We start from the raw sequence: 57671 nt of genomic DNA, 5'->3' as shown, positions 1-57671 counted from the left end.
TCTTCGATTGCCGCTTCTTGGCTATCCTCAATATTTTCGACCGCTTTTAGCATTGCATCATGACCGCCTGCAATAATCGCCTGCACTAATGTAGGAGATACACCAAAAGTAGGAGGACATTCCGCACTGTCTAAGACCGCCAATCGGCCACTTGTTCCTGCGCCGACATAAAAAATACGCCCACCTTTTTGCAAACGCTCAGTAATTTTTTCTACTGCCTTAGCAATAGCGGGCAATTCTTTTTTAACGGCATTGGCAACAGTCATATCTGCATTATTGATAAGCGTAACCAACTCTAAAGCGCTTAATTCAGAAAACTGTGCTGTTTCTTGATTGCTTTCATTTTTAAGACATTCGCTCAATGCATCTTCTTTCATCACAACAACCCTAATGAAACCAAATTTCAATAAAAATTACATCTTATGAAATTACATTTCAATCATACTTGTCATCACTTTGTGAAATCAGTCACATTATAAAACAGGTCATAAAGGATCTCGTTTGAAAGCTTATTGGTGAAATTGTGAATAGCATCACGCCGACTTTGGTTATTCTGCCAACTTTTCAGTTTATTGGCAGAATGTTTAACGCATCATTTTGACTCACTTCTTAAGATAGCCTGAATTTCTACATCACAGGAATTTAGACTATGAGTATCCGATACACCGTTGCTATCGATCTTGGTGCTTCAAGTGGTCGCGTCATGTTAGCAAGCTTTGATAAAGCTCATCAGCAATTATCACTGACTGAAATTCATCGTTTCACTAATCGTTTTATTATGAATGAAGGCCATACTTGCTGGGATCTAGACTTACTAGAGCAACATATTCGCACAGGCTTATCTTTAATAGAGCAGCAAAATATTGTCATAAGTAGCATCGGTATTGATACTTGGGGCGTTGATTATGTGCTGTTAAATGCACAAGGAGAGCGTGTTGGTCTAAGTTACTCTTATCGTGATAAACGCACTGAAAACGTGATGCGACAAGTGCAACAAGATCTCAAAACTGAATGGATCTATCAACAAACGGGCATTCAATTTCTTCCCTTTAATACCCTCTATCAGCTTAAAGCCATGCAACTTGAAGCGCCATCATGGCGAGAGAATGTGGCGCATTTTGTGATGATCCCTGACTATCTTGCCTACCGTTTAACTGGTGAGCTTAATTGTGAATACACCAATGCCACCACATCACAATTAGTCGATGTAAAAACCGGAGATTGGAATAAAGCACTGCTTGATTATCTGCAAATTCCTCATCATTGGTTTATGCCCATTAAACAACCCGGAAATACGATTGGTTATTGGCAAAATAGCAAAAATGAGGCAATTCCTGTTATTTCTGTTGCCAGCCACGATACAGCAAGTGCGGTGATTGCTACGCCGCTAAAAGATCAACAGTGCGCTTATTTAAGTTCAGGAACTTGGTCTTTAATGGGAATTGAACGCTTCACACCTTGTGTTTCAACCCAATCTTTACATGCTAATATTACTAATGAGGGTGGTGTTGAAGGTCGTTATCGTGTTCTTAAAAATATTATGGGGCTGTGGTTATTTCAGTCTATATGTAAAGAACACCACATCACTGATATTGCTGGATTAATTAATGATGTCGAACACATCACTCCTTTTACTTATTTGATTAATCCTAATGATGAATGCTTTCTCAACCCAGACTCGATGAGTAAAGCAATCCAAGACTACTGCCAACAACAGGGAAAAATCGCGCCTAGCACACCAGCACAATTGTCACGCTGTATTTTTGACAGTTTGGCACTGCTTTATCGCTATGTTTTCCTTGAATTACAAACACTTCATTGTACGCAATTAACACAATTACATATTGTTGGCGGAGGCAGTCAAAATGCTCTGCTTAACCAACTTTGTGCCAACACCTGTGGAATTCCCGTTATTACGGGTCCTATCGAAGCATCAACGCTAGGTAATGTGGGCTTACAACTCATTGCACTAAATGAAATTGAAGATATCGACCATTTTCGCCATTTGATAAGCAAAAGCACCACTCACACTACGTTTATGCCTAAAGCGCCACCAAGCGAAAATGTGTGGCAATCATTTTTACAACTTATTGAAACTAAACGCTAAAGATTTTTATACGCGATTTACGGATAAGGAAAGTGCCATGTCTAACATTAAAGAAAGTTATCAACTTGCCAAGCAACGTTTTTCACAAATCGGTGTTGATACAGAAAAAGCTATTCAAGCAATGGAAGCATTGCCTGTATCTATTCATTGCTGGCAAGGTGATGACGTTGCAGGATTTGAACCTTCAAATTCCGCATTAACTGGCGGCATTCAAGCAACGGGGAATTATCCGGGTAAAGCGCGTAATGCCACAGAACTACGTGCAGATATGGAAAAGGCAATGAGCCTTATTCCTGGTACAAAAAGAGTTAATCTTCATGCTCTTTATTTAGAATCTGATACACCTGTTGAGCGCAATGAAATCAAACCCGCGCACTTTGCCAATTGGGTTGAATGGGCAAAGCAACAAAAAGTTGGCCTCGACTTTAACCCTTCCTTTTTCTCTCACCCTTTAAGCCTTGAAGCCACATTAACGCACGCTAATAAAGAGATCCGTGATTACTGGATTGGTCACGCCAAAGCATGTCGTCGCATTTCTGCCTATTTCGGTGAATCACTGAATACGGCTTCGGTGATGAACATCTGGATCCCTGATGGCATGAAAGATACCCCTATCGATCGCTACGCTCCAAGGCAACGTCTTGTTGAAGCACTTGATGAAGCTATTAGCGAGAAATTCTCCACTAAGCATCATATTGATGCTGTTGAAAGTAAATTGTTTGGTATTGGTGCTGAGTCTTATACCGCGGGATCTAGTGAGTTTTACCTCGGCTACGCCATTACTCGTCAAACCGCACTTTGTTTAGATGCAGGGCATTTCCATCCGACAGAAGTTATTTCAGACAAAATTTCTGCGGTGATGCCTTACGTTGAACGCTTACTTCTCCATGTGAGTCGCCCTGTTCGTTGGGATAGCGACCACGTTATTTTACTCGATGATGAAACACAGGCGATTGCAAATGAAATCATCAGACATAACTTACAAAACCGTGTTCATATCGGTCTTGATTTCTTTGATGCTTCTATTAACCGTATCGCTGCTTGGGTTATTGGTACACGTAATATGAAAAAAGCACTGTTACGTGCCTTACTCGAGCCAACCCCAATGTTACGCCAATTAGAAATTGATGGTGATTTCACGGCACGTCTTGCCTTATTGGAAGAGCAAAAAGCACTACCTTGGCAAGCCGTTTGGGACGAATACTGCGAGCGCCAAAATGTTCCTGTTGGTGATAAGTGGTTACAAGAAGTTCGTCATTACGAAAATAGTGTTTTATCAAAGAGATAAGGTTAACTCCATGCAAAAAATTCTCACATCTTGTTTTGTGCAAGGCATGATCAAAGCCACCAGTGATATGTGGCTCAAAGGCTGGGATGAACGTAATGGCGGGAATGTCAGCTTACGCTTAACACCAGAGGAAGTTCTACCTTATCAAGGAGACTTTTATTCAACACCACGCTATATCGAAGTCACAGAATCCGTTAAAGAATTAGCAAATCAATACTTTATCGTGACAGGATCAGGTAAGTTTTTTCGCAATGTGGCACTCGATCCCGAAGATACCTTGGGATTGGTAAAAATTGATGAAGAAGGTCAGGGTTATCACATCGTTTGGGGATTGGTTAATGGTGGTGTTCCAACATCTGAATTTGCAGCCCATTTTCAATCACATATTACGCGGCTAAAAGTCACTGAAGGACAAAATCGCGTCATTATGCATTGCCATGCGACAAACTTGATTGCACTTAGCTACGTGCTACCGCTCGATAGTGCCACTATTACACGCCAACTTTGGGAAATGAGTACAGAGTGTTTAGTGGTGTTCCCTGACGGTATTGGTGTTTTTCCTTGGATGGTGCCAGGGACAGATGGCATTGGACTTGAAACAGCACGACAAATGGAAAAACACGGATTGGTTTTATGGCCATTCCACGGCATTTTTGGCTCAGGACCGACTCTTGATGATGCATTTGGCTTAATTGATACCGCTGAAAAATCAGCTGAAATTCTAGTCAAAGTACTCTCAATGGGCGGTAAAAAGCAGACCATCTCTACCGAAAATCTTATTGCGTTAGCTAAACGCTTTAATGTTTCTCCAATGCGCGAAGCACTGAAATAACACCCGTTTCTTTGTGGCAAAGCCGTTCCTTTGTCACAAAGAAAAACACAATAATAATGGTATGAGGAAAAACTCATGGGTAGTGGAATTATATTAGGCATTTTCTGGCACTTTGTCGGTGCCGCCTCCGCTGCATGTTTTTACGCACCACTGAAAAAAGTTAAAAGATGGTCATGGGAAACCATGTGGTCTGTGGCTGGGATATTTTCTTGGATAATTTTACCTTGGACAATCAGCTACTTACTACTTCCTGATTTTTGGGCATATTACGCCTCTTTTGGTAGTGAGATCCTGTTACCTGTCTTTTTATTCGGTGCAATGTGGGGAGTGGGAAACATTGGTTATGGTCTGACAATGCGCTATTTGGGAATGTCCATGGGGATTGGTATTGCCATTGGAATAACCTTAATTGTCGGCACATTAATGACTCCGATTATTCAAGGTAAATTTGGTGAACTCGTTGCTTCAACTGGGGGAAAACTAACTTTGGCCGGAGTGGCAATTGCCCTCGTTGGCGTGGCGATAGTCTCTTATGCAGGGCTTTTAAAAGAGCGTGCAACTGGTATTCAAGCTGAAGAGTTTGATCTGAAAAAAGGCTTATTATTAGCCGTAATGTGCGGTATTTTTTCTGCTGGCATGTCATTTGCGATGAGTGCAGCCGTTCCTATGCATGAAACTGCATCCCAATTAGGCGTTTCTCCTCTCTATGTGGCTTTGCCAAGCTATGTGGTAATTATGGGGGGTGGTGCATTAATTAATTTAGGCTACTGCTTTAGTCGCCTGATGTGTAAAAGAGATCTCTCTTTCAAACTTGATATTTCTGTCCCTAAAGCACTACTTATTAGCAATATCTTATTTGCCATCTTGGGTGGCGGTATGTGGTATTTCCAATTCTTCTTTTATGCGTGGGGACACGCCAATATTCCAACAGAATACGGCTTTATGAGCTGGATGCTACATATGAGCTTCTATGTCTTATGTGGTGGTATCGTCGGCTTAATATTAAAAGAGTGGAAAGATACTGGAAGAAAACCTGTACGTATTTTATCTCTGGGTTGTTTAGTGATTATTCTTGCTGCCAATATTGTGGGCTTAGGTATGGCTGCATAAATTAATTATCAGGGTTAATGTGCATTAGCCCTGATATTTCCTGATAAAAATCTTATCTTAATTAAGAGGTTACCCATGATAAGAAAAGCCTTTGTTATGCAAGTTAATGCCAATGCTCATCAAGAATATCAACAACGACATAACCCAATTTGGCAAGAGCTTGAAGCAACATTAAAAGCTCATGGTGCTCATAATTACTCCATCTTCCTTGATAAAAAGAGAAACCTACTTTTTGGTTATGTGCAAATTGAGTCAGAAGCGCAGTGGAATGCGGTCGCTACGACAGAAATTTGCCAAAAATGGTGGAAATACATGTCTGATGTTATGCCATCAAATCCAGACAACAGCCCTGTAAGCGATGATTTACAAGAAGTGTTCTTTCTTAAATAACCGTTCATTTAGGGTGATATTTTAATAATATCGCCCATCTGACTTATTTATTGTTATGAAAATTTTGTCGATAATCACTTGCCGTAATATTCATTTTCTTATGAAAAACAGATGAGAAATAATTACTGTCTTCATAACCACACTGCGCAGCAATATCACTAATTAATAAATCGGTTGTTCTTAATAATGTTGCCGCATGGCATAAACGTAATTGCTGTAAATAACCAGTGATTGTCATTCCTGTATTCGATTTAAATAATCGATATAATGAACGAGAAGCAACCTGATGCTCTTGTGCAAACCCATTTAAAGAAAATGGTGTTGATATACTTTGATTTAGTCTTGTAATTAAAATATCAATTAAATGTACAGAGCTTACAGGTGAATTATTGGGTTGATAGCGATAACGATAAATCAATAAGATAAACTGTAAGAAAAGAGATTCACATAAGTGAATTGAAAGGCTGTCAGGCTTACGACACTCTTTATCTATTTGTTCGATAATAGGAACAAATTGAGATAAACAAGAAGGTGGTAATTTCCACTGACGCATCTCTTTTACTTCTGTGATTAAAGGAAGATATTTTGATATTTCTTGATTGAATAACAGTTTTTCAGGTTTATACAAGATATTAACTAGTTTTAACTGATTAACGGCATAATAGCCGTGCCTATCATTGGCATTAATATAAAAAAAGTCACCACAAGTTATAGGGTAATCATCCCCATTCCATGTATGAATGCCATTTCCCGAAAAAACCATGACTAATTCATTAAAATCATGATCATGAATAACAAAACTCTCTTGCGATTTTCTTTTTTCTATTGTGATAGTATTCTCATCACAAATAAAATAATTGTTACCTTTTAGGGTTAAAATATTGTTATTCATTACCACTCCCAAATACTTAAAAAAACATCATTGCTAGATTGCATTCTATGTACAATAACGTAACGCTCTGGGTGTGACATTGTACTCATTTTTAAAACAGGTAGAGAAATAGGCGCTATCATTAAAACCACAATTCAATGCAATATCAGTAATACGCTCATCCGAAAAACGAATTTTATAATAAGCATCTGATAATCTTAGTTTCATTAAATAATTTTGAGGCGATAACCCCAAATGATTTTTTATGTGCCTATGTAGCGTTCGTAATGAAATATCGTACTTTTCAGCAAGTGCTGCCCAATCAACAACCTCAAGATAATTCATATTTAACCAGCGTAATACTTGCATCATTTTTTGTTCATTACTTCCATCTGTTATAGTATTATATTTTCCTTCTTGCAGTGTCACCAATAATTGAAAAAATAGACTCTCTTCTTCAGCAATATCTTTTCCTGTCACCTTACTTAATTTATCAATTATTTTTTGTGACTTAATAAAATTAACTTTATTTAATAACCAATGTGAGCATTTATCTTTATTATTCACAGGTAGAAACTGACTAATATTATTTAAATATGTAAACTCTGATATAGAGCGATATAAAACATTCGTTAAATTTAAACCTGAAACATTATCAAATAAATGATAATCCTCAGATTTAATATAACAGACTGTCCCTGGACATAACGTATGAGGTTGTCCATTTAAGACATGTAATCCAATCCCTTGGGTGACAATAAATATTTCACTGAAATCATGAGTATGTTCAGGAAATATAGGCTGCGGAACCCTAGGCTCTACCGCAATGGGTTGATTTGGTGCAGAAAAATAATCTTCACTGTATAGTTTCATTTGACACCCTTAAGCATAATTATTATTTACTTTCTCAAATAGTTCTTTTATTAAGAACTACTCTTGAAAAAATATGGTTGAAAAATAAAAATATAAAATAAAGTCACTTATAAGGTACAAAAACAACAAGAATAACTAATTCTAAGCAGTAAAAAGGAAAATCACCTTTAACATTCAGACAAGAAGTATTTATTTTTGGCAAAAAATTAAAGAAGAACCTCATCAATTAATAAATTTGTGAAGTCACATGCAATTAATAATGTATTAAAACGTATTTTCTCATTGATTAATGTAACTGATAATCCCCCATCTAAATAGATGAGGGAAAGGATAATAGTGTAGCTTAAACGATTAAATCATCATAATCAGATAATGTCCTAAATAGAATTATCCGTTATTTTTTATTTCCTAAAAACTGCCCAAATTCTTCAATGCTTGGATAAGAAGATTGTGTGCCTTTTCCGGCAACACTTAAGCCTGAAAACATCACGGCTTTATTTAATGCTTCTTCAATATTATTGGTGTGAACATAATAATGAGAGAAGCAACCAATAAAGGCATCACCTGCCCCGCTGGTATCTATTGCATCAACTTCGATGGCAGGAATGTACTTCTCAATTTCGCCATTCATCCATAATGCACCTTTTTCACCTAATGTAACGATGACATTCTTAAAGCCTTTTTGTAGTAAAGAACAAGCGGCTTCACGAATTTCATCCATTGTGGTGATTGGCATACCCGTCAAAATTTCCAGTTCTGTTTCATTAGGAACAAAAAAGTCACAACGAGCAGCAATATTAAGATCTAATGCTTTTGAAGCGGGCGCAGGGTTAAATAACACAGGAATATGGTGTTTGTTACCAAACTCAATAGCGTGATAGACCGTTTCAAGCGGGATTTCTAATTGCAATACAATTATTTTGCATTTTTTCAGGCTATCTGTCGCTCTATCAATATCTTCTGGCGACAAATGCTGATTAGCGCCTTTCACAATTAAAATGCTATTTGATGATTGAGAAGTCACAAAAATAGGTGCAACACCGCTTGTTGTCCCAGGCACTTTTTCAACATAGCGAGTGTTAATACCGTAAGACTCTAAATTCATGATGGTGTTATCCGCGAAAATATCATCACCAACTTTTGTTAACATCATCACTTTTGAATTTAATTTAGCCGCAGCAACCGCTTGGTTAGCCCCTTTACCACCGCAACCAATCTTAAATGCCGGCGCCTCAAGGGTTTCGCCCTCTTTTGGCATCCTATCTATATAGGTGATCAAATCCACCATATTTGAACCAATCACTGCGATATCCATAGCGCCTCTTACTCTTATGTGAAATTTATAAATGTGAAAATAGTGACATTTTGATAGATGCATAACAGTATCATGTTATTTAAATATCATTTGTGATTGTTATCTCGTTAAAACAGCACTAATATGTTGCCAAACTAACATGAGTGATAAATAACAATCTTCTTATTAAGGAATATACTATGCGTCCATTAGCTAATTATATCGATCATACCCTTCTTGCTGCAGATACAACTGAAGCACAAATCAAGAAATTGTGTGCTGAAGCAGCTGAACACGGTTTCTTCTCTGTTTGTATTAACACTTCTTACATCCCTTTAGCAAGAACTTGCCTTAAAGGAAGTGATGTAAAAGTATGTTGTGTTATCGACTTCCCATTTGGTGCTGGTTTAACAGCAACAAAAGCATTCGAAGCGGCTGAAGCTATTCGTCAAGGCGCACAAGAAGTCGATATGGTTATCAATATCGGTATGTTAAAAAGCGGTCGTTTAGACTTCGTAAAACAAGATATTGAAGCAGTAAAAGCAGCTTGTGGTAATACAACTCTGAAAGTTATTTTAGAAACTTGCTTATTAACTGACGACGAAGTACGTTTAGTTTGTGAAATGTGTCGTGAGATCCGCGTTGATTTTGTGAAAACATCAACAGGATACAGTACAATGGGCGCAACCGAACATCATGTTGCTTTAATGCGCAAAACAGTGGGTGATGAAGTTGGCGTGAAAGCATCAGGTGGTGTTCGCGATCGTCAAACAGCATTAAACATGATCAAAGCAGGTGCAACACGTATCGGTGCTAGCGCAAGTGTCGCTATCGCAACAGATTCAGATGCACCTGAATCAAATTACTAATTATTTAGCGTATATTTTCTTGGAGTACGCTATTCGATAACACAAGGATCCTTCGGTGATAGAGACCAAACAGCACGAACGTTTGCGCCGCCTCAGTGAATGTATTAAACGCTCAGGTCGCATACATCTTAAAGACGCCGCGAGGATCCTTGAAGTTTCTGAAATGACAATTAGGCGCGACCTTAGTTCTGACGCCGAAAACCCTTTTCCGATGTCATTATTAGGGGGTTACGTTGTTGCATTAGCTCAGCCTCATTCAGGGTTAATCTCAACATCCTCTGATATTATTACGCCGGATCAAACTGAAGAACTTCATATTCCCAATCTTGCCGCAGGTATGGTCTCTGACGGCGATGTGCTTTTTTTCGATAATGGGCAATTTATTCCTACACTGATTGAGCTTATTCCCGATAACCTGCATTTCACCGGAATTTGTTATTCTCATCGTGTATTTTTGGCATTAAGCCAGAAGAAAAATGCTACCGTATTACTCTGCGGAGGTGAATATCGCCCTAAGAGTGATTCATTCTACAATCCTACCCAACCCTCTTATCTTGATAGCATTAATCCTAAGAAAGCCTTTATTTCAGCTGAAGGTGTTCATCTCGATTTTGGCGTTACCTGTTATAACATCGACGATCTTTATATGAAGAAAAAAGCGATGGATAAATCTATTCGTAAAATCTTACTCACCAAATATCACTATTTTGATGAAACAGCGACAGGCAATATGGGCGATTTAGCTCAGTTTGATGTTGTTATCACAGATAGAAAATTAACGGATGATTACGAAGATTATTGCCGAAAAAGCTCAGTAAAAGTGATTTATTAATTAAAAATAGAGTGCTAACTAAAATAGTTAATAAAGAAAAGTTAGCCTTAAATTAAATAAATTATATTTATTCTCTTTTATAAAAATAAAGAAAATTCACGCCACTTTTTGATTGCCAAGGCAAAAAAAAGTGGTTACTATGCCAGCGATTTATTATTTCTCACCCATTTTAATTAACGCAAGGAGGTATCCCATGACAACTACAAATATGAATACTCTTTGCGGACAATCTCAGAAGTAATCCTTTTTTCCTTCTTTTTGCTGTCCGCCAATCAATTTATTTTTTTATCCTTTACATTATATGGATTGGTATATGGACAAGTGTGTTCATTATTTATCTGATAGCGTTTGTTATATCGCATCGGATAATACTTGGATTGAAAGCAAAGCAATCCAACAACTAGAAACAACGGCTCAACTTCCTGATATGGCTTATGTGGCAGGTATGCCAGACCTACACCCAGGTCGCGGTTATCCTATTGGTGCAGCCTTTTTTTCTGTTAATCGTTTTTACCCTGCTTTAGTCGGAAATGATATCGGCTGTGGCATGACACTCTTTCAAACTGAATTTAAAAACAGCAAACTTAACTTAAATAAAGCAGAAAAACAGTTGAGTGAAATGAGTGATATCGCACCTTCAGAATGGCTAGAAGCACATCTACCGACTGAAATGCAAAACCATCCTTTTGCTGGCTCTTTAGGCTCTATTGGTGGCGGTAATCACTTTGCTGAATTCCAACAAATTGACCAAGTGATCAATGAAACGCTTTTTGCTGAAAGTGGTATCAATAAAAAACAGTTATTGCTACTCGTTCACAGCGGATCGAGAGGTTTAGGACAATCTATCTTACGTGCCCATACAGAACAGTTTGGTCATAAAGGACTGATTGCTAACACCGAAGATGCAAATGAATATTTGCAAGCTCACAATAATGCACTTGATTATGCAAAGATTAATCGTCGCCTTATTGGTGAAAGAATGATGCACCAAATTCGCACTCAAGGCGAAGTTATTTCTGATGTAAATCATAATCTTGTCGAACCTTGCGAATTACATGGTCAACAAGGTTGGTTACATCGTAAAGGTGCAACACCGGCACATCACGATATGGTGGTTATTCCGGGTTCACGCGGTGATTACAGCTATATTGTTAAGCCCATTGTGTCTGAATTAAGCCTTCATTCATTACCGCATGGTGCAGGTAGAAAATGGATGCGTACAGAGTGTAAAGGCCGTTTATCACACCGTTTTACACCTTTACAACTTTCACGAACTGCATTAGGTAGCCGTATTATTTGTGCCAATAAACAACTGATTTATGAAGAAGCACCACAATCTTATAAATCAATTGAGACTGTGATTGAAAGTATGGTGAGCATTGGATTAATCGAAGTTATTGCACGTTTAAAACCCGTGATCACCTATAAAACAAGTGGGGAGATGGAGTAATGTTATTACAATTCACCTCCGCACAAGGCCCTGAAGAGTGCTGTTTAGCTGTTGAAAAAGCCTTAAATTACTTTTTGAAATCAACGACAAAACAGCAGGTGAACGTTACTGTTCTTGAAAAAGAGCCTTCACGTCATGGCTTAAAATCTGCGTTAGTGTCTCTTGAAGGTAGTGATGCACAAGCTATCGCACAACAGTGGGCAGGTTCAGTGCAATGGCAGTGTGCAAGCACATTACGACCACGACACAAGCGTAAAAACTGGTTTATTGGTGTTGCTTGTTTTGAACAACCTGATGAAATTAATGACAAAGAAATTGTCTTTGAAACCATGCGTTCCAATGGTCCCGGTGGTCAGCATGTTAACAAAACAGAATCTGCGGTCAGAGCAACACATATTGCCACCGGCATTAGTGTAAAAGTGCAATCAGAGCGTAGTCAGCACGCCAATAAAAAGCTCGCTAAGCAACTTATCGCATGGCATTTAGAGTCTTATATGATGAAGCAACACGCCTCATTAAATAGCCAACGCCATATTGCCCATCACCGAGTTATTCGTGGCGATGCCACACTCTGTTTTAGTGGTAATGATTTTGTTCTGATAAGCAAATAATGTTATTAAGCTAACAAAAGCAAAGCCACGATTTTTAATCGTGGCTTTTTTTAAGACAAAAGTATCCTGCAATAAGATTTTTTAAATTAAAAAATCAATAAAGCGTATAGTGAGTTTTAATAAATAAATCTTACAGTTAATACATTTATTTTATTTAATTAATCTTATTTCTTTTAATAACATCACACTTATTTAAATATAAATATTATTAATACTGATTAATTAAATTTCTGCGGGTGTATTTCGCATTTTAACAGTGAACGTCACAACAGCAGAGGCAACCAATGCAATTATCATAAACATAAATGCACTGTCATAACTACCACCACTGGCTTTAATTAAGAAGCCCATAACAGGTGCGGAAACAACACCCGCCATTTGACCACCGAAGTTAACAATCCCTGAAGCACGCCCCATAATTTTATTCGGGATAGTATCCATTAAAATACCCCAGAACATTGCCATAGCGAAGAACATAAATAATGCTGAAATACACTGATATACAACCGCCATATCAGCACTTTCAACGGTATATGTCATATATAAGAAGCCTGCTGCAATCACTGCGGTAACCATATATAACCATTTACGCTGTGATTTACATTTATCAGAAACATAACCACCTAATAATGTACCACCAGCACCAAATAAGAATGGAATAGCCGCCATTACCCCAGTTTTAGCCAAAGAGAATTCACGAACAGTAATTAAATAACTTGGTAACCATGTTGAGAATCCCCAGAAGGTAATATCAAACAGAAACCAAATTGCTGCCATTTGCCACAACACAGGCATCTTTAAAACGTCTTTAAAAGGTACCACTTCAACAGGTTTATCCGTTAATGTACCATCCGCCGCTAACTCATCGAGATCTTGCTGAGTAATACTTGGGTGATCTTTTGGATTATCACGAGTGAAGAAATAAATACCGGCTGCAATTAATAAACCCGGAATACCTAAAACAATAAACACCATATGCCAGCCAAAAGCACCGATAATACTCGCGGCAACAATTACCGCTAATGCTGGCCCTAAGGTATTTACTGTTGATTGAATTGCCGTTGCGCGACCACGCTCTTTAGATGGGAAATAAGTTGAGATCATTTTCCAAGAGGCAGAGGGAAAACAGCCTTCACCAATACCGAATAAGAATCGTACGGCAAGCATTAACGGTAATGTAAACACCATACCTGTTAAGCTGGTAAATACTGACCACCATGCAATACCGATCGCCATGATTTTACGTGCACCAAAACGGTCAGCTAAGAAACCACCGGGGATTTGGAATGCCGCATAACCGACAAAAAACGCACTGATTATTAAGCCTTGTTGGGTGGTATCAAGATTAAGATCACGTCCAATAAAGGGTAATGAAACACTCATTACCATTCTATCTAAGAATGAAAGTAACCATGCTAACCAAATTAAGGATAAAACGGTATAACGAGCTTTCCATGTTTTCTTCTGATGAAGGTCTGGAATAATATTTGAACTCATTTTCCTGTTCCTCAGGTAAGGGGAAACCATCACGGTTGAAAAACAACCGTGATAAACAGAGATAAGGTTTAACGTTTAAGAGCGCTATTGTGCGGCTATGCTCTTAAAACATGACCGCTACAAGCGTAACTTTCGACCCCATTAATTAATGCGATACGGCCATTGACCATCACCAAGTCGATCCCTTCTGGGTATTGGTTTGGTTCAACAAACGTGCCTTTATCAATAATGGTTTCAGGATCAAACATCACAATATCTGCGGCATATCCCTCTTTAATTAAGCCTCTGTCGGTTAATCGAAGGACTTCGGCAGGTTTACCTGTCATTTTGCGGATAGCTTGTTCCCAAGTGAGACATTTTTCTTCTCTGACGTATTTCCCTAAAACACGAGGAAAGGCACCGAATACACGGGGATGAGGCTTACCTGCGCCCATTAGCCCATCAGTACATACGTTTTGTTCAGGACGACATAAGAATTTGATCACGTGTTCTTCTGTACCGTAAAAATCCACCATTCCTACCGCATTTTCTTCTTCATATAGCAGATCGAAAGTTGCGTTATACGGATCTTTTCCTCTCAATTTGCCTAGCTCTACAAGACTAAGACCAACGGCATCTTGGTTTTTTTCTGTTTTAGAACTAGTGACATAAATATTTTCTAACCCTGCGAAATCAATAAAGTTATCCCAACCCGGAATGCCTTTTTCGATATCTTCAATCATCTTTTTACGCAGTTCAGGAGAAGCTAAGCGTTCTAATAGTTTCTCTGTACCTCCGGCGTGAACCCAAGGCGGTAAAATTACCCCAAGCATGGTACTGCCTGCTACATATGGGTATTGGTCAAAAGAGATACGGATACCCTCTTTTTGTGCTTGCTCTAACATACCGAGCATTTCGTCAATTAATCCCCAGTTTTTCTTACCGCAAACCTTCATATGAGAAATATGCAACCAAACACCCGATGCTTTGGCCATATCAATAAGCTCTTGAGTCGATTGAATAATATCGTCAGCTTCACTGCGCTGGTGAACGACAAAAATACCATTGTGTTTTGCTGTCACCTTACAAAGTTCGATCATTTCAGCAGTATCACCAAAGGCACAAGGCATATAAATCAATCCTGTTGATAAACCAAATGCCCCTGCTTTTAATTCACGCTCTAAGATCTCACACATTTTGGCGACATCTTCGCGAGTTGAAGGATTACCTTCTAATCCCATCGCTTCCATTCGTATGTTGCCATGAGGAACAAGGTAAGCAAGATTCGTTGCAGAGCCTCTGGCTTCCAACATCCCCAAGTAACCTTCGGTATTTTTAAAATGCCAATCAATGCTGTCAGAATCACCATCTAAACCCGCAATATTCTTGCGCCACGCTGAAATATATTGTTCCGGTAATGGTGCTAACGCGACACCATCTTGCCCTAACAATTCAGTGGTGATCCCTTGGCGGATTTTGGCGGATAAAGCGGGGTTAAGCAGAGCAGACAGATCAGAGTGAGTATGAGTATCAATAAAACCGGGACAGACTATTTTCCCTGTTGCATCAATGATCTGATCATTTGTTTTTGCATCAAACTGACCGATTTTTATTATTTTTCCTTCATTAACCACAACATCAGCTTGAAATGCACTTGCCCCTGTTCCATCAATAACAGTGGCGTTTTTAAATATTGTTTTCATTCTGTTATTTCTCCAAAGAGCATCTGACGATTTTGTCAGATACTCTTCTAGTAAGGATTTATTTCGTAAGAATTAAAGGTGATAAAGGCTGTTCATAATGCTGTAATAACCACTCGCAGCACCTGTTAGCTGTTCAATTTCGATATATTCATCAATGGTGTGCGCCAAGTTTTCGCGGGATGGACCAAAACCAATGGTTTTAATACCCGCTTCACCTGCATAGTGGCTACCGTTAGTACAGAAAGAATATTGTGTGACAGTAGGGTTAAAGCCTGATTCATGCAGCCCTTTTAAAACGCTTTGTACATAAGGATCGCTCTCTTCTAATACCCAACCAGGGAAGAAACGTTCACCTTCAATAGTAGCCCCGGTGTAACATTTTTCAGTGCCATAGGCATAAGAGACTTTAGCTTTAAAATCAGCATCTTGAGAAGCAAGCTCATCAATCGCTTTTTGTAATGGTGCAAGCACTTGTTCTTTAGTTTCACCCACTAATAAACGGCGATCGTAAGTGGCACGGCAATACTCAGGTACAACCGAAGCACCCGGATAAGGTGATGATTTAATGTCCGTTAGTTCTAAGATCCCTTTTCCTAATACAGGATGAACCGATGGCGTTAAGGTTCTGATCTTCTCGATCAGTTTTGCCATTTTATAAACAGAGTTGATCCCTGCATCTGGATTAGCGGAGTGAGCAGGTTTACCAAAGGTTTCAACTACAATTTCAGCACGACCACGTTGCCCAATTTTGAGGTTTAATTCGGAGGCTTCACCAATCACTACATAGTCTGGTTTATAGCGCTCAGAAACGAGTCTTGCGGCAACACCTTCGAAACACTCTTCATGCACAATACAAGAGACATAAATGCGACCAGCAAAGTTACGCTGATTATCTTGGCCATAAAAACCTATCGCCGAAATCATGGCAGCGACAGCCCCTTTCATATCACTGGTGCCACGGCCATAAATCTTGCCGTCTTTTATTTCTGCACCATAAGGCTTTTCTTTCCAGTCACGCTCACTAACCGGTACGGTGTCGATATGACCATCAAAAACAAGGGTTTTCCCTGGGTGTTGACCTATAATTCCGCCAATGATATTGCCGTATTTATCAATATGAATGTCATCAAAATCATAGTTTTTCATCATCTCTTCTATGACCTTAACAACGTTACCTTCTTCACCTGAATAGCTTTTTTGTTGGATTAATAATTGGCAATTCTTAATAACTTCATCAAATCGGTTTGCTGATAACATACTGTTCACTCCAAAAGACTTATTTGTTTTTTAAAATTGTTTGAAGCTAGGCAACTCGCCATCCCACACGATATCGCGATAACGCTCAGGATCGGTGTCACCTTCAGTGCTTATCACAAGCACTCTTGCATTCTCATCTAATCCCAGCTCTTCTTTCGCACTCTGATAAACAGGTGATTGCATCAAAATAGAGAGCAAGCCTGTTGTCACTGCGCCAGATTCACCAGAAATGATGTGCGGATCACCAGGTAAAGGGTTCCCTAAAATCCGCATTCCCCTAGTCGCGACGGCATCAGGGCAAGAGAAAAATGCCGCTGAATAATCGCGTAATAAATTCCAACCAATACTATTCGCTTCACCGCAAGCAAGCCCTGCCATCACTGTTTGTAGATCCCCACCAACAGGAATAGCATCCGCTTTTCCTGATACCGCAGATTGATATAAACAGTCGGCAATACGTGCTTCAGCCACAATCACTTTCGGTGCTTGTTTGCCATAAGCGGCGGTTACCATGCCTTGCACCATACCCGCAAAAGAGCCCACACCGGCTTGCACAAAAATATGCGTCGGAGGTACTTCATGTAATTGTGCGAGAGATTCCAGCATTAAAGTGCCGTAGCCTTGCATGATCCAAAGTGGGATCTCTTCATAACCATCCCATGCAGTATCTTGAACCACTATCCAGCCGTATTTTTCAGCCATTTCAGCCGTCATTCTCACTGCATCGTCATAGTTCATATCAACGATTTCAGCGACGGCACCTTCACGTAAAATGGCATCCAAACGTTCTTGTGACGATCCTTTTGGCATATAGACCACAGCTTTTTGCTTTAACTGTCTTGCCATCCAAGCAACACCACGTCCATGATTCCCGTCAGTGGTTGTCGCAAAAGTTACACCATTTAACTTTTTCCTGATCTCATCACTGATCATTACCTCATAAGGTAATTCACTTATATCCATTTCGAGGAAGTCAGCAATATGGCGTGCCATCGCATAAGCACCGCCTAGCGCTTTAAACGCTTTTAAACCAAAACGGAAAGATTCGTCTTTGAGATATAACTCACCAACCCCTAAAGTTTTGGCTAACTGGGGTAAATGAAATAACGGTGTAGGTGCGTATCCTGGAATAGTTCTGTGAAAATCCAACGCTTTGGCTAACTCTTCATAACGAAAAGGGGCAAGCTCAGCGGTTGGTTTTCGCGTAAATGAACTTTGGTTAATCAGGTACTGCAATTGCTCCTGCATGGAATTACCTCTTAATCACACTTTAAAATTCGCGATAACCCAATATCGCGATTAATCGGAATACATAGGGTTATCCCCTATATCGCAATATGTATGCCAACTCACTCAAAAAGCATTGAATAAAAACATAACAATTTGATTTTAAATATTTTTATTGTTTTAACGATTAAGAGATGAAATTAATCATGCAGAAAAGCTGTGATCTAGGCGGTTTTATTTAAGTGATAAATTATCAATAATAATAAACTGTGTGAGCTTTATACAAAAATCAAATAACTAATTAATAAATAACAATTAAATTAAACACCCAAAACAGGTGATGATAATTTATTATCAATATTGATAATTTAAGGTGAGAATGTGATGCACTCGTTACTCAGTACCCTACAAGATGAAATTAGCAAATACACCGATGCCATTGCGGGTATCACTGGTACCGATGTTGAAATTATTGATAACAACTTAATGCGTATTGCTGGTACAGGTCGTTATCGCTATATGCTCAATCAAGATGTCTCCAGTAATGGGTATATTTACCGCCATGTACTGCAAGTTCAAAAAACCATTCTAATTGAAGATCCAAAAGAGAACGATCTCTGCCAACTATGTCAAAATCGCCTAACTTGTACCGAAGAGCTTGATCTAAATGCGCCAATTTTCCTTAATAATCAAGTTATTGGTGTTATTGGCATTATCTGCTCTAATCGGGAACAAAAAAAATTTCTGATGAAACAAAAACAGGCTTTTATTACCTTTATTGAACAATTTTCAGAGATGATCTCAAGTCGCGTTTTTGAATGCCTTGAAAGGCTTAGAGAGCAAGAACGATTTGGCACTTTCCGTAACTTGATTGATGTAATGGATAGAGGTGTTATTGCGATCGATAGCCAAGGCAAAATTTGGCACGCCAATCTTTCTGCTTTGCGCTTTTTTGATTGTGAATTGATTGGTCAATCTCTCGATATTCAGATGACAGGCGATATTCTTTATGGCGATGAAGAAGCATGGCTGATATTAAACCAACAACGCTATCATGTTCTGTGTAAAAAAATTACGTTTTCATCGGTTGATAATGACCAACTCAGCATGGTTATTTTTCATGATGCTCGTGATTATATGACACAAATAAATACCCTCTCTGTTGATGAAAATCCCCACTCCCCTTTAATTGGTAACTCACAAAATATGCTTCAATTAAAAAGCATGTTAAGCAAAGTCGCCGTTAGTCACGCCAGCGTACTTATCACCGGAGAAAGCGGTTCAGGTAAAGAAGTGGTTGCTTACACTATTCACCAACAAAGCCTACGCACAAAACAGCCTTTTATTACCATTAACTGTGCAGCTATTCCAGAACAACTACTAGAAAGTGAGCTCTTTGGTTATGTACGTGGTGCATTTAGTGGCGCTGATCCTAAGGGGCGTATTGGTAAATTTGAATTAGCACATGGTGGAAGCCTATTCCTAGATGAAATTGGGGATATGCCTTTGCATCTACAAGCCAAGCTTTTACGTGTACTCCAAGAAAAAAGTATCACTCGCGTTGGCTCTAATAATATGATCAATATAGATGTGAGGATCATTGCCGCCACCAATAAAGATCTGCGTGAAATGGTAAATAAAGGGCAATTTCGTGAAGATCTGTTTTATCGTCTTAATGTTGTTCCGATCCATACTCCCGCATTACGTGATCATCGGGAAGACATTGCAGAGCTTGCGCAATTTTTTGCCGACGATTTAGCATTAACCTATCAGCGACCTGCGACGAAGATCCCTAACTCTATTATTAACTACTTATATTCCTATGATTGGCCCGGCAATATCAGGGAGCTACGCAATGTGATTGAGTATATGTATGTTATGCAAGGCGATACCGTTGATTTAAACCTCAGCCACCTTCCTCCTTATTTGTTAGAAACTCCTCATTTTGATCCTTTAGAAAAAGAAAAAACCAGTGGTATCTATACTGAAACTAAAACAGACAATAGAAATAAAACTCAATCATTACACACACAAGAACTTCTCAAAACTAAAAGCTTAACATCAGAGTATCAAACCATTATGAGCATATTAGAAAAAACGGGAACAACATTGGAAGGAAAAAAGAAAGCGGCAGAAATCTTAGGAATAAGCATTGCGACTCTATATAGAAAAATGAAAGCTCAGTAAAATGTATTTAATATGAGTGTTTTCATATTTAAGACACCGAATATGGGATTAAATAAAAAAACGGACAAAGGAAATTATTAATAATAATTATTCCCACTAATACTGTTTTCATTATTATTAGGAACTCTTCTTTTAATGATTGGTTTTTATAAAGTATTGTCATTAATACAATTTAATTTTAATTCTATTTGTAACAAAATATACTTTCCTTAAAGTAAATTTAAACTATCCCCTCTTATCCTTAACTCCCCTCAAAAACATAATTAAATGAAAAATAACAAGAAAAAAATTATCTTTTATTATCTTGTTAATGAATTTTACCTATTACATAAGAGAATTTTGTAACACTGTGCATGAGACATAGCCAAATAAACACCATAGAATTCGCTTGTACACAAAATTGAAGTCATTTTATATATCCAGAATTAGTATTAATTATAAAAAACAAAGTAATAAAAATTGACTGTGAATTTTATGATTAATACTAAAAGCTATTTTATTTAAGATTATATTTTTATTAGTTTTATCTATTTAAAGTGATTGCATTACCTGGTGACTTTAGTGGATTTATATACTGTAACAATAAACTAATCTTAGAATAAATAGCACTTAATATGATTTATTAAATACTATTTATATCAATCACTAGGGGTTAACATGCCTATTTTAACAAAAAAATTACTTCCAATGGCTTTCGTTATTTCTGCAATAACGGCAAGTGCTACAGTTTCTGCTGAAGAACAAACTGGTCAGATTTCTTTTACTGGCTTAATTTATTCATCGACTTGTACTATTGATATTAATGGCACAGGTTCTGATGGTAACGTTAATATGGGTCGTTATGCTACCAGCGAATTTGGCGATGCAGGTAGCGAAGTTGGTGGAACAGCGGGTAATGGTAAATTAGATATCTCTTTAATTAATTGCCCACCACAAGGTAAAGTTAAATTAAAATTATCAGGTAAAGCTGACAGTAGTTCCGATCAAATTTTAGCATTAGATAATCCAAATGATCCTAATACTGCTAAAAATGTCGGTATCCATCTTTATGATTATGACGACTTGGCTAATCCTTACTATATCAATTTCACTGAAGAGTATGAGATTAAAGATACTGGTGATCTTAAATCCAAAACTCTCTCTTTTATTGCCAAATATGTTAGTACTGATGATGACGTTGAAGCAGGTCGTGCTGATGCAACATTAAATTACACCCTGACTTATCAATAATAAATAAATGCAGGTTAATTACTATATTAACCTGCATCTATTAAAGAGGTATTTATCGATGCTATTTAAAAAAACACTTTTAGGATTAGGACTAATAATTAGCTCAATCACATCTTGTTTTGCTGGATTTGGATTAGAAACAACACGTGTTGTTTATAATGAAACAAATAATAATGAAGGTTTTGTCGCCTTTAATGGCGATAAAAATACTAATTATTTATTACAGTCTTGGGTCGAAGATCTTAATGGTAAACTCACTCAAGATTTTGTTATTACTCCACCATTAATTAAATTAATGGCACAGCAAAAAAATACATTACAAGTGACTAAAAATACCACTTTGCCTAATGATATTGAATCTATGTATTGGATCAATGTTAAATTTGTCGCACCAAGTAATGAAAATTTAGAGAATGTTCTTCGCTATTCCCTAACCAATAGGATCAAGCTAATTTACAGACCTCAATCCCTTAAAGATGTAAATATTGAAAAAGAAATCAAAGAGTTAAAATGGAACGCGAAAAATAACAGCCTAGTGGTATCAAACAACTCACCTTATTTTGTCAATATTGGAAAACTTATTATTGATGGAAAAGAGATTGAAAAAATACCTAGCTTTCTATCACCAAAATCAGAAACAGCCATTAGCGTAAATAAAACACTTTCTGGTAAAGAAAAAATAAAATTATTTTATATCGATGATTTTGGAAAAAGCCTGACAATGGAATTCTCATTATAATAAGAGATATTATTCAATATGAAAAAGACAATGGATAATTATTTTAAAAAATCATCACTTCATTTATTTGTTGTTGGTACTTTATTAGCTTCTTTTAACATATCAGCAAACGATTATTATCCAGCCAACCTATTAAATATTGAAGGAAGCACACAACAAGTCACTAATGAAGATCTCAATGTCTTTAGAGAGAATAGCATCGCTCCAGGGCTCTATACAGTAACACTTTTTGTAAATAACAATCGTATATCAACCCGTGAATTTAATTTTATTCTCATGGAAGATGAGGGTAATAATAAAATATTAGCCCCTCGTCTTTCAGCTGAAGAGTGGTATAAAGCAGGCATAGATCTTCCTCATGATGTGATTAATAAAAACAAAAATAGTGATTTTATTAATCTCAACGATATCAACAATGCAAGTGGTTATTTAGATTTAAATAGAAAACAGTATGTTTTAACACTGCCACAGTTATATGTTAACGAAGATAGATTAAAAGAGAATGAAATAAAAAATTGGGATTCAGGTATTCCTGCATTATTAGTTAACTATGCCTTATCTTCATTCAATAGCCGTAGTCATGGTAATACAACAGACAGTTATTATGGCAATATTCAAACCCAAGTTAATTTAGGTCCTTGGCGTTTTAATAATTATTCAACATGGACGAAAAATGAAAATGGCGATAAAAAATGGAATACATTAAGTAATGTTCTTTCTAGAGCAATTACCAGCATTAATAGTGAGTTAATGATTGGTGATCTCTATTCCTCTTCACAGCTATTTGATTCAGTAAAATTTAGAGGTATTAAACTCGTCACGGATAAATTGATGACACCAACACAAAACAGAACCTATGCACCTAGTGTTTCTGGCATTGCCAATACAGAGTCCGTTGTCACTATCACCCAAAATGGCCAAGTGATTTATAAGCGTAGCGTACCTGCTGGTCCTTTTAATATCACCGATTATTACCCAATGAACAGTGGCGGTGATTTATATGTCAGCGTGACTGAAGCCGATGGCTCTGAAAAGAATTTCATTGTGCCTTTTTCTTCTATTGCCAATCTTGAAAGAAAAGGTGAAATAAAATATAGCTTTTCAACTGGTAAATATGACGGCAATAACAGTGGTGATGGGGCTTATGTTGTTCAAACCGAAGCTTTCTATGGTTTAACTGATTACGTCACTCTTTATGGTGGTGTACTTCTCGGCGAAAAATATCAATCTGTTGGTGTTGGTACAGGGGTAAATTTAGGGAGCTATGGCGCGATCACTACCGATTTGCTCTACGCCAAATCTTCCACTAACAATGGCAATGATTTATTGCATGGCAACGCATTTAGAGTAAATTATTCTAAAAATATATCAATAACCGATACAACGCTTTCGTTAGTTGGTTATCGTCATTTTGATGCTAACTTTCTTAACTTTGCGCAAGCGATGGAGCACAAGGATACAAAATACAATCCACGCGATGGATTGAAAAATGAGTATACACTCTCTATTAACCAGCCTTTATTTTCTAATAATGCTTCAATTAATTTAAATTCTGTTATTTATAAGTATGTGAGTGGCAAAACTGTTCATTCTTATAATGCAGGCTTTAACAGCGCGATTAATAAAATTAACTATAGTGTTTATTACACTTATTATGATGGCAGTCGCTATAACGATAATAATAAAAATAGCCACGATTTAAGCATGAATATCAGCATTCCTTTTTCATTGCATGAGAACTACATTTGGGCAAATTACGGTATATCGACCAATAATGATAACCAAGTATTACAAACCGCGCGTTTAAGTGGCACCTATGGTGATAAAAACCAAGCAAATTGGGATGTTTATCAAGGATATGGCAATAAAGGTGTTAATTATAGTGGTGGTTTAAATGGCTCTTATAAAGCCCAAAGTGCTGTTGTTAATGCCGGTTACTCATATACGCAAGATAAGCAAAATATCAACTATGGTATTAGTGGTGCATTAGTTGCAACACAATATGGCGCGGTGTTTGCACCGTCATTACAACAGACGAATGCGTTAATTTTAACCAAAGATACTTCAGGTGTAGAAGTGATTAATGGTCAATCTATTAAAACTAATAATAGTGGATTAGCTGTTGTTTCTGGTATGTCTCCTTACCAAAAAAATAGCATTAGCGTTAACACTAATTCAATCCCAAGTAATACTGAAATCTCGAACAATATTATTAGTAATATTATTCCGACTAAAGGGGCATTAGTGTTAGCAGATTTCGATGCTAAAAAAGGATTTAAATTCCTACTGACATTACAAACTCCGGATAAGAGTACCATCCCAATGGGAGCTAAAGCCGAAATTGATAACGATGATACGCAATTAGTCGCAAGCTTCCATCAACTCTATTTTGTTGCCAATAAACCGCAGGGCAATATTCAAGTTTCATGGACAATTAATGGCGAGCAAAAAAGCTGCCATGCAACCTATGATATTGATAATAAAACTCCCGCTAATGGCTTATATATTTTAGATACTGAGTGTAAATAAGGAAATAAAATGACTAACTTAAAAAATAAGATGAATAAATTACTATTTCTAATTTTTACTCTTAGTTTATCTTCTCTCTCTTTTTACAGCCATGCGGCTCCTGATTGTGTCAATAACGGGGGGATTAAACATGGCACGATGGATGCCAGAGGTGGCACCATTGAACTAAAAGGAATGATTAAAAAGAATCAAGAAGTAGCTCGTTTTACATTTAAGCGTGATGGCTCTGATGTTGCAGTCGCAGATTGCCCAGATGGTGCTGAGTTCTATGCTTATGCAACATATAGCGAAGCTAGCGGGGTTATACCAAGTTACTATATGGATATTGACGGCAGACCTGCATATTATGTTGTACGCAAACCTAATACCGGTTTAGATGATTATGCTTATGTTCTTATTGAGAATGAATCTGGTCTTTCATTTAGAAGCCAACCAGGACAAGAAGTCCCTGTTAATGCGCCCAAACTTAATACAAGAGATGCTACGGTAATTGTTTATGCGACTAAAGATAACCCTAAATCACAGCGTTTTACGACTCAATATATTGGCTCGATATTAATTAATCGCTTTAATTCTGGTGGTGGAACAACGGCAGTTGGTTTTAGTTATCGTTTATCTGTAAATATTATTAGTGCGCCAACATCTTGCAGTGCTGAAAATACAGATCTTGAGATGAACTTACCTAAGATGCCTATTACTGCATTTTCTGATATCGGTTTTCCACGCGATAATCAATATGCTGAAGATCATCTCAGAATAAATTGCACAGGTGATGCCTCCGCTAAAATAAAATTAATGGCTCACAACACCACAAGTTATGAGGGGCAAAAAACAATTATCAAACCCGATAATGAAGGTAATAGTGATAATGCCAAAGGTGTCGGTTTTGTGGTTTCATCTCCTTCCAGTGGCGATACCGTCTTAATTAATAATCAGTTTGTAAAACTTGCTGATTTAGCCAGTGGTATTAATAACGTTCCCTTAAAAGCTGAATATTATCGCTATGGCGATGAGGTAAAACCCGGCAAGCTCAGTGCTTCCGCAAACTTTGTGTTGGAGTTTGATTAATTAAATACACGATAAGCAAGCCAAGTTAAAAATTAAACGCACAGATTAATAACGCCATTAAATTAGATTTAATGGCGTTTTTTATTATCAACACAGTCAACAAGTTATTAATTAGGTATAATCTTCTAACTGATGCTTATAATTATAAAAATAAAATCAATCATAAAAACAAATAACAATATGATTTAAAAGGAAGTTAATTGGTATGGAAAAATTTATTCTACTTTTTAGTCTCTTTTTCTCTGGATCTTTAAGCGCCTCTTCCATCGATAGCAGCCCTATAATAAATTTTGTAGAAAAAACCCAAAAATCAGTTAGTGCTAATTTTCATAATTCAGCAAACTATAAAGGTAAAGAGTGCATGATTAAGGTGACACTATCTGATGATGGAGAATTAATTTCAGCTGTTGTAGATGATAGAAACGAAAAAAATGATAAAGCGCTTTGTGATGCTGGCCTTGAAATTATTAAAGAAACAACATTTACTGCACCTCCAGAAGATAAGAGGATCAACAATAAAAATACATTTTATATAGATTTTAGGCCGTAGCTTATGAGTGAAAATGATTGATGCAGTGATAATAATGAGCACTCAAGCGATTCTCTTATTAGATGACCAATGCGTTGATATGATATTTATAACCCGTTTAACTGGATTAACAGATAAGTGGTTTTGTAAATTGTTACAAGATGAAGAGTTTCACAAGCCTATCAAACTGGGACGTAGCCCTCGCTGGTTAAAGAGCGAGGTTAAAAATTGGTTACAAGTACGTATTACCGAGTCCATCCCCCCTCCTTCCGTATCAATAGCACCAGCTTTTAAATCTCACCGAAAATTCAACAATAAAAAAGTATCATGATTTTCATAAGACATAGCTACGCCACGACTAGAGTTGACTGGATGACTTTACCAAAATCACCATTTATCGGGGAAGGAGTCATTCCTATCGAAAATAGCCACCAGCTTAATCATCGATAACCCCCTGCTAAGATCCCCCCAATGCTGGGGGGATCTTTCTTAACAAGTACCTGAGGATTGGATAACGTTCATTTTCTAATAAGCTGATTAGCCTATTAAACCAGTTCAATGACTCTGATCTACGCCATAAAGTGATGTGGCTGTACTTGTATGATTTGATGCTGGGTTTTCCTTTAGATGATTGGCTGAATGCCCTGAAGATGAAAACTGAAGAACAATTGGTGGAATGGATAATTGGCAGGCAAATGTAGAACTGGGGACTGATGAGGATAATGGATGATTATATGTTGTTTGCAATTCGCATCGCAGGTGACATTTTCTTTTAGAAATTTAAACGGGTACCAATCATGAAAGCTAATTTCATATTATTGCTTGCTAATATACCCAGTAGGAATAGAGGTATTCTACAATTTTGCAGAAAAATAAGTAACATACATTTACATGAATTCTGAATATAAAAGTTACACACAATTAAATATCCAATGTCTAACTTAACATCTGTGACGTTAGATGCCATAGTATAGAAATTCATGTTAAGTATCTCTTATAGAAGGTTTCTATGGCAGTTCCAACCTACGATAAATTTATTGAGCCTATATTACGTTTTTTAAAACATCACCCTGAAGGTATTGCTGCCAAAGATGTTCATGAAGGCGCTGCAGACATTCTAGGGTTAGATGACAACCAGCGCTCCGAACTGATTTCAAGTGGCCAATTAGTCTATAAAAATCGTGCTGGTTGGGCTCATGATAGGTTAAAACGAGCAGGGCTTTCACAAAGCCTATCTCGAGGAAAGTGGTGCCTAACTGAAAGTGGTTTCGAGTGGATTAAAAACAACCCATTTCCACTGACCCAAGAACAAGTTGACCACTTAGCTTTTGATTTTATGAACATAAAACTTAAAACGAATCCTGATATAGTTCCACTAGATGAAGATACACAAATAAATCCTGACAACTCTCAACACGTTCGTAGCCCAGATGACCGTCTAAACGATGCACTGAAAGAAATTCGTGAATCTGTCGCCATTGATTTACTGGCAAATTTACTTCAAGTATCCCCTACCCGCTTCGAATTCATTGTACTAGATGTGCTACATAAACTAGGTTATGGTAGCCATCGTGATGATTTACAACGTGTTGGTGGTACAGGTGACGGTGGAATTGATGGGATTATTTCGTTAGATAAACTCGGATTAGAGCGAATTTATGTACAAGCAAAACGCTGGCAAGGCACCGTCGGTCGCCCTGATTTACAAGCATTTTATGGCGCTCTTGCAGGGCAAAAAGCCAAACGTGGTATTTTTATAACTACGTCTGGTTACACAGCACAAGCTATTGATTTTGCTAAATCTGTTGAGGGATTAGTCCTTATTGATGGTAACCTCTTAGTTAACCTAATGATGGATAACGAGATAGGCGTTAGTTCACAAATTATTAAGTTACCGAAGCTAGATATGGATTATTTTGAGTAGTGGTTGAGGAACCATAAATAACGACTATATTAATATAGCCTATTTATTAATGTTCATACCAGATAAAACTTTGAATAAGTATTTGACGCATGTGTAAACAACAAAATTTAAATTAGGTAGCGTATAGATAGCCTGGTTGCTAACTCAGTATCTGATAAATTTGACTGTTTAACTTCCTGCATTTTCACTACGCTTTGCACTTGTATTCTATTTGTCATTCTCTGGTCACCATTCAATATAGACGGAAGCCATCCCATCCAGTCGTTCTTTGGTCTTTTCCCACTTTGGCATGACTTGACTCATTAGCCGGTAGAACCGCTCGCTGTGGTTATGCTCTGCTATGTGGCAAAGCTCGTGTAAAATCACGTAGTCAATACACTCACGAGGCGCTTTTACCAAATGAGGATTCAGTGCAATTCGCCCATTAGGTGAGCAACTGCCCCATTGGGTTTGCATTGCCAGAATACGCAGCGATGGTCGCTCTTCTACCCAAAGGGCTTGTTCCAGCATGGTATCGAGCCGCTTGGTGAAGGTTTCCTTGGCTCGCGCTTTGTACCAGTCTGTTAGTAGCTCTTTAACCTTTTCAGCGGACTTTGTTCTTACCGAAACTTCCAACTTGCCGCGTAGTAGTTTCACACCTTGAACCTGTTCTGGTGCTTCAATCACTTTCAGCAGATACTGTTTTCCAAGGTAGTAATGGCTCTCACCGCTGATGTATTGTCTAGAGGGGATGAATTCAAGTTGTTCGCGGAAGTTCCTAAGCTGTTCGTATATCCAACGCCCACGCTTCTTAACAGCAGAAAGAACCGCATCATTGTCTGCATCTTCGGGACTCGACACGATAACCCTGCAATCTGGATGAACTTTGATTAATATTCTATTTGAGACTGACCTTCTCGTTACTCGTTCGAACGGGATAAGATGATCGCTGTAGCGGAATTCAAAGCGTGTTGAATCAGTCATCTTCAAACATGTCTCTTACATTTGAAGCAGATACTTTGTTCGGGCGTGCATCAATTAATACGAAACCTTTGTCCTCTTTTAGTTTTAACTCCCTCATAACCTTACTGACAGATTCAAGCTCGGAATCGCTGAAAAAGAGAATGACTTTAATTGACTGATGGGTGCAGTTTGCAGCCTCATAAATTTCAACTTGGTGTTTCAGGTTTTGCTTTAACTTTTTGTTTGAAGCCAACTTAAACTCAACAAGGGATTTATCTTTGCTCCCATTTGATATTTTGAAATCAACGGGCCCTCGACCATTATTAACTTCTGCGTTTACATCATATTTACTAGCAAACCATGTCAGCTTAAATAGGAGCTGAAGGTCTTGCTCTCGTTTTATTGGATTTCCTTTTACATAGAAAAACCTGTAACCATCATTGTTTTCTACCATCTGCTTTAGAAAGAGAACACGTTGATACGCTTCGTCTAATGAATTTGATGGTTGATCATAAAACGTCGTATCTTTTTCTAGGCTGTTCACAAGCTCTTTAACTTTTTGAATGAACAGATACTCTGTCTCATTTACCTTTAGCTCACTAAGCTTAACAGCCTGGTCACCATTCTCTTCTTTAAGCTTTATAAAATAGTCAATATATTGAGGGAATTTTATGATCGAGCTTACGACGGCTTTATCAAACTCTTTTTTATCAGGATTTTCAGGAAGAATCCTGGCTAGATAGTCATTCAACTGTGCTCTAAGTTGGTCATTGGGGATACTTTCAAGCACACCTCTAAAATCACCAATCATGTCAGACTTATTAATCCAGTTTTCATCTTTCGTGAGGATGTCCTTAGGGGTCAAAAGTACATAATCATTTTGAAATATTGGTAGTGTATAGGTTTTCGCCATCCATGATCTTGTCTTGTAGTTAAATTCGACTTTATCAACTAAATGAGTGGATAAAAAACGAGCATCAATATGCTCCTGAGCGAATTCTTGAGTGTAATCAAGTAAAAACTTTTTGATAAGATTGGTTGTGAAGTCGCTTATATTATCTCTTCCAACGCCATCTTTGATTAAGCAAAGCTTCTCAAGGTGACTACCGTTGGTAATCTCTTCAGTGCCAAAATTCGTAAACACAGTGTTCAGGTTTTCGTTAAGAGACTTTGCGAACTTCTGACCAAGGCCACTTCCACCATTACCAATTTTGCTGTATCCAAACCATGTTTGTTTTACTTCTGGGAATAAGAACCATGCTTTTATTAAACCTTTGCTGATCCCTTCTTTTTCTGAACAAGCACGCAAAAATGCAACATATTGAATAATGTCATCATGTAGTTTCTTATACTCCGGTTTGTCGCTATTAAATAAAAGGAATGGGTCAATGAACAGGGGAAGATCATTGATTAATGAAAGATCAAATGCACCATATTCCTCTAGTTCTTTGGGCGAAACGTCAAAAAAATCAGAAAAATAAATTTTCATATCAAACCCCACTCAAGCCCACACGAGTGATCTGAACAATCATCTCAACAATCTTCTTAGCCTGATCCATACCCCCACCAATGGCTTTGCACTCTTGGAACATTCGCGGCAGTAACTTTTTACGAATATCCGCTTCGATGTTCTGTGGGTTTATGGAGTTTTCCGCGACAGAGGTTTCTACCGCCTGGTCTATTTCAAAGGCAACTTTTATCCACTTATCCTGAACCTGGCTGTCAAGCACGGCCAAGGCCTCAGGAAGCACTTTCTTGAACACACCAAAATATGCCTGTGCATGACGATTACCAGTAAACGCATCGGGTATGTCGTTCAAGCGCCTATCTTGTACTTGCTCTTCAAATTCACGGAACAGCATATACTGCTTTAGAGGGTGGTCGAACAGTTTTTCGGCCTCTTCAATGGCTTGGCGCAGCAACTTGGAAAACGCTTCCTGAGCATAGGGATCATCCCGTAACTCTTGCTCAATCATTCGGGTTACGTGCGTTTTGATAATGTCAGTTTCGTTGCGCGTTTTATCTTCGCTCCAGTCCTCAGGTTGTTGCTTTTGCCCCATTTTACCCACTTCATACACGCCACCGGGTTCTTTAACCTCGACACCCACCACATGCTTATCTAGTAGCTTTTTTACCTGCTCAGCGTATTCGTCGTAGTCAATCCTCTCTCCCGCATCTTGTTGTACCATCTGGCGTAAGCTAGAGAATTGCTTTACCATTTCTTTGTAATGGAGTCGATCCTGGTCACTAAAGCTTTTGTCTTCAAAGAAGGTAGCTGATTGCAGCGCTACCTTCAAACAACTAGTAAAGGCAGTCAGGGCTTCGTAGAAGTCCTCACGCACTTTCAGGTGCACGTCAACCAGCTCGCCGCCGAACTCTTCAATCTTTGGTACCAGTACCTGGCGCAATTGCTCGATGTCGTTCTTATTCTTCACGCCATCGAATATGGCCCATAGCTGTTTATAAAGCTGTGGCATGCGCTTGTACTCGGTACTCATCTGGTTGTAGAGGCCAGTAATATCATTGATGTCGTAACCGCCTTGGGTACGAGAGGCCAGATCCTGATATTTCTGAATGGTGGTATCCAGCTCGGCCAAAATGCCGCGATAGTCTATAAGTATGCCAAATTTTTTCTTCGGGTGCAGACGGTTTACCCGTGCAATCGCTTGGATCAGGTTGTGCTCTTTTAGGGGTTTGTCGATATACAGCACAGCGTTTTTCGGCTCATCAAAACCTGTGAGCAACTTATCGACCACGATGAGTATCTTCAGTGAGTCATCTTTATCAAAGCGCTCTATCAAGTGTTTGGTGTAAACCTGCTCATCCTGACTGCCTACGTTGTCCTTCCACCACTGGGTGACTTCTGGTGTGGTCGCCTCATCTACAGCGGTGTTGCCCTCACGGCTATCCGGCGGGCTCATCACGACGGCAGATTCAAACAAGCCTGCTTCGTCCAGATACTTTTTGTATTTGATAGCCGAGGCCTTGCTATCGCAAGCTAACTGGCCTTTCAAACCTTCATCGATGTTCTTTACAAAGTGGTTGGCTATGTCCAAAGCAATCAAGCGAATGCGATCATCCGCACCATAAATTTGGCCTTTCTTGGCAAACTTGTGCTTTAAGTCGGCCTTTTGCTCTTCTGAAAGCCCTTCGGTAATACGCTCAAACCAACTGTCGATAGCACGTTCATTCACATCCAGGTCGGGAATACGCTCTTCGTACAGCAGCGGCGTCACTGTCTGATCTTCCACGGCGCGCTGCATGGTGTAAGCATGTACAATGGGGCCAAACTTATTTGTGGTCTTATCGTCTTTTAACAGTGGTGTGCCGGTGAAGGCGACAAAGGCAGCGTTAGGCAGAGCCTGCTTCATACGAATATGGTTTTCACCGCCCTGGCTGCGGTGGCCTTCATCAATCAGTACAATGATGTCAGAGCTGTTGTTTACACACTCTGGCATTTTGGTAGCGGTATTAAACTTCTGGATCAGTGAGAAGATAATTCGCTCCGTGCCTTTACCAATCTGTTCAGCCAAGCGTTTGCCTGATGTGGCCATAGCTGCTTCTTTGTCTTTTTTACCGGCGAGTTCACCGCCCGAGGCAAAGGTTTTGCTCAGCTGGGTTTCCAGGTCTACCCGGTCAGTCACCACCACGATACGGCATTGCTTCAGGCTTTCGTGCAGGATCAGCGCCTTACTTAAAAACACCATAGTAAATGACTTACCAGAACCCGTGGTGTGCCAGATTACACCGCCTTCACGGCCACCGGTGCTACTTCGGGTATTGATGCGTTCAATTAGGCGCTTGATACCAAATACCTGCTGATAACGGGCAATGATTTTGCCAGCCTTTTTATCGAACAAGGTGAAGTAACGGGTCATCTCCAGTAACCGGGAAGGGCTTAACAGACTGATCAGTAATTGATCCTGACCAGTCACAGCAATCTCCCCCGCAGCGGTCAAGCTCTGGTACCAATCCAGATCTTTTGCTGGGCGATGGCTGAATAAGCTTGCCAACTGTTCATCTTTGAGCGTTTTGTTTTTGATAGCGTACATCTCGGCATCGGAGATATCTTCTTCACGCCAGGCGGCCCAAAACTTAGCGGGCGTGCCACAGGTACCATAACGGCCTTCATTTCCGTTTATGGACAGTAATATTTGGCTATAGGCAAACAATGACGGGATTTCATCATGTCGCTGGTTACGTAGGCTTTGCGAGATACCCTCGTCAATTGTCGGGCCTTTCTTGGAATTGCCATCCGGGCGCTTGGCCTCAATTACAACCAGAGGAATACCGTTAACAAAGCAGACAATATCGGGTCTGCGGCTTTCGACTCCGCTAGAACGGGTAACGGTAAATTCTTCGGTAAATGCAAAGCTGTTATTGACTGGGTTTTGCCAGTCAATTAGTGCAATAGTCGGGCTGGCCTTTTTACCATCCACAAACTCAGTGACAGAGATGCCATACAGCAGGTGGTTGTACAGGCGCTCATTAGCAGTTAATAGGCCCTCGTTTAATGCTGGACTGCACACCTCAGCAATCAGGTTGTCGATAGACTTTTCAGACAGCGGGTAGTTTTTACCAGCAAAGGTAAAAGTGCGCTTCTGGAGTTCTCTGCTTAGCACCTGGCGTAAAACAACTTCATCAACTTTACCACCGCGGGCGGCTAATGCGAGTTCAGGAGAGAGGAATGACCACCCTAGGTTGGTCAATAGCATCAGCGCCGGTAACTTTGCACTGTATTCTTCCTGAAATTTGGGTGTATATTGTGTCATTCGTTATCTCTCTTCAACCCCTGATACCCAAGGTGCAGCTTCGGGTTATGCTGTTGGTATACTGCAAATAATGGCCGTAATATCAGAAAAAAAGAAAACTGATCCAATAATTATTAAAAGTATTGTGAACCACAAAGATAGTGGCACTTTATCTCGCCAAAAACTAAAAGGGCGATACTCCCCGATCCAAGCAGTTTGCTGCTCCCAAAAAAACTTATAGTGAGCAAACCAGGTTGCAAACATTGGATGGTGTGAAGCGCAACAGGTGTTATAACGTTTCTCGATATCCTTAAGTATTTCTGATGCTTCTTGAGCTGACTTTGTATTTTCCTTTACTTCAGCCATTAAATGTTTTAATTCATTAAACAAATCTGTTAATACGATGCCTTTTTGCTCAAAATCACTTTTATCAGAATTCTTAAGACTGATGTAGAGTCCAACGATGCCTAAAACTAGCAGTGTACTCGACGCTAGCTTGGTTGAGAGTTCTGCAAATGCTAGAGCATACACACCAAAAGCCAGTGAAATAAAGCTGAGAAGGCCCGGAACTTTTTCAATCATTTCAAAGCTAGCAAAATGCAACTTTGCACTATAGCCAACGTTGTAACCAGTTTCTGAAATATGCTTAAGTAAATTATTATTTTCCATATACACCTCACTGAATCGGCACGTGAACTCTATCTTTCGCAACAACAACACCATTTTGAATGGCGTAGCATTCAACTATATGCTCCCCTGCAAAATCAGTTTTCTCTTGCTTTTCTCTAAAGCCTTTATCAATGACGATATCACCCCGAATGCAATCCCTACGCTCAGCTTCCGCCCCTCGGTTTAAGACTTTCCATTTCAAAGTAAACTCACCCGGTACGTCTATTTCATCGACATAAAAGTTGAGTTGTTTCTTAGGGGAAAGCTTAAGCTTTCTGGAAAGCATAGTACGCAGCAAATCTACACGAAATCCGTCTTGCGAGACTTCACATTCGATTTTAAGATTGAAACGAATATCAAGCGGATACAAATCTTCGATAAACTGCTCAGTATCTTTGAAGGCTTTAGCAATAGATCTTGCTTCTGCCTTCGTAGCTGACGGGAAAGGCCTGCCAAAAACTTTTTTCCACTTTTTATTTGCTGAGTCATTTTCACCCGTTGCGATGGCATCGCAACATAAGTCATAAGTTTTTTTGGCTTTTCTTTGAAACTTGCTTTTTACATTTACTCGTTGATTACTGCCTAAGGCAAGGTAATAGTCCTTATTTGGCTCTTCGGACAAATAAAGGAAGAAATCTCGACACATCCAGTCATAAAATGCGGCTGACCGGTTGTCATAATCCGTTCTAGATTTTAAAAAATTGTATGCCAGAGTATCAATTAAAAGTCCTCCCATCCCCACGCCGTGCTTGTTTTTCCATGCTCTAGCCATTTTGCAAAGCTTACGAAGATTCTTATTTTTTTGATCCACAAACTCTTTCATGGCTTTAATTTCATCGCGTGGCTTTGTTATTTTCCAGCTACCACCGTTGTATGTATCTGGGTACTTGAAACTACCATCATCTTGTTCAAATACTGGCTGAACTTCCACAGTAAAATTCTTATACAGCACTTGAACAACCAAACGGTCTTTTTTAACTTCTGTGTTTGAATACCTAGCTTTTATCGCGTCACGAGTATCATCGAGTAACTTGGATTGTTTTCCGTCTTTATAGTTATTCCATTTAGAAGCTGGCATGATATAAAGCATATCTAGATCTGAAATGCCTTTAATGCCTGTCCAACGACCATAAGAACCAACCTGCAAACTATTGGCAGTTTTAGATTCCGTATCCCTAAATTTTTTGTTCAGTGCGGATGTAATTTCTTCATATTTAGAAGTAATTGACGTTCCGTTATCAATGGCCAAATTTTTCAAAAAATCAGTAAACATCTCCGAAGTAGTCATAAACGTCCTTATTTTTTATCTTTAGGCGGGTGAGGGTCATTCCCGTAGCTATTGCCAGCCCGGATTTTTCCGTCAGTGCCATGAATTTTGGTATCGGATTGCTGATTGCGAGCGATCTCTTCAGCAACTTCGATGGCTTCTTTTTGTGTTTTGGTGACCTTGGTCGCTTTTGAATTACCCTCGCCTTTTACTGCCCACCCATCTAGATGTTTAACTACGTGTTGGTTTTTACCTTTTGCCATTACGCAACCTCCTTATCATCAATCTTTACTCTTCGCTTACCCGTCAACAACTGCTGCATCAAGGCTTTCTTCTCTTGCTTTAACGCTTCTAGCTTTTGTTGCAGGGCGGAGATTTCCTGATCGGCGGTGGAAAGCACGGCGGCGATTTTTTGTTGCTCTTCTAGAACAGGGAAAATCAATTTCACTTGTTGAAAGCTACTTTTGTTTACAATTGGTACGGCGGTTACACCTGCAATACTAATTAGCTTATTAACGTTGAATTCAATCTGATAGTAAAAAAACTCATTGGAGAAGCTATCGCTGACTACCACTGCGTTTATTTGTTGATTGGTTCCCATGTCCTCATTTGCAATCGCATTTTTTCCAATCGAAGCAATGCAAGTTACTAAGACACTCCCTTTAGGCACAATCCGCGCCTTGGTCGAACCTTTATCAGATAATTTTATCTTCGTATCTGAAACGTATTTTCCCGTAAAATCTTCTGCAGTAGCCCATAACACATCTCCACCATAGTTGTTTTCATCACTTTTTGGAGGTGTGGAGCCAGTAACAACCATGCCGACTTCTTGAATTTTTGACCACTTCCACTCCCCACTAAACCTAACCCCATTCTTATCCAGTAGACGTTTTTTCCCGGTGAGCAGTTGTTGCATCAGGGCCTTTTTCTGCTGCTGGCTGTTGGCAAGCAGTTGTTCGGTGGTGGTGATGGCCTTATCCCAAGTAGAGAGGATTTCGGCTATTTTTTTTTGTTCGGGGAGTGGAGGTACAAGAACAGGAAATACCTTTATCTGGGTCGAATTAATACTGGCTAAATTCGTGCTGCGTTTTGCGCAGCTTAGGAAGTAAGTTTTTCCATAATTGCTAGCCGCCAAAGCGGCAAGGAAAAATGAATCTATTAACTCTTGATCTGGCCTAACCGCAAACACATGGTTCTGATGTAGGCATGGTTCTATTTGGCCTAACCATACGTCTCCTCGACCTAGCTTATCGAAGTCGCCACCTTCATTCATAAGAACGTCCCCCTTTTTCAAAGAGAAGCGCTCCAACTTATCGCGTTCAATCTCAATTTCTTTCACGTCCTCAAGATTGATATGTCCATCTTGCACATTGGCAACCCGTAGGTATGGAACAGTTACTGGATCTTTTAATCCAGTTTTTCCCTTAGCGACTCCGGACCTAACTTCTGCAACCTGCTCAAGTGGCTGCCTTTTCCACCCATTAGGCACCATATCCAAGCTCCTCCAGATACTTAGCCATCTCTGTTTCCAAGGCTGTCAACTGCGCTTTCAATTGCTCGCGCTCGCCACGTATAGCCATCAAGTCGATTTCTTCCTCTTCTTCAAAAGTATTAACATAGCGCGGGATGTTTAGGTTGTAATCGTTTTCTTGGATCTCTTTCAGGCTGGCAAGATAAGCATATTTATCGACATTTTCTCCCGCTTTATAGGTAGAGAGGATCTTAGAGATATTTTCTTCACTAAGCTGGTTCTGATTTTTACCAGATTTAAACTCGCGTGATGCATCGATAAACAGAACGTTATCATCCACTTTTTCTTTTTTGAAAATCAGAATCGCTGCGGGAATACCTGTACCATAAAACAGTTTCTCAGGCAGGCCAATCACTACATCCAATAGGTTTTCATCAATCAGTTTTTGGCGGATTCTGCCTTCACTAGAGCCTCGAAATAGTACACCGTGAGGTACCACTACCCCCATGCGACCTGTCTTAGGTTTAAGCGTTTCAATCATGTGCAGGATAAAGGCGTAGTCACCTTTGGTTTTCGGTGGTACGCCACGGCGAAAGCGACTGAATTTATCGTGCTCGGCTTCTTCATGACCCCATTTATCCAAGGAAAACGGCGGGTTGGCGGTCACGATGTCAAACAGCATCAAGTCGCCATTCTTATCGAGCAGCTTGGGGTTGCGGATGGTGTCGCCCCATTCAATTTTGTGGTTGTCTTCACCGTGCAGGAACATGTTCATTTTAGCTAGCGACCAGGTGGAACCAATGGACTCTTGCCCATATAGGGCGTATTGGCGACTAGCGTGGTTAGCTACGACTTTGCGGCCACACTTCATCAAGAGCGAACCAGAGCCACAGGCAGGGTCACAGATGATGTCGCCCGGTTGAGGATCTAATAACTCGGCGATCAGATCACTGACTTCTGGTGGGGTATAAAATTCACCAGCTTTCTGGCCACCACTGGCCGCGAAGTTTTTGATAAGGTATTCGTAGGCGTTACCTATCACATCCAGCGTGCCGACGCAGCTAGGTTTAAGGTTCAGCTCAGGTTTGGCAAAGTCTTCCAGCAGGTGACGCAGAATTGTGTTTTTTTGCTTTTCTTCACCCAGTTTGTCGGTATTGAAGCTTATGTCCTGGAACACGCTCTTGCCTGCGTCTTTGAGTTTGGTACCGTTGGCTTCTTCAATGGCGTGCAGCGCCTGGTCGATACGCTCACCGTTACCAGGTTCATAACGACGTTCGTACAGGGCATAAAAGCTGGCCGTTTCGGGCAATACAAAGCGCTCATTTTTCATCATCTCTTTGATGAGTTCTGGCTCATCTCCGTACTCGGTCTTGTAGCCATCGTAGTGATCCTGCCATACATCGGAGATGTACTTGAGGAACAGCATGGTCAGGATGAAGTCTTTATAGGTATCGGCGCTGATGGTGCCACGGAAGGTATCACAGGCATTCCACAGCGCTTTGTTAATGCTATCTTGGTTAATCTTGTCGTTCATCCATTGCTTCCTTTTAGTGGGGCTAATCAATAGCTGGCCCGGTTCAAGTCTTAAATTCGTTGTGCTGGCTGTTTAGTGGCAATGCGCCTGATACAATTCGTTGGCGATTACGCCCATCACGCGTTCACCGTTGTTTACTAACCTCTGAATCAGCCTTTGCTCTTCACCCAAAGTGTTGGCCATCGCAATGACTGCTCGCTGCTTGGCAAGTGACGGAACAACGACAGGGGCATCTTCCAGCACACTGCGGCGAATACTTTTTGTTAAGGTGCCTTCGGCGTTCTGCTCAAAATACCGCTGAGCCGGTACTTGATTCAGTAACCACACCATAAACTCAGGCAGAATGTCTTTCTTCTTCAGGCTGACCACAAAAAAATGTGGCGCGGCAACGGCCTGTTTACCTGTGGTAGCCAGTAACTTATCCACTTGTACGGCGTAGTTATGACTGCCTCGGGCAGCCACCAAAATATTACCTGTAGTAAGGTAGTCGGGTTCACGCTTACCGGTTAGCTCTGTTTCTAAACAGTCTGACCAGCGAATCCCTTCGGTTAGAGAAACATCCTTCATCTGAACTGCTACTACAGCAGAGCCTGGCACTTCAGGAAGTTTCCCTCGAAATGGATAGCCAGCATTGATGGTTGCTATCTGTTTGAGCTTCACACTCACACCCTCTTCATCGCCAATGATGCAAAAATAATCTATTAATCCTAGTTAAATGTCAAGATGAAATTGCATCATTAAAGTTAATGCAAAAAAATAGAACAAATATACATAAGGTGAGATTGTCGAGCATTAAATAAAAACCATTTAGTACCGAAATGAGCACTAGGTAGATAATTTACCTCTTATATGGTTAAAATGGGGCCAGTTGATGTATTGGCAATGAATTCATTCCTAGAGTACTGCTATAAAGAGCTGTATCGCTCACCTAAACGAGCTGCTAGGTCTAACCATTGGAAAGATGTCTCTGTCAAGACGCTGTAATCAATATCCCTCTCAACTACAGCTTGTAGCTTGCATCATCTCCCTACCTCATATACTGAACATTGTTATAATTAGCACGGTTCGCATTTTTACCGATACAAGCAAGGCTGGTTTTTTATCCGCTCTGGGTTATAGATTTTTTCATGTAGTATCATATTTACCAAATGACGGAAACTAAGCCCTGCTAGCTTTCATTTATTCCCCCAACAATTCAATAATCTAATTTAAATTGCCTTTAATGGATTACCCGGCTTAGCAAAACTAAACGGCGAAATTTCTTTCTCCCTATTCACATCCAAATAATCTGCCCACCACTGCACCATCAATCGCCGCTCCTCAATATGCTCAGCCTTATGAATATAAGCAGCTCTTACTGAGTTGCGTTCTTGGTGGCTCATTTGTCGTTCTACCGCATCCTTCGACCACAAGCCTGACTCAATCAACGAGCTACACGCCATTGTTCTAAAACCATGCCCACACACCTCCGTTTTAGTGTCATAGCCCATCACACGTAATGCATTGTTTACCGTGTTTTCACTCATGGGTTTTCTAGGATTGTGATCGCCGATAAAGATCAACTCATGATTGCCGCTGAATTGATAGATCTGTTTTAAGATCTCAATGGCTTGTCGACTTAAAGGGACTAAATGGGTAGTGCGCATTTTTGATCCGCGATGTGAGTGCTTAACCCCTTCTATCGCTTCACGTTCTGCGGGGATCGTCCACATAGCATTTTCAAAATCGATTTCATCCCAACGAGCAAAGCGCAGTTCACTAGAACGAATGAAAACTAACAAGGTAAGTTTGACGGCAAGTTTAGTTAAAGGCCTTCCCTTATAATCATCGATACGTTGTAAGAACTCAGGTAGACGTTTAAGCTCTAAGGCTGCTCTAAGGCTGCTCTATGGACTCGCTTACCTGTGGCGACTGCACCCGCCATATCTTGCGCTGGGTTATAGTCGATTAAACCACTTTGTACGGCATAACGCATAATGGCTGTCACGCGTTGTTGCAAACGTGCAGCCACCTCGAGACGTCCAGACATCTCTACGGCCTTGATAGGTTCGAGTAGATCGCGAGTTTTCAGTTCAGCAATATTGCGTTTACCAATAGCAGCAAAGATATTGTCCTCAAGGCTTTTGAGAACTCGATGGCTATGCCCTTCTGACCATCGCTGATTGGTTGCATGCCAATCACGTGCAACCTTCTCAAATGTATCAAATTCTTTTTATTGCTCTTCTTTCACTTATTTGCATTTTTCATTGGGATCAAAACCATTAGCAATTAACTTTCTCTCTAGCTTCTGCAAGTGAAATATCAGGGTAAACACCCAGTGCCAACATTTTGAGCCGTTGGTACAAACTATTATCGAATCGAGAGATACCAAAACGCTTATACCCACAACATGCAATAGCAGATACTTGATGTGAGTTGGTTTTAGTATAGCGAGGAAGGGTAAGTGGAAGGGTAACACCCCACAAACCATAAATTTCAGGCATAAAAAAAGACGCTTTTAGCGTCTGATTTTTGGTGCGAAGGCCGGACTCGTACATAACACTTAACCTCATGATCTAAATTAAAATATTAAAGTATAAATTTATTTATACCAACGCATGTACCAACAGATAAAATTCTTACTTTCTCTGATGGTTATCTAATACAAGTAATCGTGATGCTGATGAAACAATATAATCTTATAAGTTATCTTCATGCAGCATCAAGATCTGGTATCATTGCCTCTCGGTTAGCTACTGATACTTCATAGTTACTCGCTTATCTTTGGTCAGATAGAGTAGGATAGCTGATCAGCTGCTAACAGCCCTCCTCATCTAAGTAGGAGCAATTACTAATTGATTTATGAAGAAGAGGCACGCATATGAGATGATATATTTCCCGTATTTTTCCGCCTATTCAAACACCGTTCCCTCTGGGAATGACTTTTCATAGCCCATATTGTCTCTCAATCGTTTTAGAATTTGATCAAATCATTTCTGCATGTGCATATCAATAAATTTAAAAACTCTTCTCACGCATTTCTTCCACCTATGTTGAATCATAAGAGCTTATATGCTAATAGGTTGATATTTAACCTTGCTAAGTTAGAAAGCATGTTGGATACCTTGGGGTTGTATAGATGATACTCTGAGGATTTTAGAGCCTTGTAGGCATAAGATTCAAAAGCAATAACTTAAATTATCATACTAGTAGCTCTCCTTTATGCCTACAACATTATGTTTTTTATACAAATAAAAGAAGTGTGTTTATGAATATTCAGTACATAAAGGTTGGTAGTGTACCCGAAATTATTAGACTGTTACCAAACTCTAGCGAGCAAGCTGATTCCTACTCTTATCCTTTTACCCTATCGGCAAACTGTGCATGGGGAAAACAGGAAGCAGAAATATCAATAGAGAATTTACGCCAAAATATCGAGCCTTGGCTAACCGCACTCTTCCAATCCGAACATTTAAACTTATTGATCGGTGCAGGTTTAAGCACATCTATTCAAATGTCTGCTACAGGTTTACCTCCAGCAGGAATGGGCTGGATAAGCGACCTAGCAGTATGTCAAAGTGAAATAGATACATTTGCTACCCAAGCCGCCCAAGCTGCTGGCCGCGATAAGGGAAATATAGAAGATCAAATTAGAGCTATTAATGAACTTATTAAAGGGCTTGAAATTCTGACAGTGCTGAATACCCCTCAACCTGAAAACCCTCCAGCTCCTCATGTTGCTTATAGAAATCTAAAAGCTGATTTGAAAGCACTTAGGGGAGAGCTTTCTCGATGCCTAGGTGAGTTTTCAAGATCTGTAAGTACTGGAGAATACTTGATTAAAAATGCTGACCCTAAGCGAAAAGAGGAAACATTCAATTATCTGGTGAGCTTCTTGATGAGCTTTGCAAGTAGAACTGCCACTCGCGATAGGTTACATATTTTCACAACAAACTACGACCGTATTATCGAAGTAGGTGCGGAGCTTGCTGGCTTGAGACTTATAGATCGCTTTGTAGGAAGTATCGCTCCAGTGTTTCGTTCTTCAAGATTAGAAGTTGATTATCACTATAATCCTCCTGGAATCCGTGGCGAACCAAGATATTTAGAAGGAGTTGCGCGTTTTACTAAGCTTCATGGTTCCCTTGATTGGCATGAACAAAATAGTGCAATTCGGCGCTTTGGTTTACCTTTTGGGGCACGCTCTGTTGATCCGTTTTTAGAAGCCGAAGGTCATGAAAGCAATAGCTATGAACAGCTCATGATTTATCCTAATTCAGTAAAAGATAGAGAAACTGCCGAGTACCCTTATGTTGAGCTATTTCGAGATTTTGCAGCAGCAACTAGCCGTCCAAATAGCACATTAGTCACCTATGGCTATAGCTTTGGTGATGAGCATATCAATAGGGTAATTGAAGACATGCTTACAGTTCCTTCGACTCATATAGTCATAATAGCCTTCGGAGATCCACTTGGAAGAATTATGAATTTCATTACTAAGAGTGGAAGAAAAGCTCAGATCACTCTGTTAATGGGAGATCATTTAGGAGATCTTAAAACTTTAGTTGATAACTATCTACCTAAACCTGCTATTGATAAAGCATCAATAAAGATGGCTGAATTGCTCAAGCAAAGGGGATTCATGCAGCCAAAAGAATTAGGTAATTCAACTGACTCCGAGGTATCACTATGAGCTACTTACCAATTGAAAGGTTAGAGCAATTAAGAATTGGAACTGTTGGTTTTGTATCGCCTAGTGAAATCAGAGTTTCTTTAGAGATTGACTCTCCAGATTCCGTATCGCTTCAAGGTGGCTCACCTCGTAATTTTCCTCGAATAAATAGTTATGTACTTATAAGTAGTGATGATGGATTTCTTGTTGGGCAGGTTGAGTGGATTGCCGTAGAACATTCACCATACCCTAAAAGAAGGGGATTGCAAGATTTTGGCTTGATAGACCTTCCTTTTCCACTTAAAAAGCTCAGCATCAATCCTGTTGGCACGTTAAGAGTTGATAGAAAAAACGAAGGTTTCAAGTTCACAAGAGGAACAGATGCTTTTCCCTCGGTAGGTGACTCAGTGCTCCTGCCCACTGACGAGCAATTAAAATCAATAATCGAGTCAGGTGACAATAGAAGAGTAAAAATAGGGGATAGCCCCCTAGCTAACAATGCAGAAATAAAAGTGGACCCTGATAGGCTTTTTGGACGACATATAGCTGTCTTGGGTAATACAGGTAGTGGTAAATCATGCTCAGTGGCGGGGTTAATTCAATGGTCTTTAGATGCAGTTTTGCAACAGGAACAAACTCCTAATGCTCGGTTCATAATACTTGATCCAAATGGAGAATACAGTAGAGCATTCGGACCAAAATCAAAATACAAGGGTAAGCTATTACGTGTAGAAGCTAACACGGATGCTGAAGAAATTGAACTTAAAGTGCCGTCATGGTTATGGAATAGTTCTGAATGGGCTGCTTTTACTCAAGCAAGTTCAAAAGTTCAACTTCCCTTATTGCGCCGAGCTCTGAGGGCTATGAGAAATGCTGTTTTGTCAGAAGATAATGTGACAATTCAAGCGAAACACTTTTGCGGTATCCTTCTCGTGTCAATGAGACAATTAGCAAGCCAAGGCCAGATATATGTAAATGGCGGTCATGCGAAAGGTTTCGTTGAAAGTTTAACCTCATGGGCTAATAGTCTCTCCACGTTGAATGAAAAAATCGATAAAAAACCTTTTGATAACCTAATAAACACGATTAATGTGTATCTCTCCACTCGAACAGGTGTACAGTGGCCGTCAAAACCTGAAGTTTCCGACACTGATCAGTTGATTAGCGAATTAAAAAATGCGCATGCTACGCTTGGTGGGGACGAGCAAGAACTTCTTCCGAAAAGTGAAGATGCGCCTATTCGTTTTAAAGGTGACGATTTTGTAGCGTATCTCGAAGCCTTAGCCCAAGAAACAGGTACAGAGCAGTTCGTGGAGTTTCTTCTGACTCGTATTCGGACAATGTTAGGTGACACCCGAATAAGTGTAGTAACAAATGATTCTGAAGAGCCTATCAGTTTAACTAATTGGTTAAACACTTTTCTAGGGATAGATGGGCAAAGTTCTATAACCGTAATCGATTTATCACTGGTACCAAATGAAATAATACATTTGGTAACTGCTGTAATTTCCAGGGTTACTTTTGAAGCACTACAACGTTATCGAAGGCTAAATGGAAAACCACTGCCAACAGTTATGGTTGCAGAGGAAGCTCATACATTTATTAAACGCTACAAAGAGGATAGTGAGGGTCAGTCAGTCTCCGACATATGCTGCAAAGTATTTGAAAAAATAGCTCGAGAAGGACGAAAATTTGGATTAGGTCTTGTGGTTTCGTCCCAACGGCCGTCAGAGTTATCTCCAACAGTGTTGTCTCAATGTAATACTTTTTTGTTGCACCGGATTAGTAATGATAGAGACCAAGAGCAAGTCCATAGGCTTGTTCCCGATAATATGAGGGGATTATTGAGGGAGTTGCCATCTCTACCATCTCGGCATGCTATTTTACTAGGATGGGCTTCTGAACTTCCGGTTTTAGTTAGAATGAGAGAGCTTACTGAAACACAAAGACCTCAATCTGACGATCCTGATTTTTGGGACGTATGGTCTAATACTGGAGAAAATCCTCGCAAAGTTGATTGGCAACTGATAGCTGATGATTGGCAACGTTAAGTAACTTAACTGATTTGTAGTAGTGTTATATATGACAGTCTAGGCTTTGGTTGATAATTAGTTTTCACTACCAAAAATTGACTTGATAGTATCAATACTATCAAGTCAAACTATTAAGCTAATATAAAACGCTGATTGTAATGCTCTCCATTTAGGGCAGAATAAATACAACTAAAATTATTTTTTTCCAGCCACCGACATCTTCGCCAACTCTGGATTATTCGCCTCAAAGATTGATAGTGGTAATTCAACCTTACGCCCGTTCTGATCTTCTACCGCTTTAACCACTTCAAACTCAACGACATCATCACAAGGTATTTCCAGTCCTGCAAAGGTGGCACGCGTTGCGCTAGAATCGCCAAAAGGTTCCACTTCCAGTACCGTATCCCCTAATACCTTTCCTTGCCTATCTTTCATTCTCAAGGTTATCTCAAGCGCACCAAACTCCGCGTGGTCTAGAACCATATGGCTACCGCCATTATCAAGGGTAAATGAGTAACCACAGTAACCTTGGTTAATAAAGTTTGAACTTGTATGCGTGATGCTCGCATAACGCTGTTGTTCTTCAGCCAAGCTAAATGCACTAACTGCTAATAGTCCTATCGCAAATAGGATTTTTATCTTATTCATTACGTTACCTTTAGTTATCTTTTATTGCCCTCACTACCGCAAGTAACGGTAGCGAGAATGTTATTTATTGTTGGTTGGTTTGCAATCCACCTTTAGTACGGTCTTTTTCTTTCCAATGTGGGCGTTTTTTACCTGATAATTCTTTTTGCTGGTTCCAGTAACCTATCGGATAGCGTTTGACGATAGTACCGTTGACACCAATATCAACTGACGAATATTGCCCGTTATTTATGTATCCTTTTTGGACGTAGGCGTTAGGGCTACAAGTGCCTGTATCGCGTTGTTGCCAGTTTCCGTCAGTTCTTGCCACGATGTAGAAATCACCAAATGCACAACCTGATGCGGATTTATGATTCAGTACAGCAACATAATGCTTGGTTGAGCCTACAATCCTACAGGTACTGTTTTGGCTTCCACACACTTGCCATAAGGTTTTACCGCCATCATCTTTATACTCCCAGATGGTATTTTTAGGGGGCTGGCTGGTGGCAGAAGCTGGTGATGTTATCAACCACAGTGAGGCTAATGCAGTTACGAATACATATTTTTTCATTATAAATTCCTATCAACATAAATAGAAACGTCAGATTGACGCTTGATGAACACCGTCTAATGGGTGCTTGTTTTTCCCTGATATGGCGTATTCGGTGGTTATCGGGTGAATGGTGAATAAGGTATCCACAACAAAAATTGCTGATCATAGTTAATGTGATGACTGACGGTTTAGTCGCACTGAAATCCAGTGACGAATTCGCCGATGAAGATAAAAGGCAATACCACTGGCGATAAGTAAATCAATCAACAATATTGTAGTAGCAACTCCTTCAGTAAAACCGTATAGCCAACCGGATGACATGATAATCAGTAGGCTAGAGAGGGCTAATCCGATAATGATGGACGAGATAATGGCAACTAATTTGGGGTTGAAATGGATTTTATAATCAACTCCCTTAAAGGCACTCAAAACCCATAAGCCCAATTGCGCCAAGAGTTGTGGGATAACCAGAGCAAAGAGATATAAAACGAAGTACATCAATGTGATCCCATACGGGTTCATGATGAGAGCGATAAGCTGGAAATGTGTTAGCAATACGCCAGTGATCCAAAGGCATAACAAAATACTGATAACGACAGCGATCCGTTCTAAACCCAGTTGTAAGTGTGAAACTGTGTTCATATTTCTAAGCTTCCTTATGTGATGATGAATTCACGGTGTGAGGGTGATTTTGAATAGGCATGGCCCATTCGTAACCGCAATCGCGGCACATCCAGCCTGAGCCCCATGCAATGATGTCTTGCTCTGAAGAACAGTGAGGGCAATGTGTAGGATGCGATGCTGGTGAGGTTAATAACGTCATGGTCGGCTCCTTTCTTTGTGTGATGGAAGAGAGGTAAGTACTTGTGATATCAATCGAAAATGCGGTAAGGCTGCGATAAAACTGTTTTGTTGTGACAATTGCATCACTGCATGTTTCGGTGTGAAGGGGGTATTTAGCGGCTGAACTTGTTGGATATCCTCCAACAGCAAAACATGCACTTGCTGATGATATTCAGCCAGTAAATACCACTGGCCTTCACGGTAAATCAGTTGATAAGGTTGTAGTGGATTAAAACGACGCTCAGGTGTGAGTAAGCTAATAGATTGCTTACTGGTAATGGCATACACCAATTGATAGAAATGGTCGGCATGCAAAGCCGAAATCTTATGGGCGTGGTGCCAAATCAAACAAGGTGCATGGGGTTGTTGGGTTAGCAGTAATCCCAGTAAGCGGCTGTCTAGCCCCGGAAACAATCGAGTCATCCCAATCTGTTTCACAAAGGTAAGAATATCTTTGTCTCGATAAGCTTTTAGCGTATTGATGGGCAAGCGATAACAACCTTGCCGACCTTCTACACCCAGATAAGCCAAGCGTTCACGTAAATCCCGTTGTAACGTGCGTTCAGAAACATGGAATTCTTGGGCTAAACATGAGAGCACTAGGCTTTCGCCCGCCATTAAGCGGGCAATCAGCGCAGAGAGTCGCACAGCCATGCGGTCATATTTTCGGTTGGTCTGAAACATAACGTATTGCTCTCAATAACGGACGTTAGGAAATTAAGAAGTAAGGGAGTTTAACTTAGGGGATTGACAGGTTATGTCTGTTGGGAAAAATTATCATTAGGCTTTTTAGTGAAAAACCACTACAAGTAATTTATTGATAAATAATGTTATGTCGATTATTTGAACAATAAGGAGGTAGGGCGTAACGACACAACCTGTCAGGGCGGGAAAATTAGTTGGGCTGGCGAGGAGCAAGTTGGTTAAATAAGGTATCCGCCATCACCCACAGGGCTTTATTAAGTTTGATATCGCCATCAATCCCATTCACCGAACGAGTGCGGGCCCGTTTACCTTTTGCGGTTCTGCCTGATAATCCCCCTTTAATCAGGTTTTCTTGTAAACGTTGGTACACCGTCCAAAGGTCTTCTTTCTTATCTTCAACGCGTCGAGGCTGTAGAATTTGCTCTCGTGTGATTGGCTGGAACTCTTCACCAAAGCGGTAGGTCAAAGCCGCTTCAGCAAAGGCTTGCTGGGCTGGTGGGGGTAACAATAACGACTGCATACTTTCGCGTTTTTCAGCCACTTGCTCAAACGTATCGAGTACCTCATACGCCCCTTCAATCACTTTCCCCACCACATCCCCTTTATGGGGTACACGCACTTCACCTAATACATCACCGCACACCAAACCGTTGGAGCATACAGCTCTAAAGAGTCCCGGCAACATCTGGTAGCTACTCGAACCGTCATGGCTATTGAGCAAAATAATTTCAGGCACTTGTACGCCCGTAATTTGGTCATGTCGCCGAAGTCGTAACATATGCTTGGTGTGCTCTCGACGGCTGACATCACGCACTCGAGTCTGGCAGGCAAAGAACGGGTAAAAGCCTTCTTTTTGTAGGCTGTCTAACAAGGTGATGGTGGGAATGTAAGTATAACGTTCACTGCGTGACCCATGCTTATCTTCGGAGAAAACGCTCGGTACAGTACGAAATAATTCTTCAATGGTGAGTGGACGGTCACGGCGAATACTGTTAGCAGAGCCAAAACGCGAAGCTAATAAACTCATGATAGACTCCTGATTAATCAATTAAGTGGAAAATGGCAGCGGACTCGGGATGTTGTGAAGCGTAGTCACGCAGCTGATAAAAGCGGTCGCACATCACTTCACTTTCTGTTTGGAATGACCAGATGCTGTACAAGATCAGACACACCGCAATCCCTGCAGCCTCTTGGCTCACGGTGGCTTCATTGCCGTTGTGCATGTTGAATAGGGTTAAGGTATCTGCGTTGATATCGGGGTAGATAAAGGCACCGCCATTATTAAGCGAGCCGTACTCCCAGTAACCGCCATGATATTCGTCGCAGAATTGACCCATCGTGGTGAAGATCACCACTTCAAAGGTAGCCCAGCCTTTTACTGCACCAAAATGGTTGAACCAAAAATCTAGGCGTTGCTCATCAGGGACTAATTCCATTGTGATAGCAGATTCAGTTGAATGATTCATTAGTTGATACTCCATTAAAAAGAAATAAAAAAGCGCCAATCCCGTTAAGGAGTGGCGCTAGATGTCATTAATGTTGCGTTAATTTAAGAAGCTAAAAGAATAGGCTCCACAGGGACTTAGCGACGGAGACGATGCTATTTTTGACCGTACCAATCGTACTTTTTATCAGTGGTGGCAACGGAATGATGTCGATTAAAGTATCAACAATATCACTGACACATTGCCCAAAATCGTTACGTGCCGAAGTTTCTACAGATTGCGTCCGGTAAGTATTGTTCAGTTGCCTAGCGACACCGCTACTAGCCTCTGCCGGTAATACCTGTATTAATTGCTCTGCTAATTCAGTCAGTTGGTAACCTTCTGCCGCAGAAACCGTCATCACAGGATGATGCGGCTTAAATGCGGTTATCACGGCTTGTTGCTTCAATTCTAAGTTAGCCGCTTGCTCCGGGGATGGCTGATGCTTGTATTCATCCCACTGGCGACAAGGCTCTATCTTGTCTGCTTGGTTTAGCACAAATAGAAATCGCTTAGGTTGGTAGCCACATTGCTCAGTGAGAAAGCGATAACACTGTTCATCAGAAGACCACGCTCTATCATCGGCCTTAAGTACCCAGATGATTAAATCCAGCTCTGGCAGTAAGTTACGATAGAGCTGGTGATACTCTTTATCTCGCTCAAGGCTTTCACCTACGCCGGGTAAATCTATAAAGGTAAGCGTGTGATTGTTCATCGTCATACTGAAGCGCTGAGCATGCCGTGTACAGCCGGATACATCACTCACAGGTGATAGGATTGATTGGAATAGAGCGTTGATAAGGCTGGATTTTCCAGCCCCTGTTTTTCCCATCAGGCCGATGGTGGGAGAGTAGCTAATTAGGTGATTAAGTTGGTTGAAAAACAGATTTTTAAATGAAGCAGGAAAGGCGGATATCACCCTTCCTAATTCGGGTTGTAGGTTCATATTACATCCTTGAAAAATCATTGTGGCTATTCAAGTTAATAATATATATCTGTAGTTTTTTTAATTTGCCTTTTTAGCTGTCAATATTAGCTTTTTTAATGGTTCCTCTGGTAAGTCAATTTGATCAATCATAGCTTCAATAATTTCATTAATATTTTTATTATGAAGCTTTGCTATTTTTTTTAATTTTAACTTTGATTCTTTAGATATATAGGTATTCAATACCTCTTTACCTTTAACGCCATCACGGAATTTCTTTTGACTCCATGCTTTTCTTGTTCTGGAAAGAAAATAATCCACGTGTTTAGGATTTGAAGTGATTGCCCAGTAATCAAAGCAAGAGTTAATTACCTTCCATTTTTCATTCCTTATCAAAAGAGCTATGTCGCGAGAAATCTCCACATCTTCTTTCACCATTCTCTTAATCAACCAATCTAATGAATCATCGGTTTTATTAATAAATGAAAATACATCTTTATATTTATTAACATATGACATACTTTTATTTAAAAAATCCAAAAACAAAAATTCAAAATTGCTTTTACTCACCATCATACAAATATAGTCAATAAAACAAATTACATATTTTAATAAAGAATCGTTCCCTATCATCTCATCAAGGTCAAATGGAGAATAACTACTCATTGTCATTATTTGGTGATTATTTTCATTCTCTTTTAGTTTTTCATTATAAAATATCATTAAATAATTCATTACTATAAGTAAAATCCGTTCACTCTTTAAAGATTTTATTTTTCCAATTTCAATTAAATTTTCTTTATAACAAGACAAGCAATTTTCAAAATTTAAAAAAGTATTTCTTTCTGACATATACAATTTTATTTCATCTAACAGATCACGATTAGACTTTCCTTTTCTATTATCAGTGAAATGACCAATATTAAAGTTTTGATCTATTACGATTTTATTTTTTAACAAATAAAACTCTATTGCATATATCTGCCTGTAACCTAAGTAATCATCGTCAATTTTTATCATAAAATTTTATCCTTACCTAGCAATTAACGTAGTATTTTACGTAGCATTTATAGTTACCTTGTATCATGTAAGAAACAGGATTTACGTGCTAAATATCACTATAATAGTAAAATTATAGTTAGAATGAAGGATAATCTTTAGATAAATTAATATCAGAGTTGATCTACTTGAAAAAGTATCAGTTCACCTTTGTTCAAAAGCGCTCTGTCACGGTCATCGATGATGAGATAGAGAAGAGCCTTGCCGTGTTGGTATAGTATTATCTTAATAAAGAAAACCTATCCCATAACTACACCTAGAACATTAATCATTACCCTGTCACTGACTCACTAATTCATATGCTCATCATTTTTCTAAAGTGATGAATTCTTATTTTTAACAACATCCATTATAGATATGAAAATAAAACCAACCAAAGGTATCAATCATGTCTAGAAACACCTACAACGAGCATTACATTCAAAAGATAAACCACACCATCCGTAAATCACTCTTAACCTATAATCGAGTTACTGCTATTCGAGTGGACTTGCGCTTTCCTTCATCGGATATACTTCACTTAAGTGACTCCAATGCCATCACCCGATTTTTTGAATCGTTAAAAGCAAAAATAAATGCTGACCTAAAACGTAAAAATAAAATATGGAAGCGTAACCATTCATGCCCTTTGTTTTATGTATGGGTCAGAGAGTTTGGTGAGATAAAAAACAAAAAACACTACCATGTACTTTTGCTATTAAATAAAGATGTCTATTGGGGTCTTGGCGACTTTATTAAAACCGAAGGGACGCTCTATGTATTCATACAACAAGCATGGTGTAGTGCTATAGATGTTAACTTCCCTGACAAGCGTTATTTAGTTCATATCCCAGACAATGCAGTTACTTGGCTAGATAACAATAATACCAACAATGAAAGTACGATATTCGAATTAAACCAGCGTTGTAGTTACTTAGCCAAAGAGCATACAAAATATTATGGTGATGGCGAGCGTTCTTTTGGATGCAGCCGTTAATCTACCAATAAAAAACATGAGGGGGATATCTTTTGGAAGAGAGATATCCCTAAACATTTATCGATATCCCTTCTGCCTTTTAACTTTAAAGACAGGAGTTCAATAATGAGTACTCAAGCGATTCCCTTATTAGATGACCAATTTGTTGATATGAAATTTATAACCCGTTTAACGGGACTAACAGACAAGTGGTTTTATAAATTGATCCAAGATGGAGAGTTTCCAAAGCCTATAAAGCTGGGTCGTAGCTCTCGCTGGTTAAAGAGCGAAGTTGAAAATTGGTTACAAGCACGTATTGCCGAGTCCAGAGCGTAACCATCGTACCGCTACCCTTTCTGCGCTGATAGCATCAACACTTAAATCACACCGGAAACCTAACAATGAAAAAGTATCATGACTCTCATGAGGCATAGCTACGCCGTTATCAATACAAGCTAAATGGCTTTACTAAATTCACTATCAATCACGGCATCTAACATCCCTATATAGTCCAGCGGATGCTAGCAGATATACGCTTTCCTGGCACCGACAGCACACCCGCTATGCCTGTACCGTTTAATCGACGGTAGAACGTTCCCTGAGCCATTATCAGTACAGTCTGATATGGATGTGAGTTAATGGTTGATAACCGTCTGCTACGTTATCAACCCATGTTAGAGGGGGATTCTTCTCAGCGAATGCGTTCGCCTTGGACAACTTTCATTTGCTAATAAACTGATTAGCCTATTCAAGCAGTTTAATGAACCTGATCTACGCCATAAAGTGATGTGGCTGTACTTGTATGATTTGATGCTGGGTTTTCCTTTAGATGATTGGCTGAATGCCCTAAAGATGAGAACTGAAGAACAGCTGGTGGAATGGATCATTGGCAGGCCGATGAAGAACAGGGGCCTAACTAGGATCATCGATGAGTATGTATTGTTTGCTAACCTATAAAATTTAATCAGCTATTCAGTCAAAAAATCATATCACTTCTATAATTGTTGACTCAAGAAATGGAACTAACAATTTTCACACTGTAAAAAAACACAGCACATCTAGATTTATCATGCGAAAAGGCTATAATGTTTTTTTAATGAAAAACTAGTCATAGTTATTGGTTTGTTTTATTTATTAAAAATCAATTAATTACAAATCAAACTGACAATGGTGTTATAATGGAACTAGATTTAGTCAGCGTTATCAAACTAGCTCTCGAGGGTAAGGATAAAGACTTAAGGCTTTACTTAGCCAAACATATTCGCTCACTCAGAAAGAGTAACCCTTTACTAGCTAAACAAATTGAAGAGTTACTAAAAACTCAGCCAGTTAGGTCTCATCAAATAATGAGAAAAGAGACCCACTCATTCGATCTTCCGATAAATGAAACTGATGATAAACCCGCCATTCCTTTGAATCTCCTTAAAGAACAGGTAGACATCAACAATCGCGACGAACCCCTTTTACAAGAATCGGTAAAAAAGCAACTAGAACAAGTTCTTCTCGAAAGAAAAAAAATTGACTTACTTACTAGAAATGGTTTAACGCCCACAAAATCACTTATTTTTAGTGGTCCTCCGGGAGTTGGAAAAACAATGACTGCGCAATGGTTATCATCAAGACTAAATATTCCTTTATATACACTTGATTTAACAACAGTAATGAGTAGTTTTTTGGGTAAAACAGGAAACAACCTTAGGAATGTAATTGATTATGCTAAATCTCACCCATCGATACTTTTACTTGATGAAATAGACGCTATTGCAAAAAAACGTACAGATGAATCTGATGTTGGCGAACTAAAAAGACTTGTAACCATTATGCTTCAAGAACTCGAAGACTGGCCTGCTACAGGGTTACTCGTCGCAGCTACAAATTATCCAGAGCTAATAGATCCTGCCTTATGGCGTCGTTTTGACTGTGAAATTACGTTTTCATTACCCAATAATAAGCAAGTTAGTGAAGCTATCCGTTTATATTCCGGTAAAGATTTTAAAGTATTAGAGCCATGGTTAGAGTTATTAAAAGAAAATTTTTACGGGCAATCCTACAGTAATATAAAGCGTGAGATACTTCATTTACGTAGACTATATTTACTTCAACCGGATGATTTTGATTCCAACTTTATTTCTCAGATTAATTTTGATTTAAATGCAAAAACTAAAACTGAAAAAATTAATTTCGCGGTAAAACTAGTAAGTCAATTTGGATTTACGCAGCAAAAAGCATCAAAAGTTACCAATGTAAGTAGAGATACTATTCGCAAGAGACTCATGGGTAAGGAGAATCAAAGTGAGTGAGAAAAAAAATTATATTATCGGTAAAGCAGAAGAGTTAACATCATTAAAACCACCACCAAGGATAAATCCTAGTGTAGACCCTATTTATACATTTGAGGAGGTCATTGCTCGGCTGAAACCACAATTCGAAAAAACAGCTAAAGAGTTAAGTACACTAGGTACTGATATATGCCCGAAAGACTTTGCAGTGAGCGCAATTACGTTACATCCCTCATACATTGCAAAAGGACATTTCCCAAGGGCATTATTTAAAGAGATGGGAGTTCGTTCGGTTGGTAGCAAAAGTACAAATGTATTACCAGATCGGTGGACTAGAGTCGGAAAACCAAAAGAATCCCCTACAACTCAAATATTTGTTGCAGGAAAACGGGAGCGACTAGCTGAATTTACCAAAAGTATATCTTTATCTTCAGAAGATAGCCCTGGCGCATCAGATCTTTTTCGTATTTGGAGTATAGCAACAGTTGATGAACGCGAAAAGATAAAAGCGAACCCTGCTGCCTATGATGGATATTGGGAAGTTGGCCTACAACTAATTCCTGGTGGGAACTCAGAGTTTATAAAAAATGCGTTCATCAATTATGCAATAGAATTGGGCTTTCAACCTAAAGAAAACCTAGCTATTGAAGTTTCCAATCTTTGGTTTGTTCCTATGGCTGGAGATGATAATAAATTGATAACTCTTGCAGCCTTTTCATTTGTAAGAGTTATCCGTCCATTACCTTCAATGCGATCTTTTAGACCTTTAACTAGAGGTATGAGTATAGGAGCTGATGTAAATCTACCAAACGTACATCCCTACGCTTCTGATATTCGAGTAGCCATTCTTGATGGTGGACTTCCTGATAGACATGTATTAGAGCCATGGGTATCAAACTATAATCTTTCTGATCCATCAGCAAATGATTTGCCTGATGGACCATCACACGGTTTAGGTGTAACTTCAGCTTTTCTTTTTGGTCCTCTTTGGCCTGATGAAGAAGCACCCAGACCATTTTCATATGTCGATCACTATAGGGTTTTAGACGAAAAAACTGCAGAAGAAGACCCATATGAACTTTATAGAACACTTTCACACCTAGAAGACATATTATTATCTAGACAATATGAATTCATGAATCTAAGTTTAGGGCCTGATCTACCTATTGATGATGATGAAATTCATCCATGGACCTCATTAATTGATACTTATTTATCTGATGGTGAAACGTTTCTGACAATCGCAGCAGGAAATAATGGTAACAGTAACAATTCATTAGGCTTAGATCGGGTTCAGGTTCCGTCTGACTGTGTAAATGCTCTTTCCGTAGGAGCCATTGATCAAGTTGATTCAGGATGGAAACGAGCATCTTATAGCGCAGTTGGTCCTGGCCGATCTCCTGGTTTAGTAAAACCTGATCTAGTTACTTTTGGTGGGACACCAAAACAATATTTCCATATACCAAGCTCTATTGATTTTGGAAAGTTAACACCTATTTGTGGAACAAGTTTTTCAGCACCTTATCTCCTACGATATGCTGTTGGTATACGTGCAATTTTAGGGTATGAAATATCGACACTAGCAATTAAAGCTCTACTGATTAATTCAGCAGATCAATCAACGCATGAAAAAACAGAAGTTGGTTGGGGGAAAATACCCAATTCAATTAGTCAAATTGTCGAGTCTCCAGATGGTACCGCTAAAATTCTATATCAAGGCGAACTCTACCCTGGCAAATATCTTAGGGTTCCATTACCAATACCGAAAAATGGAATAACTGGAAAGGTAAAAATTAAGGCAACCTGCTGTTTTTCTAGTCCAGTTGATCCTCAAGACACATCTATGTATACAAAAGCAGGTATAGAAATTACATGGCGACCAACACCTGATAAAACAGATACATTTTTTAAACAGAAAACAGTTGCGACTGAAGCTGAATTACGTTCGGATGCTGGAAAATGGGAGTCTGTTTTGCATGAAGAAAAAGGAAAGTTAGGAAGTAGTCTCAATGATCCGTGTTTTGAAATCCATTACATGGCAAGAGATGGAGGTGATCAGATATCTGGTTCTAAAGCAGCAATTATTAAATATGCTTTTATAGTATCTCTCGAAGCACCTAAAACACCAGATATTTTTAATGATATCCTTAAATCCAATACAAAATTAATCGAAATACAGCCACGACTGCCTATTCCCATTCCTATTTCAATCTAAATTAAATTGTATATCAATGAGTTAAATTAAATTTAATCTCTTAAGGAAAAAAAATGGATAAGAAAATTAAAGGATCGTGGTTGATACATCATACTAATAAATTACAAGGTGTTACCAACCAATTTGGTTATGATAATACATATTTGGCAGGGAAAGCAGGAATATTATTATCTGCAATTTCTGCAAATAAAGATACAACCTTAGATAACAATAAGTTATCCGTGTTAGCTACGGCTGCAAACATCAATTTATCATTTGAACTTCCCAAACTTATTGATGTATTAAAGAAACAACAACTTATAGATACAG

50 protein-coding genes and 1 pseudogene (2 of these 51 cut by a window edge) are annotated in these 57671 nt (G+C 39.2%); 24 read left to right on the top strand and 27 right to left on the bottom strand.

Annotation, left to right across the window (positions count from 1 at the left end):
- Positions 1 to 377, bottom strand: partial view of an N-acetylmuramic acid 6-phosphate etherase gene (gene murQ, locus EHE21_RS01970; protein ID WP_194952571.1) — the 5' end (the start) only. Its footprint begins 535 nt before the window's first position; 377 of the gene's 912 nt are visible here — the first part of the coding sequence; its start codon is at positions 375 to 377; its stop codon lies beyond the left edge, outside the window.
- A 272-nt stretch (positions 378 to 649) separates the two neighbouring features.
- Between murQ and rhaB the strand changes: the two genes are divergently transcribed.
- The 5 genes from rhaB (at position 650) to rhaM (ending at position 5727) form a co-directional block, all read left to right on the top strand.
- Positions 650 to 2107 carry a rhamnulokinase gene (rhaB, locus tag EHE21_RS01965; RefSeq protein WP_194951704.1) on the top strand — a complete coding sequence of 486 codons (1458 nt, stop codon included), beginning with the start codon at positions 650 to 652 and terminating at the stop codon, positions 2105 to 2107.
- A gap of 37 nt (positions 2108 to 2144) precedes the next feature.
- Positions 2145 to 3395, top strand: coding sequence for an L-rhamnose isomerase (locus tag EHE21_RS01960; protein WP_194951703.1), 1251 nt, complete (start codon positions 2145 to 2147; stop codon positions 3393 to 3395).
- 10 nt (positions 3396 to 3405) lie between these two features.
- Positions 3406 to 4227, top strand: a complete 822-nt coding sequence (rhaD, locus tag EHE21_RS01955) for a rhamnulose-1-phosphate aldolase (RefSeq protein WP_194951702.1) — start codon at positions 3406 to 3408, stop codon at positions 4225 to 4227.
- A gap of 75 nt (positions 4228 to 4302) precedes the next feature.
- Positions 4303 to 5337 (top strand): L-rhamnose/proton symporter RhaT, encoded by a 1035-nt coding sequence (gene rhaT / locus EHE21_RS01950; protein WP_194951701.1) that lies wholly within the window; start codon positions 4303 to 4305, stop codon positions 5335 to 5337.
- Positions 5338 to 5412: 75 nt separating this feature from the next.
- Positions 5413 to 5727, top strand: a complete 315-nt coding sequence (gene rhaM, locus EHE21_RS01945) for an L-rhamnose mutarotase (RefSeq protein ID WP_194951700.1) — start codon at positions 5413 to 5415, stop codon at positions 5725 to 5727.
- Positions 5728 to 5770: 43 nt separating this feature from the next.
- Here the strand turns inward: rhaM and EHE21_RS01940 are convergent, their stop codons facing one another.
- The 3 genes from EHE21_RS01940 to rbsK form a co-directional block, all read right to left on the bottom strand.
- Positions 5771 to 6619 carry a helix-turn-helix domain-containing protein gene (locus tag EHE21_RS01940; protein ID WP_194951699.1) on the bottom strand — a complete coding sequence of 283 codons (849 nt, stop codon included), beginning with the start codon at positions 6617 to 6619 and terminating at the stop codon, positions 5771 to 5773.
- A gap of 45 nt (positions 6620 to 6664) precedes the next feature.
- Positions 6665 to 7471 carry an HTH-type transcriptional activator RhaS gene (gene rhaS / locus EHE21_RS01935; RefSeq protein WP_194951698.1) on the bottom strand — a complete coding sequence of 269 codons (807 nt, stop codon included), beginning with the start codon at positions 7469 to 7471 and terminating at the stop codon, positions 6665 to 6667.
- 394 nt (positions 7472 to 7865) lie between these two features.
- On the bottom strand, positions 7866 to 8786 hold the full coding sequence (gene rbsK, locus EHE21_RS01930) for a ribokinase (RefSeq protein ID WP_194951697.1): 921 nt from the start codon (positions 8784 to 8786) through the stop codon (positions 7866 to 7868).
- Between the two features lie 179 nt (positions 8787 to 8965).
- Between rbsK and deoC the strand changes: the two genes are divergently transcribed.
- From deoC to prfH, 4 genes are all read left to right on the top strand, one after another.
- A complete protein-coding gene (gene deoC / locus EHE21_RS01925) occupies positions 8966 to 9634 on the top strand; it encodes a deoxyribose-phosphate aldolase (RefSeq protein WP_075672244.1) in 669 nt (222 codons plus the stop codon).
- A 55-nt stretch (positions 9635 to 9689) separates the two neighbouring features.
- Positions 9690 to 10466, top strand: coding sequence for a DeoR family transcriptional regulator (locus EHE21_RS01920; protein WP_194951696.1), 777 nt, complete (start codon positions 9690 to 9692; stop codon positions 10464 to 10466).
- A 313-nt stretch (positions 10467 to 10779) separates the two neighbouring features.
- Entirely contained in the window at positions 10780 to 11916 is a 1137-nt protein-coding gene (locus EHE21_RS01915) for an RNA ligase RtcB family protein (RefSeq protein WP_228766724.1), read from the top strand.
- Positions 11916 to 12527 (top strand): peptide chain release factor H, encoded by a 612-nt coding sequence (gene prfH / locus EHE21_RS01910; RefSeq protein WP_194951694.1) that lies wholly within the window; start codon positions 11916 to 11918, stop codon positions 12525 to 12527. Before EHE21_RS01915 ends, prfH begins: the two co-directional genes overlap by 1 nt.
- Positions 12528 to 12749: 222 nt before the next feature.
- Here prfH and EHE21_RS01905 read toward each other — a convergent pair whose 3' ends face one another.
- The 4 genes from EHE21_RS01905 to dpaL form a co-directional block, all read right to left on the bottom strand.
- On the bottom strand, positions 12750 to 14024 hold the full coding sequence (locus EHE21_RS01905) for an MFS transporter (protein ID WP_194951693.1): 1275 nt from the start codon (positions 14022 to 14024) through the stop codon (positions 12750 to 12752).
- Between the two features lie 95 nt (positions 14025 to 14119).
- The gene (locus EHE21_RS01900) at positions 14120 to 15706 is read right to left on the bottom strand and encodes an N-acyl-D-amino-acid deacylase family protein (RefSeq protein ID WP_194951692.1); all 1587 of its coding nucleotides are present in this window, start codon (positions 15704 to 15706) and stop codon (positions 14120 to 14122) included.
- A 72-nt stretch (positions 15707 to 15778) separates the two neighbouring features.
- Positions 15779 to 16963, bottom strand: coding sequence for a YgeY family selenium metabolism-linked hydrolase (locus EHE21_RS01895; protein WP_088493930.1), 1185 nt, complete (start codon positions 16961 to 16963; stop codon positions 15779 to 15781).
- Between the two features lie 30 nt (positions 16964 to 16993).
- Positions 16994 to 18211, bottom strand: a complete 1218-nt coding sequence (dpaL, locus tag EHE21_RS01890) for a diaminopropionate ammonia-lyase (RefSeq protein WP_088493931.1) — start codon at positions 18209 to 18211, stop codon at positions 16994 to 16996.
- A 363-nt stretch (positions 18212 to 18574) separates the two neighbouring features.
- Between dpaL and EHE21_RS01885 the strand changes: the two genes are divergently transcribed.
- The 8 genes from EHE21_RS01885 (at position 18575) to EHE21_RS01850 (ending at position 28396) form a co-directional block, all read left to right on the top strand.
- Positions 18575 to 20377: a sigma-54 interaction domain-containing protein gene (locus EHE21_RS01885; protein ID WP_194951691.1), complete on the top strand. Its 1803-nt coding sequence runs from the start codon at positions 18575 to 18577 to the stop codon at positions 20375 to 20377.
- Positions 20378 to 21034: 657 nt separating this feature from the next.
- Positions 21035 to 21607 (top strand): fimbrial protein, encoded by a 573-nt coding sequence (locus EHE21_RS01880; protein WP_088493932.1) that lies wholly within the window; start codon positions 21035 to 21037, stop codon positions 21605 to 21607.
- Between the two features lie 58 nt (positions 21608 to 21665).
- Entirely contained in the window at positions 21666 to 22346 is a 681-nt protein-coding gene (locus tag EHE21_RS01875; protein ID WP_194951690.1) for a molecular chaperone, read from the top strand.
- Positions 22347 to 22364: 18 nt separating this feature from the next.
- Positions 22365 to 24875 (top strand): fimbria/pilus outer membrane usher protein, encoded by a 2511-nt coding sequence (locus EHE21_RS01870; protein WP_228766723.1) that lies wholly within the window; start codon positions 22365 to 22367, stop codon positions 24873 to 24875.
- Positions 24876 to 24884: 9 nt separating this feature from the next.
- Entirely contained in the window at positions 24885 to 25943 is a 1059-nt protein-coding gene (locus EHE21_RS01865) for a fimbrial protein (protein ID WP_194951689.1), read from the top strand.
- A gap of 205 nt (positions 25944 to 26148) precedes the next feature.
- Complete coding sequence (locus tag EHE21_RS01860; RefSeq protein WP_194951688.1) at positions 26149 to 26493, top strand: cell envelope integrity TolA C-terminal domain-containing protein; 345 nt, start codon at positions 26149 to 26151, stop codon at positions 26491 to 26493.
- Positions 26494 to 26527: 34 nt separating this feature from the next.
- Positions 26528 to 26803 carry a helix-turn-helix transcriptional regulator gene (locus EHE21_RS01855; RefSeq protein WP_228766770.1) on the top strand — a complete coding sequence of 92 codons (276 nt, stop codon included), beginning with the start codon at positions 26528 to 26530 and terminating at the stop codon, positions 26801 to 26803.
- 678 nt (positions 26804 to 27481) lie between these two features.
- The gene (locus EHE21_RS01850; RefSeq protein WP_099432990.1) at positions 27482 to 28396 is read left to right on the top strand and encodes a restriction endonuclease; all 915 of its coding nucleotides are present in this window, start codon (positions 27482 to 27484) and stop codon (positions 28394 to 28396) included.
- Positions 28397 to 28621: 225 nt separating this feature from the next.
- Here the strand turns inward: EHE21_RS01850 and EHE21_RS01845 are convergent, their stop codons facing one another.
- From EHE21_RS01845 to EHE21_RS01800, 10 genes and pseudogenes are all read right to left on the bottom strand, one after another.
- Entirely contained in the window at positions 28622 to 29359 is a 738-nt protein-coding gene (locus EHE21_RS01845; RefSeq protein ID WP_194951687.1) for a M48 family metallopeptidase, read from the bottom strand.
- The gene (locus EHE21_RS01840) at positions 29352 to 30827 is read right to left on the bottom strand and encodes a hypothetical protein (protein WP_126656750.1); all 1476 of its coding nucleotides are present in this window, start codon (positions 30825 to 30827) and stop codon (positions 29352 to 29354) included. The genes EHE21_RS01845 and EHE21_RS01840 overlap by 8 nt, the downstream gene beginning before the upstream one ends.
- Before the next feature lies 1 nt (position 30828).
- Entirely contained in the window at positions 30829 to 34110 is a 3282-nt protein-coding gene (locus EHE21_RS01835; RefSeq protein WP_194951686.1) for a type I restriction endonuclease subunit R, read from the bottom strand.
- Positions 34111 to 34155: 45 nt separating this feature from the next.
- Positions 34156 to 34758 (bottom strand): SLATT domain-containing protein, encoded by a 603-nt coding sequence (locus EHE21_RS01830; protein WP_099432994.1) that lies wholly within the window; start codon positions 34756 to 34758, stop codon positions 34156 to 34158.
- A 7-nt stretch (positions 34759 to 34765) separates the two neighbouring features.
- A complete protein-coding gene (locus EHE21_RS01825) occupies positions 34766 to 36046 on the bottom strand; it encodes an SMODS domain-containing nucleotidyltransferase (RefSeq protein WP_194951685.1) in 1281 nt (426 codons plus the stop codon).
- An 8-nt stretch (positions 36047 to 36054) separates the two neighbouring features.
- Complete coding sequence (locus EHE21_RS01820; protein ID WP_194951684.1) at positions 36055 to 36288, bottom strand: DUF2188 domain-containing protein; 234 nt, start codon at positions 36286 to 36288, stop codon at positions 36055 to 36057.
- The gene (locus EHE21_RS01815) at positions 36288 to 37517 is read right to left on the bottom strand and encodes a restriction endonuclease subunit S (RefSeq protein WP_194951683.1); all 1230 of its coding nucleotides are present in this window, start codon (positions 37515 to 37517) and stop codon (positions 36288 to 36290) included. Before EHE21_RS01815 ends, EHE21_RS01820 begins: the two co-directional genes overlap by 1 nt.
- Positions 37507 to 39030 carry a type I restriction-modification system subunit M gene (locus tag EHE21_RS01810; RefSeq protein WP_194951682.1) on the bottom strand — a complete coding sequence of 508 codons (1524 nt, stop codon included), beginning with the start codon at positions 39028 to 39030 and terminating at the stop codon, positions 37507 to 37509. Before EHE21_RS01810 ends, EHE21_RS01815 begins: the two co-directional genes overlap by 11 nt.
- A 72-nt stretch (positions 39031 to 39102) precedes the next feature.
- Positions 39103 to 39690, bottom strand: coding sequence for a restriction endonuclease subunit S (locus tag EHE21_RS01805; RefSeq protein ID WP_194951681.1), 588 nt, complete (start codon positions 39688 to 39690; stop codon positions 39103 to 39105).
- Positions 39691 to 40238: 548 nt separating this feature from the next.
- Positions 40239 to 41360, bottom strand: a pseudogene (locus EHE21_RS01800) (tyrosine-type recombinase/integrase); the annotation flags it as partial.
- 917 nt (positions 41361 to 42277) lie between these two features.
- Here EHE21_RS01800 and EHE21_RS01795 point away from each other — a divergent pair.
- Both EHE21_RS01795 and EHE21_RS01790 read left to right on the top strand, forming a co-directional pair.
- Positions 42278 to 43702 carry an SIR2 family protein gene (locus EHE21_RS01795; RefSeq protein WP_060561462.1) on the top strand — a complete coding sequence of 475 codons (1425 nt, stop codon included), beginning with the start codon at positions 42278 to 42280 and terminating at the stop codon, positions 43700 to 43702.
- The gene (locus EHE21_RS01790; RefSeq protein ID WP_099432979.1) at positions 43699 to 45732 is read left to right on the top strand and encodes an ATP-binding protein; all 2034 of its coding nucleotides are present in this window, start codon (positions 43699 to 43701) and stop codon (positions 45730 to 45732) included. The genes EHE21_RS01795 and EHE21_RS01790 overlap by 4 nt, the downstream gene beginning before the upstream one ends.
- Positions 45733 to 45909: 177 nt before the next feature.
- Here the strand turns inward: EHE21_RS01790 and EHE21_RS01785 are convergent, their stop codons facing one another.
- The 9 genes from EHE21_RS01785 to EHE21_RS01745 form a co-directional block, all read right to left on the bottom strand.
- On the bottom strand, positions 45910 to 46362 hold the full coding sequence (locus tag EHE21_RS01785; RefSeq protein WP_194951680.1) for an IrmA family protein: 453 nt from the start codon (positions 46360 to 46362) through the stop codon (positions 45910 to 45912).
- Positions 46363 to 46426: 64 nt separating this feature from the next.
- Positions 46427 to 46915, bottom strand: a complete 489-nt coding sequence (locus EHE21_RS01780) for a hypothetical protein (protein ID WP_194951679.1) — start codon at positions 46913 to 46915, stop codon at positions 46427 to 46429.
- Between the two features lie 150 nt (positions 46916 to 47065).
- A complete protein-coding gene (locus EHE21_RS01775; protein ID WP_099432981.1) occupies positions 47066 to 47539 on the bottom strand; it encodes a hypothetical protein in 474 nt (157 codons plus the stop codon).
- Positions 47540 to 47543: 4 nt separating this feature from the next.
- The gene (locus tag EHE21_RS01770; protein WP_194951678.1) at positions 47544 to 47720 is read right to left on the bottom strand and encodes a hypothetical protein; all 177 of its coding nucleotides are present in this window, start codon (positions 47718 to 47720) and stop codon (positions 47544 to 47546) included.
- On the bottom strand, positions 47717 to 48424 hold the full coding sequence (locus EHE21_RS01765; RefSeq protein ID WP_099432982.1) for a helix-turn-helix transcriptional regulator: 708 nt from the start codon (positions 48422 to 48424) through the stop codon (positions 47717 to 47719). Before EHE21_RS01765 ends, EHE21_RS01770 begins: the two co-directional genes overlap by 4 nt.
- Positions 48425 to 48635: 211 nt before the next feature.
- Positions 48636 to 49472, bottom strand: a complete 837-nt coding sequence (locus EHE21_RS01760; protein WP_161779063.1) for a DUF932 domain-containing protein — start codon at positions 49470 to 49472, stop codon at positions 48636 to 48638.
- 13 nt (positions 49473 to 49485) lie between these two features.
- Positions 49486 to 49911, bottom strand: coding sequence for an antirestriction protein (locus EHE21_RS01755; RefSeq protein WP_194951677.1), 426 nt, complete (start codon positions 49909 to 49911; stop codon positions 49486 to 49488).
- 91 nt (positions 49912 to 50002) lie between these two features.
- Positions 50003 to 50875, bottom strand: a complete 873-nt coding sequence (locus EHE21_RS01750) for a GTPase family protein (protein WP_161779064.1) — start codon at positions 50873 to 50875, stop codon at positions 50003 to 50005.
- 60 nt (positions 50876 to 50935) lie between these two features.
- Positions 50936 to 51874, bottom strand: coding sequence for a hypothetical protein (locus tag EHE21_RS01745; protein ID WP_194951676.1), 939 nt, complete (start codon positions 51872 to 51874; stop codon positions 50936 to 50938).
- Between the two features lie 427 nt (positions 51875 to 52301).
- On the opposite strand from EHE21_RS01745, the gene EHE21_RS01740 reads away from it, so the two are divergent.
- The 5 genes from EHE21_RS01740 to EHE21_RS01720 form a co-directional block, all read left to right on the top strand.
- Positions 52302 to 52889 carry an inovirus Gp2 family protein gene (locus EHE21_RS01740; RefSeq protein ID WP_161779066.1) on the top strand — a complete coding sequence of 196 codons (588 nt, stop codon included), beginning with the start codon at positions 52302 to 52304 and terminating at the stop codon, positions 52887 to 52889.
- Positions 52890 to 52994: 105 nt separating this feature from the next.
- Positions 52995 to 53204, top strand: coding sequence for a helix-turn-helix transcriptional regulator (locus EHE21_RS01735; protein ID WP_066749988.1), 210 nt, complete (start codon positions 52995 to 52997; stop codon positions 53202 to 53204).
- A gap of 842 nt (positions 53205 to 54046) precedes the next feature.
- Positions 54047 to 55168, top strand: a complete 1122-nt coding sequence (locus tag EHE21_RS01730) for an AAA family ATPase (RefSeq protein ID WP_161779067.1) — start codon at positions 54047 to 54049, stop codon at positions 55166 to 55168.
- On the top strand, positions 55161 to 57362 hold the full coding sequence (locus EHE21_RS01725) for a S8 family peptidase (protein ID WP_194951675.1): 2202 nt from the start codon (positions 55161 to 55163) through the stop codon (positions 57360 to 57362). The genes EHE21_RS01730 and EHE21_RS01725 overlap by 8 nt, the downstream gene beginning before the upstream one ends.
- A gap of 53 nt (positions 57363 to 57415) precedes the next feature.
- A protein-coding gene (locus tag EHE21_RS01720) for a hypothetical protein (RefSeq protein ID WP_161779069.1) crosses the window boundary here: on the top strand, positions 57416 to 57671 show its start. It continues 1007 nt past the right edge of the window; only the first 256 of its 1263 coding nucleotides appear in the window; its start codon is at positions 57416 to 57418; the stop codon falls past the right edge of the window.

The sequence above is a fragment of the Proteus sp. GOKU genome, assembly GCF_015475555.1.
Lineage (GTDB): Bacteria > Pseudomonadota > Gammaproteobacteria > Enterobacterales > Enterobacteriaceae > Proteus > Proteus mirabilis_B.
Note: the sequence above shows the minus strand (reverse complement) of the source record. Positions and strands in the feature narration are given on the sequence as shown.

What these genes read in the sequence shown, in the direction of transcription:
- prfH (WP_194951694.1), top strand. Translation starts at nt 11,916, where the DNA reads ATGTTATTACAATTCACCTCCGCACAAGGCCCTGAAGAGTGCTGTTTA.
- EHE21_RS01865 (WP_194951689.1), top strand. Translation starts at nt 24,885, where the DNA reads ATGACTAACTTAAAAAATAAGATGAATAAATTACTATTTCTAATTTTT.
- rbsK (WP_194951697.1), bottom strand. Translation starts at nt 8,786, where the DNA reads ATGGATATCGCAGTGATTGGTTCAAATATGGTGGATTTGATCACCTAT.
- EHE21_RS01850 (WP_099432990.1), top strand. Translation starts at nt 27,482, where the DNA reads ATGGCAGTTCCAACCTACGATAAATTTATTGAGCCTATATTACGTTTT.
- EHE21_RS01905 (WP_194951693.1), bottom strand. Translation starts at nt 14,024, where the DNA reads ATGAGTTCAAATATTATTCCAGACCTTCATCAGAAGAAAACATGGAAA.
- EHE21_RS01780 (WP_194951679.1), bottom strand. Translation starts at nt 46,915, where the DNA reads ATGAAAAAATATGTATTCGTAACTGCATTAGCCTCACTGTGGTTGATA.
- EHE21_RS01845 (WP_194951687.1), bottom strand. Translation starts at nt 29,359, where the DNA reads ATGACTGATTCAACACGCTTTGAATTCCGCTACAGCGATCATCTTATC.
- rhaM (WP_194951700.1), top strand. Translation starts at nt 5,413, where the DNA reads ATGATAAGAAAAGCCTTTGTTATGCAAGTTAATGCCAATGCTCATCAA.
- dpaL (WP_088493931.1), bottom strand. Translation starts at nt 18,211, where the DNA reads ATGCAGGAGCAATTGCAGTACCTGATTAACCAAAGTTCATTTACGCGA.
- EHE21_RS01760 (WP_161779063.1), bottom strand. Translation starts at nt 49,472, where the DNA reads ATGAGTTTATTAGCTTCGCGTTTTGGCTCTGCTAACAGTATTCGCCGT.
- EHE21_RS01900 (WP_194951692.1), bottom strand. Translation starts at nt 15,706, where the DNA reads ATGAAAACAATATTTAAAAACGCCACTGTTATTGATGGAACAGGGGCA.
- EHE21_RS01885 (WP_194951691.1), top strand. Translation starts at nt 18,575, where the DNA reads ATGCACTCGTTACTCAGTACCCTACAAGATGAAATTAGCAAATACACC.
- EHE21_RS01810 (WP_194951682.1), bottom strand. Translation starts at nt 39,030, where the DNA reads ATGAACGACAAGATTAACCAAGATAGCATTAACAAAGCGCTGTGGAAT.
- rhaS (WP_194951698.1), bottom strand. Translation starts at nt 7,471, where the DNA reads ATGAAACTATACAGTGAAGATTATTTTTCTGCACCAAATCAACCCATT.
- EHE21_RS01960 (WP_194951703.1), top strand. Translation starts at nt 2,145, where the DNA reads ATGTCTAACATTAAAGAAAGTTATCAACTTGCCAAGCAACGTTTTTCA.
- EHE21_RS01940 (WP_194951699.1), bottom strand. Translation starts at nt 6,619, where the DNA reads ATGAATAACAATATTTTAACCCTAAAAGGTAACAATTATTTTATTTGT.
- EHE21_RS01835 (WP_194951686.1), bottom strand. Translation starts at nt 34,110, where the DNA reads ATGACACAATATACACCCAAATTTCAGGAAGAATACAGTGCAAAGTTA.
- EHE21_RS01895 (WP_088493930.1), bottom strand. Translation starts at nt 16,963, where the DNA reads ATGTTATCAGCAAACCGATTTGATGAAGTTATTAAGAATTGCCAATTA.
- EHE21_RS01740 (WP_161779066.1), top strand. Translation starts at nt 52,302, where the DNA reads ATGTCTAGAAACACCTACAACGAGCATTACATTCAAAAGATAAACCAC.
- EHE21_RS01870 (WP_228766723.1), top strand. Translation starts at nt 22,365, where the DNA reads ATGAAAAAGACAATGGATAATTATTTTAAAAAATCATCACTTCATTTA.
- EHE21_RS01755 (WP_194951677.1), bottom strand. Translation starts at nt 49,911, where the DNA reads ATGAATCATTCAACTGAATCTGCTATCACAATGGAATTAGTCCCTGAT.
- EHE21_RS01785 (WP_194951680.1), bottom strand. Translation starts at nt 46,362, where the DNA reads ATGAATAAGATAAAAATCCTATTTGCGATAGGACTATTAGCAGTTAGT.
- rhaB (WP_194951704.1), top strand. Translation starts at nt 650, where the DNA reads ATGAGTATCCGATACACCGTTGCTATCGATCTTGGTGCTTCAAGTGGT.
- EHE21_RS01795 (WP_060561462.1), top strand. Translation starts at nt 42,278, where the DNA reads ATGAATATTCAGTACATAAAGGTTGGTAGTGTACCCGAAATTATTAGA.
- EHE21_RS01820 (WP_194951684.1), bottom strand. Translation starts at nt 36,288, where the DNA reads ATGGCAAAAGGTAAAAACCAACACGTAGTTAAACATCTAGATGGGTGG.
- EHE21_RS01730 (WP_161779067.1), top strand. Translation starts at nt 54,047, where the DNA reads ATGGAACTAGATTTAGTCAGCGTTATCAAACTAGCTCTCGAGGGTAAG.
- EHE21_RS01840 (WP_126656750.1), bottom strand. Translation starts at nt 30,827, where the DNA reads ATGAAAATTTATTTTTCTGATTTTTTTGACGTTTCGCCCAAAGAACTA.
- EHE21_RS01855 (WP_228766770.1), top strand. Translation starts at nt 26,528, where the DNA reads ATGAGCACTCAAGCGATTCTCTTATTAGATGACCAATGCGTTGATATG.
- EHE21_RS01750 (WP_161779064.1), bottom strand. Translation starts at nt 50,875, where the DNA reads ATGAACCTACAACCCGAATTAGGAAGGGTGATATCCGCCTTTCCTGCT.
- EHE21_RS01735 (WP_066749988.1), top strand. Translation starts at nt 52,995, where the DNA reads ATGAGTACTCAAGCGATTCCCTTATTAGATGACCAATTTGTTGATATG.
- EHE21_RS01880 (WP_088493932.1), top strand. Translation starts at nt 21,035, where the DNA reads ATGCCTATTTTAACAAAAAAATTACTTCCAATGGCTTTCGTTATTTCT.
- EHE21_RS01875 (WP_194951690.1), top strand. Translation starts at nt 21,666, where the DNA reads ATGCTATTTAAAAAAACACTTTTAGGATTAGGACTAATAATTAGCTCA.
- rhaT (WP_194951701.1), top strand. Translation starts at nt 4,303, where the DNA reads ATGGGTAGTGGAATTATATTAGGCATTTTCTGGCACTTTGTCGGTGCC.
- EHE21_RS01815 (WP_194951683.1), bottom strand. Translation starts at nt 37,517, where the DNA reads ATGGTGCCTAATGGGTGGAAAAGGCAGCCACTTGAGCAGGTTGCAGAA.
- deoC (WP_075672244.1), top strand. Translation starts at nt 8,966, where the DNA reads ATGCGTCCATTAGCTAATTATATCGATCATACCCTTCTTGCTGCAGAT.
- EHE21_RS01790 (WP_099432979.1), top strand. Translation starts at nt 43,699, where the DNA reads ATGAGCTACTTACCAATTGAAAGGTTAGAGCAATTAAGAATTGGAACT.
- EHE21_RS01770 (WP_194951678.1), bottom strand. Translation starts at nt 47,720, where the DNA reads ATGACGTTATTAACCTCACCAGCATCGCATCCTACACATTGCCCTCAC.
- EHE21_RS01775 (WP_099432981.1), bottom strand. Translation starts at nt 47,539, where the DNA reads ATGAACACAGTTTCACACTTACAACTGGGTTTAGAACGGATCGCTGTC.
- EHE21_RS01860 (WP_194951688.1), top strand. Translation starts at nt 26,149, where the DNA reads ATGGAAAAATTTATTCTACTTTTTAGTCTCTTTTTCTCTGGATCTTTA.
- EHE21_RS01830 (WP_099432994.1), bottom strand. Translation starts at nt 34,758, where the DNA reads ATGGAAAATAATAATTTACTTAAGCATATTTCAGAAACTGGTTACAAC.
- EHE21_RS01745 (WP_194951676.1), bottom strand. Translation starts at nt 51,874, where the DNA reads ATGATAAAAATTGACGATGATTACTTAGGTTACAGGCAGATATATGCA.
- EHE21_RS01765 (WP_099432982.1), bottom strand. Translation starts at nt 48,424, where the DNA reads ATGTTTCAGACCAACCGAAAATATGACCGCATGGCTGTGCGACTCTCT.
- rhaD (WP_194951702.1), top strand. Translation starts at nt 3,406, where the DNA reads ATGCAAAAAATTCTCACATCTTGTTTTGTGCAAGGCATGATCAAAGCC.
- EHE21_RS01915 (WP_228766724.1), top strand. Translation starts at nt 10,780, where the DNA reads ATGGACAAGTGTGTTCATTATTTATCTGATAGCGTTTGTTATATCGCA.
- EHE21_RS01825 (WP_194951685.1), bottom strand. Translation starts at nt 36,046, where the DNA reads ATGACTACTTCGGAGATGTTTACTGATTTTTTGAAAAATTTGGCCATT.